This is a genomic window from Pseudolabrys sp. Root1462, assembly GCF_001426945.1.
Taxonomy (GTDB): Bacteria; Pseudomonadota; Alphaproteobacteria; order Rhizobiales; family Xanthobacteraceae; genus Pseudolabrys.
Genome location: NZ_LMFS01000001.1, coordinates 3,403,643 through 3,450,436 on the forward strand (window position 1 = coordinate 3,403,643; position 46,794 = coordinate 3,450,436).

46 protein-coding genes and 2 pseudogenes (1 of these 48 running past the window's edge) are annotated in these 46,794 nt (G+C 64.5%); 20 read left to right on the top strand and 28 right to left on the bottom strand.

What is annotated here, in order from left to right; genetic code table 11:
- Both ASD45_RS16430 and ASD45_RS16435 read left to right on the top strand, forming a co-directional pair.
- Positions 1–197: the end of a M23 family metallopeptidase gene (locus ASD45_RS16430; RefSeq protein WP_056912462.1), read on the top strand. 1,786 nt of this gene lie to the left of the window's left edge; 197 of the gene's 1,983 nt are visible here — the last part of the coding sequence; its start codon lies beyond the left edge, outside the window; it ends in the stop codon at positions 195–197.
- 55 nt (positions 198–252) lie between these two features.
- On the top strand, positions 253–2,343 hold the full coding sequence (locus ASD45_RS16435) for an ATP-dependent helicase (RefSeq protein WP_056912463.1): 2,091 nt from the start codon (positions 253–255) through the stop codon (positions 2,341–2,343).
- 115 nt (positions 2,344–2,458) lie between these two features.
- Here ASD45_RS16435 and clpB read toward each other — a convergent pair whose 3' ends face one another.
- On the bottom strand, positions 2,459–5,056 hold the full coding sequence (clpB, locus tag ASD45_RS16440) for an ATP-dependent chaperone ClpB (protein ID WP_056912464.1): 2,598 nt from the start codon (positions 5,054–5,056) through the stop codon (positions 2,459–2,461).
- A 158-nt stretch (positions 5,057–5,214) separates the two neighbouring features.
- Between clpB and ASD45_RS16445 the strand changes: the two genes are divergently transcribed.
- The gene (locus ASD45_RS16445) at positions 5,215–5,994 is read left to right on the top strand and encodes an MOSC domain-containing protein (protein ID WP_056912465.1); all 780 of its coding nucleotides are present in this window, start codon (positions 5,215–5,217) and stop codon (positions 5,992–5,994) included.
- Here ASD45_RS16445 and ASD45_RS16450 read toward each other — a convergent pair.
- On the bottom strand, positions 5,984–6,568 hold the full coding sequence (locus ASD45_RS16450; RefSeq protein WP_056912833.1) for a TetR/AcrR family transcriptional regulator: 585 nt from the start codon (positions 6,566–6,568) through the stop codon (positions 5,984–5,986). The genes ASD45_RS16445 and ASD45_RS16450 overlap by 11 nt on opposite strands.
- Before the next feature lie 108 nt (positions 6,569–6,676).
- On the opposite strand from ASD45_RS16450, the gene ASD45_RS16455 reads away from it, so the two are divergent.
- Entirely contained in the window at positions 6,677–7,654 is a 978-nt protein-coding gene (locus ASD45_RS16455; protein WP_056912466.1) for an SDR family NAD(P)-dependent oxidoreductase, read from the top strand.
- A 379-nt stretch (positions 7,655–8,033) separates the two neighbouring features.
- On the opposite strand, the pseudogene ASD45_RS24225 reads toward ASD45_RS16455, so the two are convergent.
- Together ASD45_RS24225 and ASD45_RS16465 are read right to left on the bottom strand one after the other, a co-directional pair.
- A pseudogene (locus ASD45_RS24225) lies at positions 8,034–8,366 on the bottom strand (TIGR02594 family protein); the annotation flags it as partial.
- Between the two features lie 398 nt (positions 8,367–8,764).
- The gene (locus ASD45_RS16465) at positions 8,765–9,199 is read right to left on the bottom strand and encodes a VOC family protein (RefSeq protein ID WP_056912467.1); all 435 of its coding nucleotides are present in this window, start codon (positions 9,197–9,199) and stop codon (positions 8,765–8,767) included.
- Positions 9,200–9,379: 180 nt separating this feature from the next.
- Here ASD45_RS16465 and ASD45_RS16470 point away from each other — a divergent pair, with 180 nt between their 5' ends.
- Genes ASD45_RS16470 through ASD45_RS16485 form a run of 4 tightly spaced genes read left to right on the top strand, consistent with a single transcriptional unit; the run spans position 9,380 to position 12,893 of the window.
- Positions 9,380–10,225 (top strand): chorismate mutase, encoded by an 846-nt coding sequence (locus ASD45_RS16470; RefSeq protein ID WP_056912834.1) that lies wholly within the window; start codon positions 9,380–9,382, stop codon positions 10,223–10,225.
- 50 nt (positions 10,226–10,275) lie between these two features.
- On the top strand, positions 10,276–11,391 hold the full coding sequence (gene hisC, locus ASD45_RS23600; protein ID WP_056912835.1) for a histidinol-phosphate transaminase: 1,116 nt from the start codon (positions 10,276–10,278) through the stop codon (positions 11,389–11,391).
- A complete protein-coding gene (locus tag ASD45_RS16480; protein WP_056912468.1) occupies positions 11,388–12,359 on the top strand; it encodes a prephenate/arogenate dehydrogenase family protein in 972 nt (323 codons plus the stop codon). The genes hisC and ASD45_RS16480 overlap by 4 nt, the downstream gene beginning before the upstream one ends.
- Positions 12,360–12,371: 12 nt before the next feature.
- On the top strand, positions 12,372–12,893 hold the full coding sequence (locus ASD45_RS16485; RefSeq protein WP_056912469.1) for a GNAT family N-acetyltransferase: 522 nt from the start codon (positions 12,372–12,374) through the stop codon (positions 12,891–12,893).
- 1 nt (position 12,894) lies between these two features.
- Here the strand turns inward: ASD45_RS16485 and ASD45_RS16490 are convergent, their stop codons facing one another.
- Positions 12,895–13,506 carry a LysE family translocator gene (locus tag ASD45_RS16490; RefSeq protein WP_056912836.1) on the bottom strand — a complete coding sequence of 204 codons (612 nt, stop codon included), beginning with the start codon at positions 13,504–13,506 and terminating at the stop codon, positions 12,895–12,897.
- 121 nt (positions 13,507–13,627) lie between these two features.
- Entirely contained in the window at positions 13,628–14,755 is a 1,128-nt protein-coding gene (locus tag ASD45_RS16495) for a DUF2125 domain-containing protein (protein WP_056912470.1), read from the bottom strand.
- 193 nt (positions 14,756–14,948) lie between these two features.
- On the opposite strand from ASD45_RS16495, the gene ASD45_RS16500 reads away from it, so the two are divergent.
- Positions 14,949–15,509, top strand: coding sequence for a gamma-glutamylcyclotransferase (locus ASD45_RS16500; protein ID WP_056912471.1), 561 nt, complete (start codon positions 14,949–14,951; stop codon positions 15,507–15,509).
- 6 nt (positions 15,510–15,515) lie between these two features.
- Here ASD45_RS16500 and ASD45_RS16505 read toward each other — a convergent pair whose 3' ends face one another.
- The 4 genes from ASD45_RS16505 to ftsE form a co-directional block, all read right to left on the bottom strand.
- On the bottom strand, positions 15,516–16,253 hold the full coding sequence (locus ASD45_RS16505) for a lysophospholipid acyltransferase family protein (RefSeq protein WP_244485412.1): 738 nt from the start codon (positions 16,251–16,253) through the stop codon (positions 15,516–15,518).
- 13 nt (positions 16,254–16,266) lie between these two features.
- Positions 16,267–16,839: a YdcF family protein gene (locus ASD45_RS16510; protein WP_244485477.1), complete on the bottom strand. Its 573-nt coding sequence runs from the start codon at positions 16,837–16,839 to the stop codon at positions 16,267–16,269.
- Positions 16,840–17,007: 168 nt separating this feature from the next.
- Positions 17,008–17,973, bottom strand: a complete 966-nt coding sequence (locus ASD45_RS16515; RefSeq protein WP_056912473.1) for an ABC transporter permease — start codon at positions 17,971–17,973, stop codon at positions 17,008–17,010.
- A 2-nt stretch (positions 17,974–17,975) separates the two neighbouring features.
- Positions 17,976–18,635 (bottom strand): cell division ATP-binding protein FtsE, encoded by a 660-nt coding sequence (gene ftsE, locus ASD45_RS16520; RefSeq protein WP_056912474.1) that lies wholly within the window; start codon positions 18,633–18,635, stop codon positions 17,976–17,978.
- 255 nt (positions 18,636–18,890) lie between these two features.
- Here ftsE and ASD45_RS16525 point away from each other — a divergent pair, with 255 nt between their 5' ends.
- The gene (locus ASD45_RS16525; protein ID WP_056912475.1) at positions 18,891–19,853 is read left to right on the top strand and encodes an MJ0042-type zinc finger domain-containing protein; all 963 of its coding nucleotides are present in this window, start codon (positions 18,891–18,893) and stop codon (positions 19,851–19,853) included.
- A gap of 49 nt (positions 19,854–19,902) precedes the next feature.
- Here the strand turns inward: ASD45_RS16525 and ASD45_RS16530 are convergent, their stop codons facing one another.
- The 5 genes from ASD45_RS16530 to argH all read right to left on the bottom strand — a co-directional run bounded on the left by ASD45_RS16530 (position 19,903) and on the right by argH (position 25,991).
- Positions 19,903–22,509, bottom strand: coding sequence for a TIGR02302 family protein (locus ASD45_RS16530; RefSeq protein ID WP_082540988.1), 2,607 nt, complete (start codon positions 22,507–22,509; stop codon positions 19,903–19,905).
- Between the two features lie 161 nt (positions 22,510–22,670).
- Complete coding sequence (gene lysA, locus ASD45_RS16535) at positions 22,671–23,936, bottom strand: diaminopimelate decarboxylase (RefSeq protein ID WP_056912477.1); 1,266 nt, start codon at positions 23,934–23,936, stop codon at positions 22,671–22,673.
- 71 nt (positions 23,937–24,007) lie between these two features.
- The gene (locus ASD45_RS16540) at positions 24,008–24,286 is read right to left on the bottom strand and encodes a lipoprotein (protein WP_056912478.1); all 279 of its coding nucleotides are present in this window, start codon (positions 24,284–24,286) and stop codon (positions 24,008–24,010) included.
- Positions 24,287–24,352: 66 nt separating this feature from the next.
- Positions 24,353–24,583: a hypothetical protein gene (locus ASD45_RS16545; protein ID WP_056912479.1), complete on the bottom strand. Its 231-nt coding sequence runs from the start codon at positions 24,581–24,583 to the stop codon at positions 24,353–24,355.
- A 16-nt stretch (positions 24,584–24,599) separates the two neighbouring features.
- Entirely contained in the window at positions 24,600–25,991 is a 1,392-nt protein-coding gene (argH, locus tag ASD45_RS16550) for an argininosuccinate lyase (protein WP_056912480.1), read from the bottom strand.
- A gap of 68 nt (positions 25,992–26,059) precedes the next feature.
- Here argH and ASD45_RS16555 point away from each other — a divergent pair, with 68 nt between their 5' ends.
- The gene (locus ASD45_RS16555) at positions 26,060–26,749 is read left to right on the top strand and encodes a TlpA disulfide reductase family protein (RefSeq protein ID WP_056912481.1); all 690 of its coding nucleotides are present in this window, start codon (positions 26,060–26,062) and stop codon (positions 26,747–26,749) included.
- A gap of 12 nt (positions 26,750–26,761) precedes the next feature.
- Here ASD45_RS16555 and ASD45_RS16560 read toward each other — a convergent pair whose 3' ends face one another.
- Positions 26,762–27,031, bottom strand: coding sequence for a hypothetical protein (locus ASD45_RS16560; RefSeq protein WP_156380895.1), 270 nt, complete (start codon positions 27,029–27,031; stop codon positions 26,762–26,764).
- Between the two features lie 9 nt (positions 27,032–27,040).
- Between ASD45_RS16560 and ASD45_RS16565 the strand changes: the two genes are divergently transcribed.
- The 4 genes from ASD45_RS16565 (at position 27,041) to ASD45_RS16585 (ending at position 29,641) form a co-directional block, all read left to right on the top strand.
- The gene (locus tag ASD45_RS16565) at positions 27,041–27,652 is read left to right on the top strand and encodes a metalloregulator ArsR/SmtB family transcription factor (RefSeq protein ID WP_244485414.1); all 612 of its coding nucleotides are present in this window, start codon (positions 27,041–27,043) and stop codon (positions 27,650–27,652) included.
- Positions 27,550–28,377: an SRPBCC domain-containing protein gene (locus ASD45_RS24230; protein ID WP_348271234.1), complete on the top strand. Its 828-nt coding sequence runs from the start codon at positions 27,550–27,552 to the stop codon at positions 28,375–28,377. The genes ASD45_RS16565 and ASD45_RS24230 overlap by 103 nt, the downstream gene beginning before the upstream one ends.
- 41 nt (positions 28,378–28,418) lie before the next feature.
- Positions 28,419–29,054, top strand: a complete 636-nt coding sequence (locus tag ASD45_RS16580) for a glutathione S-transferase family protein (protein ID WP_056912484.1) — start codon at positions 28,419–28,421, stop codon at positions 29,052–29,054.
- A gap of 119 nt (positions 29,055–29,173) precedes the next feature.
- On the top strand, positions 29,174–29,641 hold the full coding sequence (locus tag ASD45_RS16585; RefSeq protein WP_082540896.1) for an SRPBCC family protein: 468 nt from the start codon (positions 29,174–29,176) through the stop codon (positions 29,639–29,641).
- A gap of 26 nt (positions 29,642–29,667) precedes the next feature.
- Here the strand turns inward: ASD45_RS16585 and ASD45_RS16590 are convergent, their stop codons facing one another.
- From ASD45_RS16590 to ASD45_RS16600, 3 genes are all read right to left on the bottom strand, one after another.
- Positions 29,668–30,549 (bottom strand): 3-hydroxybutyryl-CoA dehydrogenase, encoded by an 882-nt coding sequence (locus tag ASD45_RS16590; protein ID WP_056912486.1) that lies wholly within the window; start codon positions 30,547–30,549, stop codon positions 29,668–29,670.
- 112 nt (positions 30,550–30,661) lie between these two features.
- Complete coding sequence (locus ASD45_RS16595; protein WP_056912487.1) at positions 30,662–31,606, bottom strand: FAD-binding protein; 945 nt, start codon at positions 31,604–31,606, stop codon at positions 30,662–30,664.
- A gap of 2 nt (positions 31,607–31,608) precedes the next feature.
- Positions 31,609–32,358, bottom strand: a complete 750-nt coding sequence (locus ASD45_RS16600; protein WP_056912488.1) for an electron transfer flavoprotein subunit beta/FixA family protein — start codon at positions 32,356–32,358, stop codon at positions 31,609–31,611.
- 89 nt (positions 32,359–32,447) lie between these two features.
- On the opposite strand from ASD45_RS16600, the gene ASD45_RS16605 reads away from it, so the two are divergent.
- A complete protein-coding gene (locus ASD45_RS16605; RefSeq protein ID WP_156380896.1) occupies positions 32,448–32,639 on the top strand; it encodes a hypothetical protein in 192 nt (63 codons plus the stop codon).
- A gap of 15 nt (positions 32,640–32,654) precedes the next feature.
- On the opposite strand, the gene ASD45_RS16610 is transcribed toward ASD45_RS16605, so the two are convergent.
- Positions 32,655–33,227 carry a cob(I)yrinic acid a,c-diamide adenosyltransferase gene (locus tag ASD45_RS16610; protein WP_056912490.1) on the bottom strand — a complete coding sequence of 191 codons (573 nt, stop codon included), beginning with the start codon at positions 33,225–33,227 and terminating at the stop codon, positions 32,655–32,657.
- Between the two features lie 27 nt (positions 33,228–33,254).
- Positions 33,255–33,449, bottom strand: a complete 195-nt coding sequence (locus ASD45_RS16615; protein ID WP_056912491.1) for a twin transmembrane helix small protein — start codon at positions 33,447–33,449, stop codon at positions 33,255–33,257.
- Positions 33,450–33,577: 128 nt separating this feature from the next.
- On the opposite strand from ASD45_RS16615, the gene ASD45_RS16620 reads away from it, so the two are divergent.
- Complete coding sequence (locus ASD45_RS16620; RefSeq protein WP_082540897.1) at positions 33,578–35,641, top strand: glycosyltransferase; 2,064 nt, start codon at positions 33,578–33,580, stop codon at positions 35,639–35,641.
- On the opposite strand, the gene ASD45_RS16625 is transcribed toward ASD45_RS16620, so the two are convergent.
- Positions 35,592–36,173: an SCO family protein gene (locus tag ASD45_RS16625; RefSeq protein ID WP_244485479.1), complete on the bottom strand. Its 582-nt coding sequence runs from the start codon at positions 36,171–36,173 to the stop codon at positions 35,592–35,594. The genes ASD45_RS16620 and ASD45_RS16625 overlap by 50 nt on opposite strands.
- Positions 36,174–36,232: 59 nt before the next feature.
- Positions 36,233–36,391, bottom strand: a complete 159-nt coding sequence (locus ASD45_RS23820; RefSeq protein ID WP_164488360.1) for a hypothetical protein — start codon at positions 36,389–36,391, stop codon at positions 36,233–36,235.
- Positions 36,392–36,602: 211 nt separating this feature from the next.
- On the opposite strand from ASD45_RS23820, the gene ASD45_RS16630 reads away from it, so the two are divergent.
- Together ASD45_RS16630 and ASD45_RS16635 are read left to right on the top strand one after the other, a co-directional pair.
- Positions 36,603–37,487, top strand: coding sequence for a polysaccharide deacetylase family protein (locus ASD45_RS16630; RefSeq protein ID WP_056912494.1), 885 nt, complete (start codon positions 36,603–36,605; stop codon positions 37,485–37,487).
- A gap of 275 nt (positions 37,488–37,762) precedes the next feature.
- Positions 37,763–37,999: a hypothetical protein gene (locus ASD45_RS16635; protein WP_056912495.1), complete on the top strand. Its 237-nt coding sequence runs from the start codon at positions 37,763–37,765 to the stop codon at positions 37,997–37,999.
- A gap of 56 nt (positions 38,000–38,055) precedes the next feature.
- On the opposite strand, the gene ASD45_RS16640 is transcribed toward ASD45_RS16635, so the two are convergent.
- On the bottom strand, positions 38,056–38,886 hold the full coding sequence (locus tag ASD45_RS16640) for a sulfite exporter TauE/SafE family protein (RefSeq protein ID WP_056912496.1): 831 nt from the start codon (positions 38,884–38,886) through the stop codon (positions 38,056–38,058).
- A 213-nt stretch (positions 38,887–39,099) separates the two neighbouring features.
- Here ASD45_RS16640 and ASD45_RS16645 point away from each other — a divergent pair, with 213 nt between their 5' ends.
- Entirely contained in the window at positions 39,100–40,047 is a 948-nt protein-coding gene (locus ASD45_RS16645; RefSeq protein WP_056912497.1) for a 1-phosphofructokinase family hexose kinase, read from the top strand.
- Between the two features lie 6 nt (positions 40,048–40,053).
- Here ASD45_RS16645 and ASD45_RS16650 read toward each other — a convergent pair whose 3' ends face one another.
- The 4 genes and pseudogenes from ASD45_RS16650 to ASD45_RS23755 form a co-directional block, all read right to left on the bottom strand.
- Positions 40,054–42,285 carry an adenylate/guanylate cyclase domain-containing protein gene (locus ASD45_RS16650; protein ID WP_056912498.1) on the bottom strand — a complete coding sequence of 744 codons (2,232 nt, stop codon included), beginning with the start codon at positions 42,283–42,285 and terminating at the stop codon, positions 40,054–40,056.
- A complete protein-coding gene (locus ASD45_RS16655; protein ID WP_056912499.1) occupies positions 42,282–43,598 on the bottom strand; it encodes an HlyD family type I secretion periplasmic adaptor subunit in 1,317 nt (438 codons plus the stop codon). The genes ASD45_RS16650 and ASD45_RS16655 overlap by 4 nt, the downstream gene beginning before the upstream one ends.
- On the bottom strand, positions 43,595–45,367 hold the full coding sequence (locus ASD45_RS16660) for a type I secretion system permease/ATPase (RefSeq protein WP_056912500.1): 1,773 nt from the start codon (positions 45,365–45,367) through the stop codon (positions 43,595–43,597). The genes ASD45_RS16655 and ASD45_RS16660 overlap by 4 nt, the downstream gene beginning before the upstream one ends.
- Positions 45,368–45,529: 162 nt before the next feature.
- Positions 45,530–46,794: pseudogene (locus ASD45_RS23755) on the bottom strand (hypothetical protein); the annotation flags it as partial.

The window sequence follows — 46,794 nt, forward strand, 5'->3', positions numbered from 1 at the left end:
CGACCGGCCTGTCGACCGGATCGCATGTGCACTACGAAATCCGCGTCAACGGCCGCTTCGTCGATCCAATGCGCATCAAACTGCCGCGCGGCCGCGAACTCGGCGGCCCGATGATGGCAAGCTTCGAGCAGGAGCGCGATCGCATCGACGGTATCATGGCGCGTAAGCCTTCGCGCGTCGCCTCGAGCGCGAAGTAAGCCGATCACGCAGAGCGCAATCGACGAATCGCGTCGTTCATGCTTTGTACAAGTAATGAACATCGCGACTCCGATCGCCGCCGCGCAGACCGACTATCTCGGTCAACTCAATCCCGAGCAGCGCCGCGCGGTTGAGCACGGCGGTGCCGATCTCGCCGACGCCCCGCCGCTGCTGATCATTGCCGGCGCTGGTTCCGGCAAGACCAATACGCTAGCGCACCGTGTCGCCCACCTGATCGTCAGCGGCGCCGACCCGCGGCGCATCCTGCTGCTGACCTTTTCGCGTCGCGCTGCCGCCGAGATGCAGCGCCGCGTCGAGCGCATCACCGCACGCGTCATGGGCTCGCAAGGCGGCACTATGGCCGGTGCGATGTCATGGTCAGGAACCTTCCACGCCGTCGGTGCGCGGCTGCTGCGTAACCACGCGCACGACATTGGCCTCGATCCGGCGTTCACCATCCACGATCGCGAGGACTCCGCCGATCTGATGAACCTGGTCCGGCACGAGCTCGGTTTCTCGAAGACGCAGAAACGTTTCCCGATGAAGGGAACCTGTCTGTCGATCTATTCGCGCGCCGTGAACGCCACTGCGCCGCTCGACGAGACACTCGGGCAGTTCTTCCCCTGGTGCGCCGAATGGGAAGGCCAACTGCGGACGCTGTTCGCCGGCTATGTCGAGGCCAAGCAGAAGCAGAACGTGCTCGATTACGACGATCTGTTGCTCTATTGGGCTCAGATCATGAGTGAAGGCGCGCTCGCCGCCGAGATCGCCTCGCGTTTCGATCATGTCATGGTCGACGAATATCAGGACACCAACCGGCTGCAGGCCTCCATCCTGCTCGGCCTCAAGCCGAACGGCCGCGGGCTTACAGTGGTCGGCGATGATGCGCAGTCGATTTATTCGTTCCGCGCCGCGACAGTGCGGAATATCCTGGATTTTCCGGGCCATTTCTCGCCGCGTGCCGAGGTGGTGACGCTGGAGCGCAATTATCGTTCGACGCAGGCGATCCTCGCCGCCGCCAACGCCGTCATCGAATTGGCGAGCGAACGCTTTACGAAGAATTTGTGGTCCGATCGTCCTTCCGCCGACAAACCGGCGGTCGTCAATGTCGCCGACGACGTCGCACAGGCGAGCTACGTGGTCGACCGCATCCTGAACAATCGCGAGGCCGGCATCTCGCTCAAATCACAAGCCGTACTGTTCCGTACATCGAGCCACAGCGCCGGGCTGGAAGTCGAGCTGACGCGGCGCAACATTCCGTTCGTCAAGTTCGGCGGTCTCAAGTTTCTCGAAGCCTCGCACATCAAGGACGTCCTGGCGGTGCTGCGCTTCGTGCAAAATCCGCGCGACCGCGTCGCCGGTTTCCGCGTCGCGCAGCTTCTGCCCGGCATTGGCCCCGGCACCGCCGGCAAGTTGCTCGACCGTATGGCCGCGAGCGGCGATCCGATGCGCGCGCTGTCCGAGTTTAAGCCCCCAGCGGCGGCGAGCGAATGCTGGCAGGAATTCGACGACACGCTCGGCTTCTTGGCGCGCAACGCTGTCGGCTGGCCCGACGACATCGACTCGGTCGTGCGCTGGTATGCGCCGCACATGGAGCGCATTCACGAAGACGCTCCGGCGCGCGCCGCCGACCTGCAACAGCTGGCGCAAATCGCCGCGACTTATCCGAGCCGCGAGCGCTTCCTCACCGAGCTGACACTCGATCCGCCCGACGCGACCAGCGATCAATCCGGCCCGCCGTTCCTGGATGAGGACTATCTGATCCTGTCGACGATCCACTCCGCCAAGGGCCAAGAGTGGAATTCGGTGTATCTGCTCAACACCGTAGATGGCTGCCTGCCCTCGGACCTGTCGACCGGCTCGACGCCGGAAATCGAAGAGGAACGACGGCTGCTTTACGTGGCGATGACGCGCGCCCGCGATCAACTGCATCTGATGGTACCGCAACGCTTCTTCACGCACGGTCAGCATTCAAGCGGCGACCGCCACGTCTACGCACAGCGCACGCGCTTCATCCCGAATGCGATGCTGAAGCATTTCGACAAGCGCTCATGGCCGACGCCGGGCACGGCAAAGCCTCCGGGCGCGCAGAAGCAACGTGCCCCGATCGACATCGGGGCCCGGATGCGGGGCATGTGGAAGTGATCCTCTGTTATTCCGGACGCGGCCGTTAACGCCGCGAGCCCGGAATGCATATTCAGGTTCAGAGGTTATGGGTTCCGGGTTCGCCGCCAGAAGCAGCGCCCCGGAACGACAGTAATTATGCGGCCTGCGCCAGCTTGCCGTTGAAAGCGAGCCCCTGCGGGCCCGCCGAAACATTGACTGTCTCGCCGTCCTTCACCGTGCCTGACAGGATCATCTCCGCAAGCGGATCCTGCACCGACTTCTGGATCACGCGCTTGAGCGGACGCGCGCCATAGGCCGGATCCCAGCCCTTATCGGCCAGCCACTCGCGGGCCGACGGCTCGAGCTTGATGACGATCTTCCGTTCGTCCAGCAACTTCTGCAGCCGCTTCATCTGGATGTCGACGATCGACGTCATCTCGGACTTCTGCAGACGATGGAACAGGATGATCTCGTCGACGCGGTTCAGGAATTCCGGACGGAACGCCGACCGCACAACGCCCATCACCTGATCGCGCACGGCGTCGGTGTCCTGACCTTCCGGCTGGTTCACCAGATAATCGGCACCCAGGTTCGACGTCATGATGATCAGCGTGTTACGGAAATCGACGGTGTGGCCCTGGCCGTCGGTCAGGCGGCCGTCGTCGAGCACCTGCAACAGGACGTTGAACACGTCCGGATGCGCCTTCTCGATCTCGTCGAACAACACGACCTGATAAGGGCGGCGACGGACCGCTTCGGTGAGCGCACCGCCCTCCTCATAGCCGACATAGCCCGGAGGCGCACCGATGAGGCGGGCAACCGAGTGCTTCTCCATGTACTCCGACATGTCGATACGCTGCAGCGCCGTCTCGTCGTCGAACAGATATTCGGCGAGCGCCTTGGTGAGCTCGGTCTTGCCGACGCCGGTCGGCCCCAGGAACATGAACGAACCGATCGGCCGATGCGGATCCTGCAGGCCGGCGCGAGCACGGCGCACGGCGGTCGAGACGGCTTTCACCGCTTCGGCCTGGCCGATGACACGCTTGCCAATCTCCTGCTCCATGCGCAGGAGTTTGTCCTTCTCGCCCTCGAGCATCTTGTCGACCGGCACGCCGGTCCAGCGCGACACCACGCCGGCGACATGATCGGCGGTCACGGTCTCCTCGACCATGGCACCCTTGTCCTCGCCGCGGGCCTCGACCTCTTTTAGCTTCTTCTCAAGCTCGGGAATGCGGCCATAGGCCAACTCGCCCGCCTTCTGATACTCGCCCTTGCGCTGCGCGGTAGCGAGTTCGGTGCGCGCGTCGTCGAGCTGTTTCTTCAGCTCGGTCGCCGAGCCCAGCTTTTCCTTCTCCGACTTCCAGCGGCTGGTGAGGTCGGCCGACTGCTTCTCAAGCGAGACAAGCTCGGCTTCAAGATTCTTCAGGCGGTCCCTGGAGCCCGGATCGGTTTCCTTCTTCAGCGCTTCCTGCTCGATCTTCCGACGCACGATTTCGCGGTCGATGGTATCGAGCTCTTCCGGCTTGGAATCGACCTGCATCTTCAACCGCGCGGCGGCTTCGTCGACGAGGTCGATGGCCTTGTCGGGCAGGAAGCGATCGGTGATGTAGCGATTCGACAGGGTTGCCGCGGCGACGATCGCGCTGTCGGCGATGCGCACGCCGTGGTGCTGCTCGTATTTGTCCTTGAGGCCGCGCAGGATCGAGATGGTGTCCTCGACCGTCGGCTCGGACACGAACACGGGTTGGAAGCGCCGCGCCAGAGCGGCGTCCTTCTCGACGTGCTTCTTGTACTCGTCCAGCGTGGTGGCGCCGATGCAGTGCAGTTCACCACGCGCGAGTGCGGGCTTGAGCAGATTGGAGGCATCCATCGCGCCGTCAGACTTGCCGGCGCCGATCAGGGTGTGCATCTCATCGATGAACAGAACGATGCCGCCCTCGGCCGACGTGACTTCGTTAAGCACGGCTTTGAGGCGCTCTTCGAACTCACCGCGATATTTCGCACCGGCAATCAGGGCGCCGAGGTCGAGCGACAACAGCTTCTTGTCCTGGAGACTCTCGGGCACGTCGCCGTTGACGATGCGCTGTGCGAGGCCTTCGACGATGGCAGTCTTGCCGACGCCGGGCTCGCCGATCAGCACAGGATTGTTCTTGGTCCGGCGCGACAGCACCTGGATGGTACGGCGAATTTCTTCGTCGCGGCCGATCACCGGATCGATCTTGCCGTCGCGCGCCGCCTGAGTCAGATCGCGAGCATACTTCTTGAGGGCGTCATAGGCGTTCTCAGCCGACGCAGAATCGGCGGTGCGGCCCTTGCGCAGGGCTTCGATCGCGGCATTGAGGTTCTGCGGAGTGACACCGGCGGCTTTCAGGACCTTGCCGGCCTCGGAATCCTTTTCGATGGCAAGCGCGAGCAGCAGCCGTTCGACCGTGACAAAGCTGTCCCCCGCCTTCTCGCCGGCCTTCTCGGCTGCGTCGAAGACGCGCGCCAACGCCGGATCGAGATAGACTTGGCCGGCGCCGGCACCCGAAACCTTCGGGCGCTTGGCCAGAGCAGCCTCGGTCTGTTGCAGCGCCTGGCGTGAGTTGCCGCCGGAACGGTCGATGAGGCCCGCCGCGAGCCCCTCGGGGTCGTCGAGCAGCACTTTCAGCAGATGTTCGGGGGCGAATTGCTGGTGGCCCTCGCGCAGGGCCAAAGATTGCGCCGACTGGACGAAGCCGCGGGCGCGGTCGGTATATTTCTCGAAATTCATCGTTTTGAACTCCCTTCGGCCCTTACGAGGCACCGGTCGAATTCAGGCCCCTTGGAGGCAGCCTGTTGCTCCTTATGTGGGAACCACTTTGCCGGTTGGAAGGGCCGGCCGGCTTGATATAGGTCAGGATCAACGCCCTCTCGCCCTGCGCGGTTTCCATGACAAATCCGGCCACGATCGACGCTATCTACCGTTACCCGGTTAAGGGCCTTTCGCCGCAGAAACTGCCCAAGGTGACCCTGTCCGCCGGGCTGACCCTGCCGGCCGACCGGCTCTACGCCATCGAGAACGGCCCGACCGGATTCGACCCGGCCGCCCCGGCCTATTTCCCCAAGCAACGCTTCCTGATGCTGATGCGGAACGAGCGGCTGGCGGGGCTCAAGACCGAGTACGATGAGGTTACCCATACCCTGACCATCGGTCATGAAGGCCGCGAGGCGGTGCGCGCCGACCTGCGCACCAAGGAGGGGCGGCTGGCGGTCGAGGCCTTCTTCCGCAAATTCATGCCGGCGGAACTCAGCGGACCGCCCAAGGTGCTGTCCGGTGAATATGCCCCCGGCGCGCCGCACAGCTTCTCCGACGTGGCCAAGAAGGTGGTGTCGATCATCAACCTCGCCTCCGTCGCCGCGCTCGAAGGCGCCGTCGGCCAGCCGGTCGATCCGCTGCGCTTCCGCGCCAATCTCTATGTCCGCGGCTGGCCGGCCTGGCATGAGTTCGACCAGCTCGACCGCGAAATCCATGTCGGCGGCAAGGTCCGGCTCAAGGTGGTCAAGCGCATCGTCCGCTGCGCCGCCACCAATGTCGATCCGGTCACGGCCGCGCGCGACCTCAATATCCCGAAGACGCTGATGCAGACCTTCAATCACATGGACTGCGGCATCTATGCCGAAGTCATCGAAGGCGGCGACATCGCAGCCGGAAACACCGTCACGGCATAGGCTTATAGCGCAGGCCGTCCATCACCAGACGGAGCACCCGGCCCGAGCGCTCCTCCCACTCGCCGTCGTTCACGAAGGCCCAGGTGGACGCGCCGACCGCCAACAACACATCCTCCGAACCGACGTCACTGCGAATGGCGCCGCTCTTGGCCGCCGCATCGAGCAGGAGCGTCACTGCCCCCGTCAAACGGTCGCGCGAATAGGCCGAGGTGTCCGCTCCCGCTTCGAAGATCGAGCGCATGGCCTCCTTGAGCCCGCGCTTGGCGGCGATAAGCGCCGTGTAGCGCGTCAGCCATTCCTCCAGCGCCTGGTCCGCCGGCATTTTGTCCAGCAGCGCCGGCGCGGCGTCGGCCAGCCGCTCGACCTCGTGCCGGTAAAGTGCCTCGACCAGAGCCTCGCGCGTCGGGAAGTGCCGGTAGAGCGTGCCGATGCCGACGCCAGCCTGCTCCGCCACGGCTGACAGCGTCACCTCCTTCTTGGAAGACGTGAACATCTTCAATGCGGTCGCCAGCAGACGCTCGCGGTTTCGCTGGGCGTCGGCGCGGGCTGCGCGCGATTTGACGGATTTGGACAAGCTGACCTCTTGCAAAACGGAGGGGCCTCCGTATATGGCATTCAGAAGCGGAGGCCCCTCCACTTCGCTTATATATCGTTGCGAAGGACAAAATCCATGCCCGGCTCCATGACAAAGACATTCGGCGCTCAATCGACCACCGACGAAGTGCTCGAGGGTATCGACCTCTCCGGCAAGCGCATCCTGGTGACCGGCGTCTCGGCCGGCCTTGGCGTCGAGACGGCGCGCGTGCTCGCCGCCCATGGCGCGCAGGTGGTGGGCGCGGCCCGCAATTTCGACAAAGCGCGGGCGGCAACCGAGATCGTCCGCACGCAAGCCGCCAACGGCGGCAGCCTCGAACTGGTCGAACTCGACCTGGCGTCGCTCAAAAGCGTGCGCGCCTGTGCCGACGCGCTCGTCTCCGCCGGCAAGCCCTTCGATATCGTCATCGCCAATGCCGGCGTGATGGCCACGCCCAAGGGACAAACCGACGACGGCTTCGAGACCCAGTTCGGCACCAACCATCTGGGCCACTTCGTGCTGGTCAACCGCATCGCCAGGCTGATGAAGCCGGGCTCGCGCCTCGTCGTTCTGTCGTCGGCGGGACACCGCTATGCCGACGTCGATCTCGACGATCCGAATTTCGAACGCACGCCTTACGGCGAAATCGTCGCCTATGGCCGCTCCAAGACCGCCAACGTGCTGTTCGCGGTCGAGTTCGATCGGCGGCACAAAGCGGATGGTATTCGCGCAACCGCCGTGCATCCGGGCGGCATCCAGACCGAGCTTGGCCGGTATATGACGCCCGCGGTAACCCAGTCGCTGATCGACGCCGTCAACGCCAACAGGCCGGCCGGCGCAGCGGCCTACGCCTACAAGACCGTTGCTCAAGGCGCCGCGACCACGGTGTGGGCGGGCTGCGTCGCACCGGCTGAACTTGTCGGAGGACGTTATTGCGAAGACTCCCACGTGGCCGAGCCGGTCCCGGACTCGGACCAGCGCAGCGGCGGGATCCGCAGCTATGCCCTCGATCCGGAGCGCGCCAAGGCGCTTTGGGCCAAGAGCGAGGAGATGGTGGGCGAGCGTTTCGTCAGCGCGAAACGGTAATCGCGCCGTTCGACGCCACGCGGCCCGGCGCGCGCTGCTCGACGCGCAGTTCGCGCTGCGGCGCCGGCGCGAGCTGCGGCTGCACCACCGGCATCCGCGAGACCTTCGGCGCCGCCGCCTGCGCCTGTGCCGCAGGCCCCGGTACGCGTTCCTTCAAGCCAAGGAATTCAGCGAGCGCAGGGTCGAGCGGCAAATCGCGACGCGCTGTCGATGGCGGCACCGGGCGCGGCTCGGGGCCCGTGCCGCGCGGTCGGCCCTTGGCGTTGTATTCGGACTCGATCACCGCGAGCAGTTCGCCGATCGGCGAATCCAGCTCCTGATTATGACCGCGTTGCGGCGTATTGCGCTCGGCCACCTGCGTGGTGGCGCGGCGATCTGTCGGCATCACATAAGCGATGACGCGGGAGCGCGGATAGATCGCCTCGCCGACCTTGCGGCCGTGATTGCCGGAAATAATGATCGGATTGCCGTTCGCATCGATGCCGGAGACGACGCCCACATGGCCGCCGTTCTTGCCGCGCGTAAGCACGGCAATGGCGCCGACGCGCGGCTCGCTGACGCGGCGGCCGTATTGCGCGAAAGAGCGCGCCGCATCGGAATTGGTGCCGGCATAGCCGGCCTTGGCCAGAACCATGTTCATGAAAGTCGCGCACCACAGCCGGGAGCGATCGGTCGGGTTGGTGCCCATGTATTTGCGGGCCTCGCGCACCAAGGTCGGCCAGCCCATGGTCGGCGCCTTCGGTGGCGCCGCGAGCGCGGTGCTGCGCAGGCGTTCCGCGTTGTTGTGTCGCTGCGCACGATGAGCGAGCGCCTTGTTTTTTATTGGCGTCGCGGCGGCCGCTTTCGGCTTCGGCGCCGGCAGCGGTTGACTGAGTGCCGGCTCACAGAACGCCAGAAACGCGGCGCCGCCGAGGGCGATCATCGTCCGCATGGTACGCATGGACATTCCCCGATTTCCCAAATGTTCTTGCGCACGGCGCAATGCGCCGGCGACCACTGGAGATAGCACGGAGAATTTTCGGCAAATGATCCGATTGAATTAACGGTGAAGTGGTTTACGCGGACCGCATTTAACCATCGGCGCTAACCACGCTCGTTGTTTATTCCGTCTCAGAGCTCCTGGGCGAGCCCAATGAGCAGCCCTTCCGGGCCACGGATGTAGCAGAGCCGGTAGGCGTCCCCGTACTGGACAACCTCGCCCACGAGCTGCGCGCCGCGCTTGCGGAGCCTGTCCAGCGTGTCATCGACGTCGTCAACGGCAAACATAACGCGGAGGTAGCCGAGAGCGTTGACCGGCGCGTTGCGATGATCCGCGGCGACGGCCGGCCTGATGAAGCGGGAGAGTTCGAGCCGGCTGTTGCCGTCCGGCGTGCGCATCATGGCGATTTCGACATGCTGGTCGCCCAGCCCCGTGACGCGCCCGGCCCATTCGCCTTCGATCCTGGCCCGCCCCTCGAGTTCGAGGCCGAGTTCGCCGAAGAAATCGATCGCCGCGCCGAGGTCTTCCACGACGATGCCGACATTATCCATGCGCTTGAGCGCCATGCTTCCAACTCCAATGGTGTCGGTCAAACCTAAGACGCGCCGCCGGGCCCCACAACGGCCGCCCTTTCCCGCGACAACCGCCCCGGAACCCACCCTCCGCGCCGATTGGGATCATCTTCTCAATCCCCTACCCGACGTTTTCTTTGCCTTCACCGCCGGTCTTTCCTATCAATGGCCACCATGACGACGCCGCCCAAAGCTCCCGACCTCACCGAACTCCGCAAGGACATCGATCGGATCGATGAGTCCGTGCACAAGCTCCTGATGGAGCGCGGCGACATCATCGACCGGCTGATCGAGGTCAAGAAGAGCCAGGAAACCGGCTCGGCGTTCCGGCCGATGCGCGAGGCGCAGATGATGCGCCGCCTGGTCGAGCGCCACAAAGGCATCCTGCCGCTCGACACCGTCGAGAGCATCTGGCGCGTCATCATCGCCACCTTCACCTATGTGCAGCAGCCGTTCTCGGCGCATGCCGACTTCTCGGCCGGCGACGCCCAGATGCGCGATTCCGCGCGCTTCCATTTCGGCTTCACCGTGCCACTGGTCCCGCATATGGGCGCCGCCGGCGTGGTCGCCGCGGTGTCGGAATCCAAGGGCGATCTCGGCCTCGTGCCGGTCATCTCCTCGGTCAGCGCCGGGGCCTGGTGGAACGCGCTCGAATTCGACGCCGCGCCGAAGATCATCGCCCGCCTGCCCTTCGTCGAGCGCCACGACCACCCGGCCGCCCTGCCGGTCTTCGTCATCTCGCGGGTGGCGGACGACGCCCGCGCCACCGAGGTCGAGGTGTGGAGCGTCCGCGTCTCCGGCTGGAGCGCCAAGGCGGCCCAGACGCTGACGACCTTGGCCGAGTTTCTGGCGGTGCCGGACCGCGCCTTCGACGGCGCCGCGCTGCTGGTCACGCTGCCGCATGGCCAGAACATCCACGATATCGCACAGGCGCTGGGCAAAGCCGGCGCCACGGTCCGTTCGATGGCTCTCGTCGGCAGCCACGCAACCCGCTATACGGTTGCCGCCGACAAGGCCTGAGCCGAACCCGGCCCCGGTCCCTCGGCTCCTACTCCAGCAATGGCTTGAACATGACTGCCACCAAGTCCCCTTTGCGTCCCGTCCCGCGGCCCGGCGTGCTCGACATCGCCCCGTACGTCCCCGGCAAGAGCAGCGCCCCGGGCGTCGCCAAGGTCTACAAGCTGTCGTCGAACGAGAGCCCGCTCGGGCCCTCGCCGAAGGCGGTCGCGGCCTATCATGATGTCGCGGCGCGGCTCGAGGATTATCCGGACGGCTCAGTCGCCGAGTTGCGCAACGCCATCGGCCGCGTCTTCGGTCTCGACCCGGCGCGCATCGTCTGCGGCGCGGGCTCCGACGATCTGCTCAACATGCTGGCGCAGGCCTACCTCACCGACGGCGACGAGGTGCTGTATTCGCAATACGGCTTCCTCATGTACCCGATCTATTCGCTGAGCCGCGGTGCCAAGCCGATCGCCGTGCCGGAGAAGAACTACACCGCCGACATCGACGCCATCATCGCCGCGGTGACGCCGAAGACGCGCATCGTCTTCATCGCCAATCCGAACAACCCGACCGGCACCTATGTGCCGTTCGACGAGATTAAGCGGCTGCACAAGGCGCTGCCGCCGAACGTCATTCTCGTGCTCGACGCGGCCTATGCCGAATACGTCCAGCGCAACGATTACGAGGCCGGCATCGAGCTGGTCGCGACGTCTGAGAACGTCGTGATGTGCCGCACCTTCTCCAAGATCCACGGCCTCGCCGCGGTGCGCCTCGGCTGGCTCTACGGACCGGAGAACATCGTCGACGTGCTCAACCGCGTGCGCAGTCCGTTCAACGTCAACTCGGCCGCGATCAAGGCCGGTGTCGCCGCCATCGAGGACGCCGCGCACCTCGAGAGGTCGGTTGCACACAACAACGAATGGCTCGGCTGGGTCAGCGAGGAAATCATCGAACTGGGCCTCAAGGTGACGCCGAGTGTCGGCAACTTCGTGCTGATCCACTTCCCCGAGACCAAGGGCAAGACTGCGGCCGACGCCGACGCGTTTCTGACCCAGCGCGGCCTGATCCTGCGCCGGGTCGCGGGTTATGGCCTGCCGAACTGCCTGCGCATGACCGTCGGCACAGAGGAAGCCAATCGACTCGTCGTCGCCGCCCTCAAGGAGTTCATGGGGCAAGCGGCGTGACCAAACCGGCGCCTCTCTACAACCGCCTCGCTCTCATTGGCGTCGGACTTATCGGCTCGTCGATCGCACGTGCCGCCCGCGCGCAGGGTGCCGTCGGTTCGATCGTCGCCACCGCGCGTTCGGAAGCAACGCGCCGCCGCGTCGCCGAACTCGGCATCGCCGATCAGGTGGTCGAAACCAATGAAGCCGCGGTCGAAGGCGCCGATCTTGTCATCGTCTGCATTCCCGTCGGCGCCTGCGGCGCTGTCGCGAAGGACATCGCGCCGCATCTGATGGCGGGCGCCACCGTATCCGACGTCGGCTCGGTCAAGGGCTCGATCGTGCGCGACATGGGCCCGCACATTCCCAAGGGCGTGCATTTCGTGCCCGCGCATCCGGTCGCCGGCACCGAATATTCCGGGCCGGACGCCGGCTTTGCCGAACTGTTCGTCAATCGCTGGTGCATCCTGACGCCACCACCGGGCCAGGATCAGGCCGCGGTCGACAAGCTTGCGGCGTTCTGGAAGCTGTTGGGGGCCAATGTCGAGACGATGGCGCCGGATCACCACGACCTGGTGCTCGCGGTCACGAGCCACTTGCCGCATCTCATCGCCTATACGATCGTCGGCACCGCCGACGAACTGGAAACGGTGACGCGCTCGGAAGTGCTGAAATTCTCGGCCGGCGGCTTTCGCGACTTCACGCGCATCGCCGCGTCCGATCCGACGATGTGGCGCGACATCTTCGTCACCAACAAGGACGCCGTGCTGGAGATGCTCGGCCGCTTCAACGAAGACATCTCGATGCTCACCAAGGCGATCCGCAACGGCGACGGCCAGACCTTGTTCGATCACTTCACGCGCACGCGCGCCATCCGCAAGGGCATCGTGCAGATCGGCCAGGATTCCGCCGTTCCCGACTTCGGCCGCACCCATGCGGGGCTGCCGCACGAGCCGCTGCCCAAACCCTACGCGCCTGACGAAAGCTGATCGGCCGAGACCATGGCGGACGCCCTCACCATCCGGCGCTTCGCGAACACCGACGCGCCGGCGGTGCGCGACCTCTTCATTCGCGTCAACAGGCTGCTCGCGCCGCCGCAGATGAAGGATGCGTTTGAAACCTACGTCGCCTCGGCCATCGCCGAGGAGATCGGCCGCATCGCCGAATACTACGCCGCGCGGCGAGGTTCGTTCTGGGTAGCGGAGGACAGCGGCCGCCTCGCCGGCATGTTCGGCCTGGAGACGGCAGAGCCGGGTGACGCGATGGAGTTGCGCCGGATGTATGTGGAGCCGGAACTGCGCAGGCAGGGAATTGCTCGGACCATGCTGGCGTTCGCGGAGAACGAATGCCGGCGGCTCGGCATGAAACGTCTCGAATTGAGCACGTCAGAGCTGCAGGATGCCGCGCTCGGCCTCTATCGCGCCAGCGGCTATCGCCTCGATCGCGAGGAACTGGCCGCCTCGGTCAGCAACAAAACCGTCGGCGGCGGCATCCGCCGATTCTATTTCAGCAAGACGCTCTGATTTATCGCGACGCGAACGCCAGCTTGGCGCCGAGCGCGACGAAGGCGGCGGCGAACGACCGCCGCATCCAGGCCATGACACGCGGCCGGGTGACGACGTGATCGCGCACCGAGGCGGCGAACAGCCCGTAGACGACGAAGACCGCAAAGGTCATCAGCATGAAGACCGCGCTGAGTTCGAGCATGCGCGCGACCGGCTGCGCCTCGCTGGCACTGACGAACAGTGGCAGGAAGGCGAGAAAGAAGATCGACAGTTTCGGATTGAGAATGTTGATCAGAATGCCTTTGACGGCGATCGACACGGCGGTGCGGCGATCCGTGTCGCCGGCGACACGCAGGGCGCCGTGTTCACGCAGCGTGCCCCAGGCCATATAGAGCAGATAGGCGCAGCCCGCGTATTTGAAGACCTCGAAGGCGAGCGCGCTGGTGTGCAGCAGCGCGGCGAGCCCGAGGATGGCCGCGGCCATATGCGGCACGATGCCCAGCGTGCAGCCGAAGGCGGCGGCGATGCTCGCCTTGCCGCCGCGCGAGAGCCCGGCCGCCAGCGTATAAAGTACGCCCGTGCCCGGCGAGATGACGACGATGAACGACGTGATCAGGAATTCGAGCGACATACCGCCGGCCTCCCCCATGGATCCGGCGCAAGGTTAGCGCAGGGTCGCGCAAAGCGGGACCCGATTTCTGACAATCAGCGTTTCGAAGCGGCCGGTGCGCCCGTCCGGAAAGCGGCAATAACTAGAACAGTGCCGGGCTGTCGCCGAGCGGGATCGGTCCAAGGAACATGCGGCCGTCGTCAAAACGCAGCGGCAGCGAGACCGCGGGCCGGCCCTCGAGTGTGGTCTTGCGACCGAGCAAATTGATGCCGGTGGCGAGATTGGCGCCGACCTGCTGCTTGGCCGCCTGGCCGAGCCCCGGCGACAACCGGTCAAGCGCGCCGGCCAACCGATCGACCGAGGGCGAGGCCTGCACCATCTGTTCCGCGTTGATCGACTTGAGGAATGGCTCGAGGCCGGCGACCGTCAGGTCGAGCTGACCCTGCAGGCGGCCGGCGGCGCTGATCGACAGGTTGCCGGTGCCGACCGCCAGAGTTTCGCCCTGCACCGCGCGCGCCTCGGTAATCTCGATGCGGCCGTTATTGGCGGCGATTTCGCGGAACCGCTCGGACCATGGCTTCGGCGCGAAGTCCGTGAGGCCGCGAAACACCGTGTCGAACACGGCGTCGACCGGCTGTGCCGCCAGCGCCGGGACGCCGGGCGCGAAAGCCCCGCGGGTTCGCACCGCGACTTCGAGCACCGGGTGGTCGCTGACCAGCCCCTCGAGCAGGCGGCCGTGCAATTCGAGATGCTCGGCGCGCAGCAGCGGATGCGGCGCCGAGCCATTGAGCGCGTCAAGCGCCGGCTTGTCGAAAACCAGCGACACGCGCTCGGGCGCCGCCGGGGTGCCACGCACGCTCGACTGGAACAGCGCCCAGTTCATCGTCAGTTCCGGCGGCTTGCCGGGCGACGCGATGGTGAGCGGCCCCTGGAATTCGCTGATCAGAAGCGTGGGCTGATAGACCTGCGAGACCACCAGCACGCCGCCGAGTTCGGCCTTTATGGGCGGACGGCTGTTCTCGAACAGGGCGGTCGCGCTCTGGCAGGCAAACTCGAAGCGGAACGGAAAACCGCCGACGCTTTCCTTGCCGCATTGGTAGAGGCGGCCGGACTTGGCTTCGCGTGCGCGCCAGCCTTCGAGCGCCGTCTGCGCCTTGCCGGCGGCGACGTACCAGAAGGCGCACCAGCCGCCGATGAGGACGGCGACCAGAACGAGAAGCACGACATAGCGCCGCGAGGCCGGGCGGCGGACGGGTTCGGATGATGTCATGAGGGGAATTGTGAAACCTGCCAATTGAGGCGCTTCTGCGCCCCTGTCTCTGCGTCCTCTTTGCGCAGGCGCGGCGCGAACTCAAGGCCGATTCGGCGCCCGGTGAAACTTTCTCCGGAAGGCCCATTGCGCCGGTCAGGCCCGCTTGGTACGCGACCGCCCGGTCCGCGCCTTACCGGTATCCGATTAGCATATGACACCTCCGCCTTCAGACGACAGTGGCGAGCTCTGGGTCTTCGGCTATGGGTCGTTGATGTGGCGGCCCGGCTTCGAGGCGCTGGAACGGCGCCAGGCGCGGCTGGTCGGCGCCCATCGCGCGCTCTGCGTATACTCCTTCGTCCATCGCGGCACGCCGGAGAAGCCCGGCCTCGTCCTCGGCCTCGACCGCGGCGGCAACTGCCGGGGCATCGCCTACCGGGTGGCGGCCGAGAAGCGCGAGGAGACCATCGCCTATCTGCGCTCCCGCGAGCAGGTCACCATGGTTTATCGCGAGGCCTGGCGGCGGGTCTGGCTCGACGACGATCCGCAAAACAACGTCCGGGCCCTGTGCTACGTGGTCGATCGCGGCCACGAGCAATATGCCGGCCAGCTGTCCATTGCAGAGCAGCTCCACTATTGCCGGCAAGGCCATGGTCGGTCCGGCGCCAACCGCGATTACGTCATCGCCACGGTCGCCGAACTGGAGAGCCTCGGGGTGCGCGATCGCGACCTCCACCTCCTGGCGCAGCAGCTCAAGGGCGCGCACGAAGCCTGAGCCCGATCAGGACCTTTGCGCCATGTCGCGGCGGCCCTCTTCGATCAGCCGCGCGGTGGCGGTTTCGATGCCCGATTGCAGCCGGTCAAAGAAGGTTTCCTCGTCGAGCCCGGCCGGAATGACGTCCAGAATTTCGACGATCACGGTTCCCGGAAAACGCCGCAGCGTGCGGCGCGGCCAGAACAACCCGGAATTCAGCGCGATCGGCAGGCATGGAACGCCGGCCTTCTTGTAGATGTGGGCGACGCCGTACTTGTAACGCGGCTCGGCCCCGGCCGGCCGGCGGGTGCCTTCCGGAAAAATGATGAGCTGGCGATTCTGCGTCAGTTCATAACGCGCCCGCTCGGCCATCGCGCGCAGCGCCGCGGCGCCACGGCCGCGATCGACCGGCACCATGCGCCCCTTGATCGTGAACCAGCCGAAGATCGGAATCCATTGCAGTTCGCGTTTGAGGATGAAAACCGGATTCGGAAACAAGGTGACGAGCGCGAAGGTCTCCCATGCCGACTGATGCTTCGAAGCGACCAGAAGTGAGCCCTGCGGAATTTTCTCGCGACCGCGGATTTCAACCTTGATGTCGCAGATGACGCGCAACAGCACCAGATTGATCTTGCCCCAGATCCGCGCGATCTCGACGATGCCCCAATACGGCATGAAGAACGTCGGCAGCGCGAGCACGAGCCACAGCGCCGTGTTGAGATAGAACGCCACGTTGAAAACGATGGAGCGGACGAGGATCAGCACGAGCGGACGGTCCTTACGGGGCGGTATCCGGATCGAGGCGCATCCGGACCAGCGCAAACAAATATTTCAGATATTCGGCCGCAAGAAACCGCGCGGTGCCTATATTTTCCCACCACGGCTTGTTTCTCACCGTTTCCGACATCACCGGATAAGCGATGAGCCGGACATCGGGCAACTGATGCTCGATTTCAGCCATGGCCCGCGGCATGTGCCAGTTCGAGGTCACGACGATCAAAGAAGTAAAATTATGCTCGCGCGTCCAGCGCCTCGTCTCCAGCGCATTGCCGAAAGTATTGAGCGCGGAGCGGTCGAGGTCGATGCAGCAGGTAAAGTACTTCGAATAGAGCGGTGTCAGCCGTGCAATCTCGCTCGCGGATGTTGCGCGGTGCACGCCGGTGATGAGCAGGCGCTTGCCGCGATCGGCCGCCAGCAATTCGATGGCGTCGGGAATGCGCGGTGCCGCGCCGGTCAGCGCGACGATGCCATCCGCACCGCGATCCAGCATCACTTCCTCGCTCGCGATCTGCGAGGCAAACCAGAAAAAGCCGGCGGTCAGCGCCAATCCGCCGACGACCGCGGTCAACATGGTCAAAAAGCCGATCCAGCGAGCAAAACCTGCAAACATTCGTCGTCAACCCAATCGCGCCGCAGACGGCATAGCACTATTGCCCGGGCCTGATCTACGCGCAAAACCGGCGCGAACAAGCCGAGAAAAACGCCACGATTGCCACCGGTGATTGGCCGCTGTCATCGTCTAGTCAATGGCATCAAGCGTCCGGTTGACCGTGTGCCGCGACGTGAGCGCGGTCACGAGTGCACTGAGCACGATCTGACCCAGCACTGCGACGTAACCGAACAGGCCCAGAGAAAACGAGCCGAACAAAGCCGCGCTCTGGTCGCCAGCGGCGCTGCCGGCGGTCCAGCGTCCGATCAGGGCTGCGATCAGGAAAATCAGAATCGCCGCGCCGCCGCCGATCGCTCCGCCTTGCAATCCCATCACCAAAAAGTGGCGCTGGAAATTGTTCGCGATGAATCCGTTCTTGGCGCCGACCAGATGCAGCACTTCGATAACGTTCCTGTTCGTCGCCATGGCGCCGCGGGTCGCGAAGGTCACCGACAACACCGTCGCGGCGACGATCAGGATCAGAATTGTGATGCCGCCGCCGACGACGGATCTTGCCATGGCGCGCATCCTATCGATCCAGCCGCGGTGATCGTCGAGCATCGCCCCCGGCGCCTGCGCCGCGAGCACACGGTTGAGCTGCGCCATGTCGGCGCCGGCGCCGGCGGCAAGCCGCAGCACGATCAGCCGCGGGATCGGCAGTTCGTTGAGGCTGAGGCCGTTGCCGAGCCACGGCTCGAGCAGCTTGCTCGACTCTTCCTTGCTGAAGACGCGGACGTCGGCGATGCCGGGAAAGCTTCGCGCAGCCGCGGCCGCCTTGTCGACGACGTCATCGGTATCGCGGCCCGGCGCCGGCACCACCTGGATCGTGACTTCGCGCGCGACGTCGGCCTGCCATTCGCCGGCGGCCTGGCCGACAAGAATCACGGCGCCGGTGGTGAGCGAGGCCAGAAACGTCATGATGGCGACGACGGCGATCAGTGCGCTGCCGGCGATCGAGTTACGCGGCACCACCGGCGTTTCGAATCGCGGTTTCGCCTGCACCGCGGCGCGCGGCGATAATGTGGGGTCATGCCTGGCTTCGTCCGCGACCGCCATGTTCAATCGTAAATATGCAGCCGGCCGTCGTGCAACACGAGGCGGCGGGCGTCGTACTGGTCCATCAGCGCGATGTCATGCGTTGCGATCACCACCGATGTTCCGGACTTGTTGAGCTCGATGAAGAGGCGCAACAGGCGCTGCGCCAGACTCGGATCGACGTTACCGGTCGGCTCGTCGGCCAGCAGCAGTTGCGGCCGCGCGATCACCGCGCGGGCAATCGCGGCGCGCTGCTTCTCGCCGCCGGACAGCACCGGCGGCAGCGCCCACATGCGGTCGCCGAGATCGACCCAGTTCAGCAATTCGATCACCTCGTCGCGGTAGCTGTCTTCCGGGCGGCCCATGACGCGCAACGGCAGCGCCACGTTCTCGTAGGTCGTCATGTGGTCGAGCAAGCGGAAATCCTGGAACACGATGCCGATGCGGCGGCGCAGCGTCGCCACGGCATCCTTGGATAGTGTCGCGACATCGTGGCCGAACTGCGTGACGAGCCCGCGGGTCGGCTTGAGCGAGAGAAACAGCAGCTTGAGCAACGAGGTCTTGCCGGCCCCCGAGGGCCCGGTCAGGAACTGGAAGGAGTGGGGCTCGATACGGAAGGTCAGGTCGCGCAGCACTTCGGGCCCCAGCCCGTAGCGCAAGCCCACATTTTCGAATCGGACCACGCCCGCCTCCGCTTCGTCCCATGCGAGCCGTCCAACCTGGCCCGAAGCTTGCGCCCCGCCGGTCCGCCCCGCCCCGGGCTGATCGGCCGCGCACCTGCGCGTTAACTCTCGGTTTTACAGGAGAATCGCGCGACCGCCATAGGCCGGGTCGGGCAAAAGTGCGCCTCCGGCCCGGCCAAAGAGGGCCCCGCATGGTTTCCGGTCCATTAACGGTCGGCTGATAGCTTCTGGGGGCCGAATAAGCCGCAGAACCGTATGTTGATCGTCTGTCCCAGCTGCGCGACCTCCTACATGATCGAACCGGCCTCGGTCGGCCCGAACGGCCGCGCCGTGCGCTGTGCGCGCTGCCGCTCGACCTGGTTCGTCAGTCCGTCGAAGACGGCCGAAACGCCGAACGTGTCGGCCTTCGTCAACGGCGTCATCGCCGAGGCCGAAGCGGAGGCACAGAACGGCAACATCGAGTCGGCGCCGCCGGTATTCGACTCTTCGCCGAGCACTGCGCCCGAACCGCCCGCAGAGGAGCCGCCTTCGCTGGCGCCGCGGTCGGACGCAGCCTTCGAACCGCAAGCCGGCGAACCGTCACACGAACCGCAGGCTTACGAAACCCAAACCGAACAGCAGGCCGACGGCGCCCCACCGGTCTTTGCCGACGACGGCTCGATGCCGCCGATGGTCGCTGATGCGCCGTCGCTGGTTCCGGACGGCGACTCCGACGACACCGCCAATTATGCGGCGCGGCGCGCCCGCATGCGGGCCAAGCAGCAGAAGAACCGGCGCAACACGCGCTGGACCGCCCTGATCCTGATCCTGTTCGCCGTGAACATCGCGATCATCGCCGGGCGGCACAAGATCGTACGTTACCTGCCTCAGACTGCGTCGCTGTTCGCTTCGATCGGTCTGCCGGTCAATCTGCGGAATCTCGAGTTCGACAACATCAAGATCTCGAAGGAAATGCAGGACGGCGTCAGCATCCTGATCATCGAAGGCAAGATCGTGAACACCGTCGGCAGCGCGACCGACGTGCCGCGCTTGCGCTTTGCCGCGCGTAATGCCTCGGGCCAGGAAGTCTACACCTGGAGCATGCAGGCAACACGCAGCATCCTCGGGCCCGGCGAAAGCCTGCCTTTCGTCAGCCGCCTCGCCGCGCCGCCGGCCGATGCCGTCGATATCCTGGTGCGTTTCTTCACCAAGCAGGATGCCGCGAGCGGGCTGAAGTAGCCGGCGCGATTACCGGTTCGCGCTTCGCGCCGGTCCGGTGATGCTGCGATCAGAAGTCCTTGAGCAACCGCTCGATGTAATCGAGCTCGAGCTGCGGGCGGGAACTCTCGCCGAAGCGCTTGCGCAGCTCCTCAAGGATGCGGCGCGCGCGCTGCGCATCGATTTCGCCCGGCACCTTGACTTGGTTATCGTCGCCGTAATCGCGGCCGCGCAACGGACGGCCGAGCGGATCGGTGTTCTGTTCGGCGCGCTGCCGGCCGCGGCCAGGCTGTCCGTTCGGACCCATGCCCTGCCCCTGACCCTGCTGCATCTGCTGCGCCATTCCCTGCGCGCCCTTGCGCATGGCCTCGAGCGCGCGGCCCTGGCTGTCGACGGCGCCGTCGGCGTCGCCGTCGCCGAGACTGCCTTCGGCTTCACCCATGGCGTCGCCGGCATCGCCGAGCTGGCCCATGCCGTCCTGACCATTGCCGTCCTGATCGCCCTGCTGGCCCTGCTCCTGGCCATCGCCCTGCTGGCCTTTGCCCTTCTGCCCCTGCTGGCCCATGCCGCGCTGGCGTAGCTGCTCGAGCAGCTTGTTGAGCCGGTCCTTCAGCGCCTGCTGATCCTGGCGCAGGTCGCCCATCTGCTGATTGCCCTGCTGGCCTTGCTGGCCGCGTTGCCCGCGCTGCCGGTCGCGGCGCTGATCCTGACCCTGCTTGAAGGTTCGGTCGCGCAGTTGCTGCTGCTTGCGGATCATGTCGCTGAGTTCGTCCAGCGCCGAATTCATGTCCTGGTCGCCCTGGTCCTGATCGGCGCCGGGGCGGGCCATCTGCAGGTTCTCCATCATCGCCTGCAACTGATCGAGCAGCGCCTTGGCGGCGTCACGATTGCCGGAGCGCGCCATCTGCTCCATGCGGTCCATCAGGCTATTGAGATCCTGCTGGCTCAGCGTGCGGCTGTTGCGGTCGAGCGGCCGCTGCATGGCCTGCGGATTCTTGCGCATCTCCTCCGCCAGCGCCTGCATGAACTTGTCCATGGCCGCGCGCAGCTGGTCCATCAGCTTCTTGAGTTCTTCGTCGCTGGCGCCGCGCTCCAGAGCCTGACGCAGCGCATCCTGAGCCTGACGCAGCGCCTGCTCGGCCTGGCTGACATTGCCGTCTTCGAGTTGCAACGCCATCTGCCAAAGCCGCGCCACCACGTCGCGCAATTGATCGTCGCTCTTGGCGTTACGCAGATCGAAATAAATCGAGCGCAGACCGAGATAGATCCCGGCTTCGGGCGTGAAGCGCTCCGGTGCGAGAGTGAGCGTGTCGAGCGCGGTCAGCACCAGCGGCTTCTCGTTGGCGTCGAGCGCGAGGATACGACGCTGTTCGACCAGCGCTCGTGCCAGCGGCTTGACGAAGATGCGTTGTGGCAACTCCACCTCGCGGGGCTCGCTGCTGCCGACATTACCGGCCTCGTCGCGCACGGTCAGCGTCACCATTACATTACTGCCGGCCCACGGATGTTCGGTGAGATCCTGCGTGGTTTGCGCCGCGCCCGAACGCGTGCGCGCCTGGGGCAGCGTCAGCGCGAACTCCGGCGCCGGGAACAACGGATGCCTCGGCTTGACACCGGCCTGACTGGCGTCGCCCGCCTTGGACGCGTTCTTCGCATCATTTTTCGCGGCGGCGTCCTTGAGGGCGAAGGTCGCCTTGCCTTCGACGATGCCGTAATCGTCGTCCATCTTGTAGTCGACGCGCAGCGCGCCGCGCGCCTGACGCTCGGGATCCTTGGTGAAGGACACTGTCGGGACGCGGTCGGGAATGGCCGAGAAGGTCCATACCGGTTCGCGGCTGCCGACACCTTGCAGGGTCACCGACCCGTCGGTCTTGATGACGAAGCGCTGTTCTTCCGTTCCAGCCGGCAGCACGTTCTTGGGATCGGGCGGCACGGCCTCGATGCCGCCGACGCGCACGGTGTTGAACGACACCTTGCCGGTGGAGCGGACAATGAGTTGGCTGCCGGCGGGCACTGAAATCGGCGCACCGGCGAGATCGGCAGTTTCGGTCGCTTCGCCCGGCCGCACGCCCGGCAGCATCACCGGCGGACGCCCGGTATAGAGCGGCGGCGTGACCCATGCGTCGATACGGAAATTGGCCGGCGCCACCACGCCCTTCCAGTCGAACGCGGCGGTGACGCGCTTCCAGCGCTCGCCACCGGCCGACACGAACGCCGCGACCGCAAGCAGCACGACGAGCGCGCGCAGGGCCATCGGGTCGCGCAGCGACAGTCTCGGTTGCGGCCAACCGGCCTTGAGCTTTTCCGCCGACATCAGCGCGCGCTCGACATGCGCCTGCCACAGCGCCTGCGCGACCGGATCCGTTCGGTTGGCGGAGATGTTGTCGGCAATCGCGGTGGCCGGACGATGCGCGGCGCCGCTGCCATGGTCGAGACGTCGCAGCCCCTCGCGATCGGTGGGCAGTCTCAGGCGGAACAGCGGGATCGCGGCGAACGCGAAAATGCCGACGAACACGACAAGGCCGACAATGCGTCCGAGCGGCGGCAAGGCCAGCCAAAGACCGGCCCAGGACAGCGCCAGGAATAATCCGAGCGCGGTCGCGAGCGCCGCAAGCGCGGGCCACAAACGCTCCCACAGCAGGCTACCGCGCGCGCGATTGATCGCGCGGGCCAGCATGAGGCGCGCGCGTTGCGGCCCTGTCTGCGTCGATTGATCCTGTGCGTCCAAAGGCACTCCGCCGTCGCTACCGGGGGCCGAAGAATCCTGCCGACTCTTCAAGGCTAACACGCAAGCAAGTCCCAAGCCACGTAACAAGGCCGTCAGGAAGCTCTCGCGGGCTACAGCCAATCCGGTATGCGATCGAGCGCAATCAATTGGTCAACTTCAAGGCGGGGCCGAACCAGCGCCCATTCCTCATCTTTGACCAGCACTTCCGGCACCAAAGCGCGGGTGTTGTAGGTTCCCGCCTGAACCGCGCCATAGGCCCCGGCCGTCATCACCGCCAGAAGATCGCCGCCGCGAGGTTCCGCCATTTCCCGGCCGAGGCCGAGGAAATCGCCGCTTTCACAGACCGGACCGACGATATCGGCGCGAATCCGCGGCGCCGCGGCGTCCGGCAGCGTTACCGGCCGGATCGCATGATAGGCTTCGTACAGGGTCGGGCGGATCAGGTCGTTCATGCCGGCATCGACAATGACGAAGTGCTTGGCCTCGCCATGCTTCACGAACAGCACCCGCGTCACCAGAATGCCGGCATTGCCGACCAGCAAACGGCCCGGCTCGAAGATCAGCCGGCAGCCGAGATTCGCGGTCGCGCGCTTGACGACATCGGCATAAGCGTCCGGCGACGGCGGCGGCTCGTTGTCATCGCGATACGGAATGCCAAGACCACCGCCGAAATCGACATGCGAGATCGTATGGCCGTCGGCGCGCAAGGTGCCGACGAATTCGGCAAGCAGAGCGAATGCGTTGCCGAAAGGCTCGAGATCGACGATCTGGCTGCCGATGTGCATATCGACGCCGGTGACCTTGATGGTCCTGAGCTTGGCGGCGTGAGTATAGACGTCGCGCGCGCGGCTGATCGGGATACCGAACTTGTTCTCGGACTTGCCGGTCGCGATCTTGTGATGGGTCTTGGCGTCGATATCCGGATTGACGCGCACCGACACATGCGCGGTCCGTCCCTTCGCCGCCGCGATGCCCGCGAGCAGATCGAGTTCGGGCTCGGATTCGACATTGATGCAGAAGATGCCTTCGTCGAGCGCCAGCGCCAGTTCCGCCGCCGTCTTGCCGACGCCGGAGAACATGATCTTTTCCGGCGGAATTCCCGCGGCGCGGGCGCGCTTGAGTTCGCCGCCGGAGACGACGTCGGCGCCGGCGCCGAGCTTCGCCAGCGTCCTGATGACGGCCTGATTGGAGTTCGCCTTCATGGCGTAGCAGATGAGCGCATCGACGTCGGCGAAGGCCGAGGCGAACACCCGGTAATGGCGTTCGAGCGTTGCGGTCGAATAGCAATAGAACGGCGTGCCGATCTTCTCGGCCAGCGCCACGAGGTTCACCGCCTCGGCATGCATGACGCCGTCGCGGTAATCGAAATGATGCATCGGATTGACTTTTTAATCGCGGATGATTGGCGCGCGAAGGTCGGAACGATCCGGCCTCGACCGCGCGAAAACTAGTTCAACAGCACATCGAGCGGAATGGATTTCTTCGGCCCCTTCGGGGTCTCCATCGCATCTCTGCTGCCGCCGGCGCTGCCGCCCATCGGCTGCACAGCCACAGGGTTGAGCAGTGACGGGCTGTTGCTCTGTGCCGGTTTCGCTTCGCCCTCGAGCGACGCGCCCGGCGGCGGATCCAGCGGGCCTTTGCGGCCGCAGGCGGCAAGGCCCAGCGTGGCGGCCAGCGCGCCGATCAGGGCGATGCGGAGAAGAGGGCGATCACGAAATGAGGACAAGCTGCAAACTCCGGATAAGGCGCGCATCTTAACAAAGCCGGGATAAAAGGCGAAATCGCGTCCTGTTCAGTCGGCGCCCTGGCGTGCGGCCAGCTTCCGGTCCGGGGCTTCGACTCCGTGGAGCCGCTCCCGCTGGGCTTCGAGCCAGACCAGCCGTTTGAACGCGTCCTTGCGAAGATTCGAATTGGTCGCCGCGTCGAACCGCCATTGCGCGCCCTCGATCAGCAGGTTGAACTGCGCTAGGGAGAGCTTTTCGGCCTCGGCTTCGGTGTTGGCGCCGCCTTTGAGGCGGCCCATTTTGGGCTCCGCCACGTCAGGCCTTCTCTTTTTCCAGCTTCTTCAGCCACCGCTTGGCCTGCGCCTTCACGTTTTTCGGCGCTGTGCCGCCGTAGCTGACACGGCTCTTCACTGAGCGATCGACCGACAGCACGCTGAACACGTCGTCGGTGATTTTGCTCTCGATCGCCTGCATATCGGCAAGCGGCAGGCGGTGGAGCGGAACGCCCTGCTCCGACGCCTTGGCGACGATCCGGCCGGTGATGTGATGCGCTTCGCGGAACGGGATGTTGAAGGTGCGCACCAGCCAGTCGGCGAGATCCGTGGCCGTGGCGTAACCATCGCCGGCGGCCTTCTTCATGCGGCCGGCGTCCGGCACGAGATCGTTGACCATGCCGGTCATGGCCGCGATGGCGAGGCTGAGCGCGGAGAGCGCATCCATGACGCCCTCCTTGTCCTCCTGCATGTCCTTGGCGTAGGCGAGCGGCAGCCCCTTCATCACAATGAGCAAGCCGTTGAGGGCGCCGATGATGCGGCCCGTCTTGGCGCGTACCAGTTCGGCCGCGTCCGGATTGCGCTTCTGCGGCATGATCGACGAGCCGGTCGTGAACTTGTCCGACAGCTTGACGAGCCCGGTCAGCGGCGACGTCCAGATGATGATCTCTTCGGCAAAACGCGACAGATGCATCGCCGTGATCGAAGCCGCAGCCAGCGTTTCCAGCGCGAAGTCGCGATCCGACACGGCATCGAGCGAGTTGGCCGTCGGCCGGTCGAAGCCGAGCGAGTGGGCCGTCATGTCGCGATCGAGATCGAACGACGTGCCGGCCAGCGCGCCGGAGCCGAGCGGCGATTCGTTGAGGCGCTTGCGGGCATCGGCGAAGCGGCCGCGGTCGCGCCCCGCCATCTCGACATAGGCGAGCAGATGGTGGCCGAAAGTCACCGGCTGCGCGGTCTGCAGATGGGTGAAGCCGGGCATCACCGTCGCCGCGTGCTCCAGGGCCCGTTCGGCCAGCGCGATCTGATAGGCGGCGAGCGCGGCATCTGTCGTGTCGATGGTGTCGCGCACCCACAGCTTAAAGTCGGTCGCCACCTGATCGTTGCGCGAGCGCGCAGTGTGCAGGCGCCCGGCGGGCGCGCCGATCATGTCGGTGAGGCGGCTCTCGACATTCATATGGATGTCTTCGAGCGCGCGTTTGAAGGCGAACTTGCCGCCTTCGATTTCTGACAGGATCGTGTCTAGACCGTGAACGATCTTTTTCGCATCGTCCGCCGCAATGATGCCTTGCTTGGCCAGCATGTCGGCATGGGCCTTTGAAGCGGCAATGTCCTGGCGGTAGAGATGCCGGTCGAAGTCGATGGAGGCGTTGATTTCCTCCATAATGGCATCGGGACCGGAGGCAAACCGCCCGCCCCACATTTTGTTGCTCATCGTGCCGCTCGTATGGCCAAACCTGTTCGTGTTGTCAGAAGCTACTACCCCTAAGAGTGCAGCCGCCCATGACCGAATCCGCTTCCCAAACCCGTGCCCATGCCAAGAAACGTCTCGCCATGGTGCTCGCGGGGGGCGTCGCCGGGGTGGCCGTCGGGCTGGCGGGGGTATACGTGATGACCACCTTGATAGGCAATAAAGGCGGTACGGGCGCCAGCGCCGCCTGCCGGCCGGCCGTGGATCTCGCCAAAAAGGTCGCACCCTTCGCCCGCGGCGAGGTGGCGGCCGTGAATATGGCCAAGGCCCCGCTCAAGGTGCCGGCGTTGACCTTCCACGACGCCACCGGGGCCGCCAAAACCCTCGACGATTTTCGTGGAAAGACCGTTCTGCTCAACCTCTGGGCGACCTGGTGCGTGCCGTGCCGCAAGGAAATGCCGGCGCTCGACGCCCTGGAGCAGAAGAAGGGCAGCGCCGACTTCCAGGTGGTCACGGTCAATATCGACACCCGCGACGCCGACAAGCCGAAGGCCTGGCTCAAGGAGGTCGGCATCGAAAAGCTCGCCTACTTCGCCGATCCGACGGCCAAGGTCTTCCAGGAGTTGAAGGGCGTCGGCCGCGCCTTCGGCATGCCGACGACGATGCTGGTCGATCCCAAGGGCTGCGAAATCGGGACGATTGCCGGCCCTGCCGAGTGGGCCAGCGATGACGCGCTCAAGCTGATCGACGCCGCTGTCGCCGGCGCCAAGCAAGGCAGCTAGCGCGGCGACGCCTCAGGCGGCGATGTTCACCGAGCCGCCATTGCCGACGGTCGATGCCTGACTGGAATTATAGGCGGATTGCGTGGCGGCCAGCGTCGCCTGGGCGCCGGCCAGTTGCTTGTCACGCGCGGCATTCACCGATTTGATCTTCGCGCTGAGCCGCATCACCGCCTGCTGCGCGGCCAGTTTCGCGATCCCGGCAATCTGGTTGGTCGAAGCGCTGGCGAAATTGTTGCTGGCCGCGTTGAGACCGGCCTGAACCGAACTGGCGTAGTTCGCCACGCGCGTGCGTTGCGACTTTATATTCTGATACGCGCTTCGTTGGGGATTCCAGCCGAACCCGATTTGTATTGCCATGACATCGCCCTCGCCCGCCATGGTGCAGAGGACAGGGTTAATCAAACCTTAGAAACCGCCGCCCCGCCCCTGCGCCCCCTTGACGCACCCTCGCACCTCCCTATACTTAACCAGATGGTTGACTATCAGCCCGCCTCGCTCGACCGCACGTTCGCCGCCCTCGCCGATCCGACGCGGCGGGCGCTGCTGGCGCGCCTGAGCGACAGCGACGCCGTCAGTGTCAGCGATCTCGCCAAGCCGTTCGCCATGTCGCTGCCGGCGATCATGAAGCACCTCGACGTCCTCAAGGATGCGGGGCTGGTCACCCGGGAAAAGAGCGGCCGCATCGTGTCGTGCCGGCTGCGCGCCGAGCCGATGCACGAAGCCAACGAATGGCTCAACCGCTACCAGCGGTTCTGGACCGAGCGCCTCGATCAACTCGAAGCCTTACTGGAGAACGATGCATGGCTACCGCCGTCGCTACAAAACCAAGCCTCACCATCAAGCGTCGATTCAAGGCCGCGCCCGAGAAAGTCTTTGCCGCGTGGACCGATCCGCAAAAAATGATGCGCTGGATGGGGCCGAGCAAGGTGACGCTCTGCGACGTCACCAACGACCTTCGCGTCGGCGGCCGCTACGACATCAGGATGGTCGCCGACGGCGAGGAGCACAATGTCGGCGGCGTCTATCGCGAGATCGTGCCGAACGCGAAGGTCGTCTTCACCTGGGCCTGGCGCTCGACGCCGGAGCGCGAGTCGCTGGTGACCATGACCGTCAAGCCGGACGGCGACGGTTCGCTGATGACGCTGCAGCACGAACAGTTCTTCGACGAGGCCGCCCGCGACCGCCACAACCAGGGCTGGACCGGCACGTTGCTTCGCCTCGAGACCTTCCTGCATACCGACGGCATGGAGAAGCCCCACGGCAAGTTCGTCTGGAACGAACTGAACACTCGCGACGTCGAAGGTGCCAAAAGCTTTCTCAGCGCCGCGCTCGGCTGGACCTTCGAGGCCGCTCCGATGCCCGGTTTCACCTACTGGATCATCAAGCGCGGTGACGAGCGCATCGGCGGCATCTTCGATCTGAATTCCGACGAAGGCTGCAAGGGTGTCCCCGAGCACTGGCTCACTTACATCGCCGTCGATGATGTCGATGCGCGCCTCAAGGTCGCGCTGTCGGTAGGCGCCAAAGAAGGCAGACCACCGCAGGATATTCCCGGTGTCGGCCGCATGGCGGTGTTGCAGCAGCCCGGTGGGGCGACGATCGCCTGGCTGACGCCGAAGCCGATTTAAGCTCCGGCTTCGCCAAGCCGACATCAAAACGGGAGATGACAATGAAGCTCTATGGATTCCCACCGTCGCCGCGCACCTGGGCGGTGCGCGCCGTCGCAGCCCAGCTTGGCGTGCCGCTCGACTTCGAATTCGTCGACCTGACCAAGGGCCAGCAGCACGAGCCGGACTATCGCGCGATCAATCCCAACGGCCGCGCGCCGACGCTGGTCGATGGCGACTTCAAATTGTGGGAGGCGATGGCGATCATGCACTACCTCGCCGGCCAGAAGCCCACTGCGCTCTGGCCGGACGACATGCGCATTCGCGCCGACATCGTGCGCTGGCAGAGTTGGAATCTCGCGCACTGGGAGAAGGAATCCTGCGCGCCGTTGCTGTTCGAGCGCATCGTCAAGCAACTCGTCGGGGCGGGTGCACCGGACGAGGCGGCCGTGGCGCGCGCGCTCGACAATTTCGCCCGCGACGCCAAGGTGCTCGAGGCACATCTGGGCAAGCAGCCTTACCTCGTGGGCAGCTCCCTCACCCTTGCCGACTTCTCTGTCGCCGGCCCCCTGTTCTACGCCGAGCGCGCCGGCCTGCCGCTCGCAGACTATCCGAAGGTGCGCGAATGGTTCGGGCGCATCGCGTCGCTGCCGTGCTGGAAGGAGACCGCGCCCCAGATCCCGGCCGCGGCGGCGTAGTCGCGTGTCCCGGACACGCAGCGCAAGCGCGTTTACGCGCGTCTTCGATGCACGATGGCGCGGCGGTGCGCTGCCGTAGAACAAGGCGTCGCTACGCGAGGTCGCGACTAGGTTGACACATGGCACAAGCTCAAAGAGCCCAGCTCCACAAGTCGGGAGAAATCCCGGCACCGGCACACGACGTCTGGATGCTGCTGACCGATTGGGCCGGAATGCTGCGATGGAGCTTAAGCGCCAAGCGCGGCGGACCACTTGGCAAGCTGGTCAAATGCGAACTGATCGGGGAACCGGGCCAAGTGCCGCGCACACGACGGATGATCCTCGACTCCGGCGTAAAGATCGAGGAAGAGCTCGTTTACCAGAATGACGAGACCAGACGCATCTATTATCGAAAAACCGACTCACTCGGGTCTATTGGATATATTGCCACAAGTTATGTCGATGAAATCGACGCCCTGAGGTGCCGATTGCACATCGCGTCGTGGTTCGACGTCGAGCCGGACGAAGGCCCGGCCGCCTCCGTCGCTCGCTTCGAGGGAATCTACGCAGGCATATTCGAGGGCTTCAGACTGTACTTCTCAGCCTGAAGCGGTCGCAACGACGGACCACGCCTCTACCGCGTCGGGACCGGCTTGTCGCCGCGATAGTCGTAGAAGCCGCGCTGCGTCTTGCGGCCGAGCCAGCCGGCTTCGACGTACTTCACCAGCAACGGGCACGGCCGATACTTCGAGTCGGCCAAGCCCTCGTGCAGCACCTGCATCACCGACAAGCAGGTGTCGAGGCCGATGAAGTCGGCGAGTTCGAGCGGGCCCATCGGATGGTGGGCGCCGAGACGCATCGCGGTGTCGATCGCCTCGACATTGCCGACGCCTTCGTACAGCGTGTAGATCGCCTCGTTGATCATAGGCAGCAGGATGCGGTTGACGATGAAGGCCGGGAAGTCTTCCGAAACCGCGATCGTCTTCTTGAGCGTGCGAACGAAGTCCTTCGACGTCTCGAAGGTCGCATCGTCGGTGGCAATGCCGCGAATTACCTCAACGAGCTCCATCAACGGCACCGGATTCATGAAGTGAATGCCGATGAAGCGCTCGGGGCGATCGGTCGTGGCGGCAAGGCGCGTAATCGAGATCGACGAAGTGTTGGTGGCGAGGATCGCCTCCGGCTTCAGCGACGGGCACAGTTCGGAATAGATCTTGCGCTTGGCTTCTTCCTTTTCGATCGCCGTCTCGATGACGAGATCGCAGGCGCCGAGACCGTCGTATTTCTCGGCCGCGCCGATACGCGCCAGCGCCGCCTTGCGATCGTCTTCCGTGATCGTCTTCTTGGAGACCTGCTTGGCCATGTTGCCGTTGATCGTGGCCATGCCGGCCTTGATGCGGTCTGCCGAAATGTCGTTGAGCTTCACGTCATAGCCGGCCAGTGCACAGACGTGAGCAATGCCGTTGCCCATCTGACCGGCGCCGATTACCCCGACAGTTTTTATAGTGGCGGCCATTTCTGATCCGATATGTTCCATGCCCGGTGAGGCAATCCCCCCGTCCGAACCCCGTTTCTACGACGAACTGCGGTATGACGCCACAGACGCGATGAACCGTTGTTGAACGGCCTCAGCGACCGGCCTTGCCTAGCTCCTCGGCCAATTCCGGCAATGCCTGGTAGAGATCGGCGACCAGTCCGTAATCGGCCACCTGGAAGATGGGGGCTTCTTCGTCCTTGTTGATCGCGACGATGACCTTTGAATCTTTCATGCCGGCGAGATGCTGGATCGCACCTGAAATGCCGACGGCGATGTAGAGCTCCGGCGCTACAACCTTGCCGGTCTGACCGACCTGCCAGTCGTTCGGCGCATAACCGGCATCGACCGCGGCACGCGAGGCGCCCATCGCGGCGCCGAGCTTGTCGGCCACCGGTTCGATGTACTTGGTGAAGTTCTCGCGGTTCTGCATCGCCCGGCCGCCGGAGATGATGATCTTGGCGGAGGTGAGTTCGGGACGGTCCGACTTCGACAGCTCTTCGCCGACGAAGGACGACACGCCGGGATCGGCAGCGGCCTGCGCGGCCTCGACCGGTGCCGAGCCACCTTCACCCGCCGCCTGGAAGGTCGAGGTGCGCACGGTGATGACCTTCTTGGCGTCCGTCGACTTCACGGTCTGGATCGCGTTGCCGGCATAGATCGGACGCTCGAACGTATCGGGCGAAACAACCTTCATGATTTCGGAAATCTGCATGACGTCGAGCAGCGCGGCGACGCGCGGCATGACGTTCTTGCCCGAGGTGGTCGCCGGCGCCACGAAGGCGTCGTACGAGCCGGCGAGCGAAACGATCAGCGCCGCCAGCGGCTCGGCGAGCTGATGCTCGTAGGCCGGCGCATCGGCGATGAGCACCTTGGCAACGCCGTCGAGCTTGGCGGCAGCATCGGCCGCGGCCTTGCAATCCTTGCCGGCAACGAGAACGTGGACGTCGCCGCCCATCGCCTTGGCGGCAGTGACTGCCTTGTTGGTCGCATCTTTCAGCGACTTGTTGTCATGCTCGGCGAGAACAAGCGTGGTCATGATCAAATTACTCCCGCTTCGTTCTTCAGCTTGGCAACGAGTTCGGCGACCGAGCCGACCTTGACGCCGGCCTTGCGGCCCGAAGGTTCGGTGGTCTTGACGACCTCAAGGCGCGGCTTGGTGTCGACGCCGTAATCGGCGGCGGTCTTTTCCTCGATCGGCTTCTTCTTCGCCTTCATGATGTTCGGCAGCGAAGCGTAGCGCGGCTCGTTGAGGCGGAGGTCGGTGGTGACGATCGCCGGGCCCTTGAGCTTGACGGTTTGCAGGCCGCCGTCGACTTCGCGCGTTACCGACACGCTGTCGCCGTCGAGCACCAGCTTCGAGGCGAAGGTGCCTTGCGACCAGCCAAGCAACGCGGCGAGCATCTGGCCGGTCTGGTTGGAATCATCATCGATCGCCTGCTTGCCCATGATGACGAGACCGGGCTGTTCGGCTTCGACGATCTTCTTGAGGATCTTGGCAACGGCGAGCGGTTCCACCACGCCGTCGGCCTTCACCAGAATACCGCGATCGGCGCCCATGGCGAGCGCGGTGCGAATGGTCTCCGATGACTGCTGCGCGCCGATAGACACCGCGACAATCTCGGTCGCCTTGCCGGCTTCCTTCAAACGGATCGCCTCTTCGACGGCGATCTCGTCGAAGGGATTCATCGACATCTTGATGTTGGCGAGTTCCACGCCCGAGCCATCGGGCTTGACGCGAATTTTGACGTTGTAATCGACGACCCGCTTAACGGGCACCAGAATCTTCATAATTCTATCCCTATCGGGCCTAGTCGGGAAAACGGCGGGAACCTAAAGGCGGCCCGGTTAGCATGTCAACGCTTATGCCGCATTGCACGATGCCGCAATGGCGCTTTCTTGAGATTTCCGAGCCTCTTCAGGTCATTGAACGCTATTTCCTGCTCCGGGGCCATCGTCCCCTGGCGTCGACCGACGTCGCCATCAGGCGAGCCGACGAAATCGAACACTCGCACGAATACGACGGCGCGTCTGAGCGGATGATGATCGCGGACGACCGCGACTTTCCGTAGCCGGCAGTCGGTTACTCAGCGGTTCTGACCCGGCTGCCACAGGATGTCGCTGGCGCCTTTGTCATTGGCGTAACGGCCGGCGACGAAAAGATAGTCCGATAATCGATTGACGTATTTAAGCGACGGATCGGACACGCCGTCCTGATCGGTATCGCGCAGCTTGACCATGATGCGCTCGGCGCGCCGGCAAACCGTGCGGGCCAGATGCAGATAGGCCGACGCTGCGCTGCCGCCCGGCAGGATAAATGATTTGAGCGGCGCAAGGTCGGCGTTCAGCCGGTCGATCTCACCTTCAAGCCAGGCAACTTGGGCGTCGGTCACGGTGAGACGGGCGCCGCCCGGGCCTTTCTCCGCCAGGCAGAGATCGGCTTCGACATCAAAGAGATCGTTCTGAATGCGGCCGAGGGCGGCATCGAAACTCTTGTCCGCCGCCGTGTGCAGGCGGACGAGACCGAGCACTGCGTTTGCTTCGTCGAGGGTGCCATAGGCTTCGACGCGCAGATCGTACTTCTTGCGGCGCGCGCCGGAGCCGAGCGAGGTCGTGCCGTCGTCGCCGGTGCGGGTATAGATCCGATTGAGAACGACCATCGAAACCCTCGGACGTTCGGGCAAAAATCAGCCGCGCATCACCCAGATCGTGAACATGATGACGGCGATCGCAACGAACTGCAGGAGTACGCGAAGCCGCATCAATTTCTGGGAGCGGTTCGGTGAGCCGCCCCGCATCATATTAATCAGACCGAGCGCAAGGACGATACCGACCGCGATGATCGCGGCGGGCACCAGATAGTGGGAGAGGAAATCGGACATGGGGGCCTATTAGCACCCCGACCGGATGCCGGCCAGCACAGCCCAGCCATGAGAATTGGCAATCCGGACTCGCCATATGGTTGTATTTGTGACATTTTGGTTGTGGGGAAGTCGGTCGGGTTGGGGCAATGCGACCTGGGTTGGAGAATGCGACCAGGCCGTTTGCGAGGCCGTCAGAAAACCGGGGCACGAGCCGGCCGCCGCGGGCCCACCGGCCGCGCGCCAGAGCGACCTCCGCCTATCCAGAGCTCGACTGCATCCGATACCGCCTGTCGCCGGGCATCCTGGACTGGGCCGAGCAACGGGCCGAGCGTCTCGGCCTCGGCGCCGACCGGGCCATCATCAGCGCCGGGATACTTGACGACGAGACATATGTCCGCGCCCTCGCCGCCGACCTCGGCATCGCCTTCGAGCCACTGGAAACCGTAGCGCGTTCCCAGTGCCTGCTGTCCGATGCGGACCTGGTCGGCGCAGCCGCATCCGGCCTGCTGCCTGTCGCCGACGACACCGGCACGGCAATCGTGATCGCGCCGCGCGGCACCGGGGCGCGGGGATTGGTCCGGCTGATCAGAAGCGATCCGGCGAGGGCCGCACGCTTTCGTCTGACGACGACGGAGCGCTTTAACCGCCTGCTGCTGCGTATCGGCGGCGATGCCATCGTCACGCACGCCTTGCAGGCGTTGCAAGGTCGTTGGCCTGCCCTGTCCGCGTCATCGCGGCACGGCTTCGGCTGCGTATCGATTGCAGCGGCCGCGGCTGTCGCGGCTTTTTCGCTCATGGCGGCCTTTCTCGGACCCGCCGTCGCGCTGATGGTGGTCGAGCTGACGCTGTCGGCGATATTTCTGGCCTGGCTGGGTCTGCGCCTGCTCGGCGCCTTCGTCGGCCCGCCACCGCTATCACCGGCGCGACAGTTGTCGGATCGCGAGTTGCCGATCTACAGCGTGATCGCTGCAGTCTATCGCGAGGCGGCTTCGGTCGGCGGGCTGCTGGCCGCGATCGAGCGGCTCGATTATCCGGCGGAAAAGCTCGACGTCATCGTCGCTGTCGAGGCCGACGATGCGGACACCCGCGACGCGTTGAATGCCATCAAGACGCGGTTTCCCATTACGGTGATCGACGTGCCGCCCGGCGGACCACGCACCAAGCCGAAAGCGCTCAATGTCGCGCTGCCCTTCGCGCGCGGTACCTTCACCGTGATCTATGATGCTGAGGACCGGCCCGACCCTGGACAGTTGCGTCTGGCCCTGCGCGAATTCCTGGGCGGCGACCGCAATCTCGCCTGCGTTCAGGCGCGGCTGTGCATCGACAACACCGCCGATGGCTGGCTGGCGCGCTATTTCACCGCCGAATACGCCGGCCAGTTCGACGTCTTCCTGCCGGGGCTGGCGAGCCTTCACGTGCCCCTGCCGCTAGGCGGCACGTCTAACCATTTTCACACCGACACCTTGCGCAAGATCGGCGGCTGGGATCCGTACAACGTCACCGAGGACGCCGATCTCGGCATGCGGCTGGCGCGCTGGGGCTATCGCGCCGCGATGATCGACTCGACGACGTACGAAGAAGCGCCCGCCAAACCCAGCGCCTGGCTGCGTCAGCGCACGCGCTGGTTCAAAGGCTGGATGCAGACGTGGCTCGTTCACATGCGTCGGCCCCGGCAGCTATGGCGCGAACTCGGACCATCGGGCTTCATTGCCTTCAATCTCATGGTCGGCGGCACCGTGCTCGCGGCGTTGGTGCATCCGTTGTTCGTTGCGGCGCTGACCTGTTCGATCGCCTACTGCGGCGGGCTGTGGGCGGGCGACCAGCCGTCGCTTGTTCTTCTGGGCATTGTCTACGGCATGACCGCGGTGTGCGGTTATCTCAGCTCGGCCTATCTGGGATGGCTGGGCCTGAAGCGGCGCGAACTGTCATCGTCGGCCTGGGTCTTGTTGCTGACGCCGCTGCATTGGCTGCTGCTGTCCACGGCGGCGTGGCGCGCGGTCTATCAATTGTTCACCCAACCCTTCGTCTGGGAGAAAACCGAACACGGGCTGGCGCGGACGTCGCAGCGCGCCGCGCGTCTGGCGCGAGCGCTGACCGATCTCGAGCAGGATCTGCGCTGCGCCCCGCAGGCCGGCATGCTGCCGACCGTCAATGAAGCAACTATAGATACTTCTTCATCTCGGCGGCGGCCTCTTCGGGCGTCCGCTTGAGGTTGAACGGCGCAACGAAGCGGCCTTGCTTGTCCATCAGATAAACCATCGCGGTGTGGTCCATCGAATAATCGTCGCCCTTGCCGGTCGGGATTTTCTTGGCATACACCCGGTAGGCCTTCTCGGCGGCATCGATCGACGCGCGATCGCCAGTCGCCGCCATCATCCGCGGATCGAAGCTCGACAGATAATCCTTCATCACCGCCGGCGTATCGCGCTCCGGATCGACGGTGATGAACAGGGCGCCTGTGCGGTCCGCATCCTTGCCCATCGCCCGCAGCATTTCCGACACGTCGAACAGCGTGGTCGGACAAACGTCCGGGCAATGCGTGTAGCCGAAGAAGACCAGCCACGGCCTGCCCTTGAAATCCTGATCGGTGATCGGCTTGTTGTTCTGGTCCACGAGCTTGAACGGCCCGCCGACAGCGGACGCAGTCGACACCGCCTGGGGGTTGAGACCGCCGGTCACGTACCACAGCGCCCCCAGAAACACGCCAAGACCCGTCAGGAACGCGGCGACGACGAGAAGCATGTGATTGGTGCGGGAGGTCATGGCAGGTCCGATACGTGAAGAGGACGTCGAGGCGGGGGTCAGAAGCAGGCGGCAAAACCCGTTCGCACCATCTCGAAAAAGACAGCGGTCCCGAAATAGGCCCAAAGGCCGATGGTTACGGCAACAACCACCCCGCCGAGCAGCGAAGCCAACAGCGTGGCCCACGAAATGGCCGGGATCGAGGCAGAGGCGCGCATATCAGTTCCCGCATTGGGACACCGGGTTCCTCAGATAAACATCCTCCCCTGCCCCGGCAACTGCCCGGGGCCAATTCCCGGCCGGCATTAACCATAAAGGCAACGCAGGGCTGATAAAATGCGGCTTTTCGGGACTTCCGTTGACTCGAAAGGTTAAAGTCGCAATGTATGAGCAGGCATCATAATGATTACTGCCCTCTAGGAGTTTGTTATGCGTAGCGCGTTGGCCCTTCTTGTCGCGATCTCGATGTCCGCCGCAGGGACTGCGGCCTGGGCTCAGAACGCCCCGGCACCCGCGGCGACGCCGGCGAAGTGCGAAAATCCGAACGCCCTTGGCGTGTCACGCGTGGTGCAGATCGATACCACCGGCGGCCCCGGCTTCGGTTTCGAACACTTCAAGGCTTATGACTTCTTGCGCGACCACGAAGTCGTGCTGACGTTCGACGACGGTCCGTGGCCGGGTCACACGCCGGACGTGTTGAAGGCGCTGGCCGATCAGTGCACCAAGGCGCTGTTCTTCCCGATCGGCAAGCACGCCGGATATCACCCGGAAATCCTCAAGCGCGTTCGCGCCGAGGGGCACACCATCGGTTCGCACACCTGGTCGCACAAGGATCTGTCGCGCCTCACCCAGCAGGAAGCGGTCGACGAGTTCGAAAAGGGCGTTGCCGCCGTCAGCATCGCGCTCGGCAACAAGCCGGTCGATGCCTTCTTCCGTTTCCCGGCGCTGCGTCATCCGCCGGAAATGTTGAAGTACCTTGGCGATCGTAACGTCGGCATCTTCTCGACTGACCTCGACTCCTTCGACTTCAAGACTCGCAAGCCGGAACAGGTCGTCGGCAATGTGATGAAGAAGCTGGAAAAGAACGGCAAGGGCATCATCCTGATGCACGACTTCCAGCAAGCCACCGCCAAGGCCGCGCCGGAACTGCTCAAGCGGCTCAAGGAAGGCGGCTACAAGGTGGTGCAGATCACCGGCAAGACGCCGATCGAGCCGAAGAAGGAATATGTCGACATGGTCTTGAAGGAGATGGGCGGCGGCCTCGACGAGGCCCGCCCGATGTCCAGCGTCATCAAGACGATCAACGAAAACTGATCGGCGCTTGAACTTCCCGCCCTTTTCGACCCGAACCGGTCGTGCGATATTTTCGCACGGCCGGTTTTTTGCCATCTGTCGAAGCGGACCCCGCCTGCCTATCTCCGCTTGGGATAGCGAAAGGGCCCGCCCTTGCGTTGGCACGGCATTTCGGATCAGACTTTGACCAGGCCTCGACAGCGAATCATCAGTAAGAGGCTCTAGTCACCTCCAGGGGTCTGTCGATGGAATCAGCAGTCCGGAAACCTGTCCGGGCCACGAAGGACGTATCGCGAATGGCCACGATCAGCATGCCGAAGAAGGATAAAGCCGCGGAACCGGAGGTGGCCAAGGTCACCCAAACGCGGCCGACGCTGGCGCGTTTTCGACTGCAGGTCGACCGGCAGACCAAGGCGACATTCGCCTCGCTCGATGAAGCCCGCAACGCCGCCAAGGCGATCAAAAAGGCCTTCCCTGTCGTGCAGGTATCGATTTACGACGCCGAACAAAGCACGCAGGCGAGCCTCGACTGAGCGCTCGCGCTCAACGTCGCAGTCTCTGTGCCGGCGGCTGCCCCGCAGCCGCGAAACTACTCGACAGCGCGCCTGCTGAAGGCCGTAAACACTGCCGAAGCCGCCGTTGCATGGTCATAGACCATCCGGCTGGCCACGACGAATAATGTCGCTGCCAGCACGAGCCGCAATGCTCGTTCCGGAACGCGGATGGCAAAGTAACTGCCGACGAAGATGCCGGGTAAAGAACCGGCGAGCAGTGACATGATGATGTGCCAATCGACCGAGCCCATCATCCAGTGACCCATGCCGGCAATCAGGGTCAGCGGCACGGCATGTGCGATGTCGGAGCCCACGATCTTGACCATCGGCAGCCCAGGATACAGCAGCAGCAAAGCGATGACGCCGATCGCGCCGGCGCCGACCGAGGAGATCGACACCAGGACGCCGAGCGTCGCCCCGACCAGGACGGTCGCGAGGGCTGTGCGCTCCTCGCTCAATGACCCGACATGCGCGCGGTACCATTCGACGATCGGCTGACCGAGCACCAGAACGGAAGCCGTGACGAACAGCGCAACGCCCAATACGAGTGTGATCAGGTTGCCGACCGCCTCGCTATCGAGATTCAATTGCGACAGGATCAGTAGCGTGATGCATGTCGCCGGCACGCTGCCGCTCGCCAGGCGGCGCACGATGCGCCAATCGATACTGCGGGCGAAGCCGTGCATCAGGCTACCCGCAGTCTTGGTTGCCGCCGCATATAATAGGTCGGTGCCGACCGCCGTCGCCGGATGGATGCCGAACAACAGGATGAGCAGCGGCGTCATTAGCGAACCGCCGCCCACGCCGGTCATACCAACAAGCAGACCGACGGCAAATCCCGACAGCGAGTACAGCGGATCGATCATCGACACCCCGTCGCCGCGGAAAGCGGCGTTTGATCTAAGCACACTGGTCGGGAACGGCAATTGTGACTACGCGTTGAACTGCGTCAATTGGCGCTTGACAATGCTGCCGTTGGAATTTTGTTGAGTATTCCGCAGAAAATGCGATCAAAAATGTCCAATTGGTCCGCTGACGGCCTGTAACGACGAAATGCCGCGCCCAACGGAAGGCTCACCGTGCCTGACATCATTACAATCACCATCAATCCGGCCGTGGACATTTTCTTCAATGTCGAGAAGGTCGAGCCGACGACAAAGATGCGATGCTCGGCGCCGAAGCGCGATCCTGGCGGCGGCGGCATCAACGTCGCGCGTGTCGTGAGCCGCCTCGGCGGCGACGCTACCGCCATATACCCGGTCGGCGGCTCGATCGGCAGGCTGCTGCAGAAACTGCTCGATCGCGAGGGCATCGATAGCCTTGTTACGCCGTCGCATGTCGAGACCCGTGAGAACTTTACGGCCTACGAGACGAGCAGCGGCGATCAATATCGCTTCGTACTCCCGGGCTCGACGCTTCATCGTGCGGAATGGGAGGCCTGCTTGAGCACGATGACGAAGTTGAAGGACAAGCCGCGGTTTGTGGTCGCCAGCGGCAGCATTCCGCCCGGCGTGCCCGACGATTATTTCGCGCGCGTGGTTCGCGAGGCCAAGCGACTCGGTGCACAGAGTGTCGTCGATACGTCGGGCGACGCGCTCAAGGCCGCGCTCGAAGAATGCATCGATATCGTCAAGCCCAATGTCAATGAACTGAGTGCATTCACCGGTACCACGCTCGACAGCGATCACGCCCGCATCGCCGCTTGTCGCGAACTGATCGCCGGCGGGCGCGTGAAAATGGTGGCGTTGACCCTTGGCGCCGACGGGGCGCTGCTGGTGACGAAAGACGACGTCTTCAAGGCCGCGCCGATGAAGATCGAAGTCGTCAGCGCCGTCGGTGCTGGCGACAGCTTTCTCGGAGGGCTGGTCTGGGCCCTCTCGGACGGGCAGACGCCCAGGGACGCGTTCCGTGTCGCCGTTGCCGCGGGCTCGGCCGCGGTGATGAGCCCCGGCACCGAATTATGCAGCCATGCGGATGTCAAGAGGCTCGCGCCGAGGGTCGAAATCGAAGAGATCCAAACCGCTTAACGCCTGTTATTTGGTCTCGAGCGCGAAGACGCCGTTCCAGTCGACCGGCGGCTCGTCCTTCTGGAAGCTGGCGATGCGCAGCGTGTAGATGTCGACCAGCCGGTCCAGCCCAAACGGCTTGGCGGCCTCGCGACAGCGCAGAATGAACTGCTCGGCGCCTTCGAAATCGCGCCTCCGATAGTGCTGGAGCATGTCGCTGAATACACGCTTCAACGCCTGGTAGTTTTCGCTGGCGGCGACCTCGGCATCGCCCAGCACGGTGTAGACGGTCTCGGGCTCGGTCTTGCCCTTGACGGTGATGACATCGAGTTCGAGCAGCGCGAACTTGTCGGCGACCGCCTGCGCGGTGCGCGCGCCGACGATGATGCGGACGCCATAGTTCTTCGACTGACCCTCCAGGCGCGAGGCCAGGTTCACCGGATCGCCGAGCACCGAGTAGTTGAAGCGCAGGTCCGAGCCCATATTGCCGACCACGCAGCGCCCGGTGTTGATGCCGATGCCGACATTGATCGGAATGAACCGCTGACCGGATTCGCTCGCCTCGCGTTCGCGCCGCGCATTCAGTGTTTCCACCTTGCGCAACATTTCCAGCGCCGCGCGGCAGGCGTTGACCTCGTGATGCGTGTCGTGCAGCGGCGCGTTCCAGAACGCCATGACGGCGTCACCTATATATTTGTCGATCGTGCCGTTGTTCTCGATGATGGCGTTGGTCAGCGGCGTCAGGAAGTTGTTCATCAAGGTCGTCAAGCCTTGAGGATCATCCTTGTACAGTTCAGAGATCGTGGTGAAGCCGCGCACGTCCGAGAACATGATGGTCATGTTGCGGTCTTCGCCGCCGAGCGTCAGCTTTTCATGCGAGTGCGCCAACTGTGATACCAGCTCGGGCGCAAGATATTGCCCGAAGGCCGTGCGGATACGGTGACGCTGCAATTGCTCGCGGAAGTAATTGATGAACATCAGCGCCAGATAGACGAGGAAGGTGGCGAGCAGCGGGAAAGTCGCGTCGAGCAGAATGCGCTTTTCGGTGAAGAACAGCCACGAGCCAGCGGCCAAGGCGGCGCCGACGATCGCCCCCAAACCGAGCATCGGCGCCGCGCCGAGGATCGGCCCGAGCGCGATGATGCCGAGCCCGAACAGCACGGTGACGGCCAGCTCGCCGCCGATGGCATAGCCGGGCCGCGCCAGCACCGCATTCGACAGGATACTCTCGAGCACCTGCGCATGCACTTCGACGCCGGACATCGCCGGGTCGATTGGGGTCGCCTTGATATCGCGCAGGCCGACCGCGGAGGTGCCGATCAGCACCAGTTTGCGGGCGATGCGATCCGGCGGCACGCGGTCTTCGAGAATATCCTTGGCCGAGACGAAACGGTTGGCGTCGTAGGGCGCGAAATGGATCCAGAGCTGGCCGTTGCCGTCGGTCGGCATCTCGAGCGCCGGAATCGCGACGCTGCGCACGCCGGCGGCGTCGCTTTTGATGCGGAAGGCGCCGGCGCCGGTGACGACGCGCAGCATTTCCAGTGTCAGCGCCGGTGTCATCATGTCACGCGCGACGATCGTCATCGGCACGCGCCGGACGATGCCATCGGGCTCCGGCTGGATCGTCAGCATGCCGCGGCCGGCAGCGGCCTGTTCGAGCGCCGGAATGTTGCCGATCATCCCGGGATAGTTGATCAGGAAACGCTTGGGGTCCGGCCCCATCATGGCAAAGCCGACGACGGGCGGCGCGGCCGCGCCCTCGCTCAGGTTGAGGTGATGGCCGGATTCGCCGAGCACGACGCGCGAATGCCGGATGGCATCGGCGAAAACCGCGTCATTGTCCGGCAACTTCGCCAGTTGCGCGCGCGTTGCCGCATCGAGATTGCGGAAACTGTCGGCGGCGACGGCCGGCGACATGCGATCTGGTTCGGCGAAGATAATATCGAAGGCAACGACGGCCGCGCCCATGCGCGTGAGCCTGGTGACGAGGTCGGCAAGCACAGTGCGCGGCCACGGCCACTGCCCGATGCTCTTGAGGCTGGCTTCGTCGATGTCGACGATCACCGCCGGACGAAGTGTCGCCTCGCGCGGTTGGACGCGCTGATAGAGGTCGAAAGTGCGGCTGCGCAGCGCTTCGAGCGGCGCCGGATCCCAGATGCGCAACATGACCAGCGCCGCCAGCAGCAACAGGCAGATCACCCGGCCGAGGCCGAACTGGCGCCCGAACTGTTTGAGCGCTTCTGTCAAGGAGCGACTCATTTCTCGCGGAAGGCGCGCATGAACTGATCCTGCAGCGGCTTCATCAAATAAGAAATGACCGTGCGCTCGCCGGTCTGCACGAAGGCTTCGACCGGCATGCCGGGCAGCAGCTTGAGGTCATCGAGCTTCTGCAACGCTTCGGCCGGCAGACTGATGCGGATGGTATAGTAGCTCGCGCCGGTGCGCTGATCCGTCGAGGTATCGGCGGAAACGCGCGTCACTTCGCCGTTGATTTCGGGCGTGGTGCGCGCATCGAAGGCCGAGAAGCGCAGCACCGCGGCCTGGCCGACCTTGACCTGAGCGATATCCTGCGGCTGCACCTTGGCCTCGACCTGCAGTTTGGCAGAGTCGGGCACGATGTACATGATCGGATCGCCGGCGGTGATGACGCCGCCGACAGTGTGAACCGCCGACTGGAAGACAAAACCCGTCTGCGGCGCCCGGATATCGGTGCGGCGCAACTGGTCCTCGGCGGTGATCTTGCGCTCGACGAATTCGCCGATCTTGCTGTCGGTTTCGCGCAATTCCTTGGCGACGTCGCTCGACAGATTCTGGTCTATCTGGATGATCTGCAAGCGGATTTCGGAGATTTTGCCCTTCGACTGCGCCGCAGTCGCAACGAGTTGCGCGCGCTCGCCGCCGAGGCGCGCGGTCTCGCGCTCGAGCTGGGTGAGCCGCGTCAACTGCACCAGGTTGCGCTTGTAGAGATCACGCACGCCTTCGAGTTCGCGGCTGATCAGATCGATTTCCTGGCTTTTGGCGGCCTGCTGCGCCTCGATGCCACCGATCTCTTCCTCGAGCTGTTTGACGCGCTGCGTGAGCTGCGCCTTCTGTCCGAGACGTTCGGCGCGGCGCAACTCGAACAGCTTTCGCTCGCTCGCCATGGTGTCGGCGACGTCGGCGTCCGTGGCTCGCCTCATGAGATCGGCGGGGAACGCGATCGTGTCGGCGCCATCGCGCTCGGCTTCGAGCCGGGCCTTTCGCGCCACCGCCTGGTCGAGCCCCTTGGTCACGATCGCCAAGTTGGCGCGCATCACCGTCTCGTCGAGCCGCACCAGCACATCGCCGGATTTGACATAGTCGCCGTCATGGACGCGCAGGTCGCCGACAATGCCGCCGGTCGGATGCTGCACCTTCTGAACATTCTGATCGACGACAATCGAGCCTTGTGCGATCAAGGCGCCCGCCAGTTTCACGGTCGCCGCCCAGCCGCCGACTCCGCCGCCCAGGAACAGCACGATCATCAGGCCGACGATCAGGTGGCGGCGAATCGACGCCTGCGCGCTGGATGATGGTCCGCGGTCGGCGTTCATGCGCTCGCGCCCCCGCTCTTCTCGGGACGGATGCCGATCGGCGTCGGCGCTGCGGCGCCCGGCGGCCTTTGCAGCACCTTGGACAGCACTTCATCCTTCGGACCGCAGGCCTGCGCCCGGCCCTGGTTCATGACGAGAATCTGATCGACCCCGGCGATCGCGCTCGGCCGGTGCGCGATGACGACGACAATGCCCTTGCGCTCCCGAATGCCGAGAATGGCGCGGGTGAGCGCTGCGTCGCCATCCGAATCGAGATGCGAGTTCGGCTCATCGAGCACCACCAGAAACGGGTCGCGATACACCGCGCGCGCCAGCGCCACGCGTTGCGCCTGGCCTGCCGAGAGCGCAGCGCCCTGCTCGCCGACCGGCGTCTCGTAACCTTGCGGCAGACCGACGATCATCTCGTGGACGCCGACCGCCTTGGCGGCGGCGATCACCGCTTCGCCGTCCGGCTGAGGCTCGAAACGGGCAATATTGTCGGCGACCGTGCCCGCGAGCAGTTCGATATCCTGCGGCAGATAACCGATGTGCCGGCCGAGCACGTCGGGCGACCACTGGTCGAGCGCGGCGCCGTCGAGCCGCACCTTGCCGCGCACCGGGTGCCAGACGCCGACCAGCATGCGGGCCAGCGACGATTTACCGGAACCGCTCTGGCCGATAACGCCGAGCCCCTGCCCGGCCTCGAGCTTGAAGGCAATATCCTGCACCAGGACCTTGGTCGTGCCGGGCGCCGTCGCCGAGATGTTCTCGACAGTCAGGCGGTGCGCCGGGGCTGGCAATTCCATCGGCTGCGGCAATGCGGGCATGGCTTCGAGCAGTTGGCTCAGCCGCTTCCAGCTTTGCCTGGCCGCGGCAAAGCCCTTCCAGTTGGCGATGGCGAGATCGACCGGCGCCAGCGCACGCGCGCTCAGGATCGAACTGGCGATGATGATGCCGGCGGTCGCCTGCTGGTTGATGACAAGGTAAGCGCCGACCGCGAGCACGACGGACTGCAGCAGCATGCGCAGGACTTTCGAGGCCGAACCGAGGCCGCCGCCGATGTCGCTGCTGCGCTGCTGGCTGCGCATGTAGCGGTCGTTGGCTTCAGCCCAACGCGCCGCGATGCGCGGCACCATGCCCATGGCGACAAGCGCTTCGGCATTGCGCCGGCTCGCTTCGGCAAGGCCGTTGCGGACCGTCGCGGCCTCGGCGGCGCTCTTCGTCGGCGCCTTTGTCATCATCTCGGTGGCGAGTGTGAGTGCGACCAGGATGATGGCGCCGGCAAGCGCGGTGAAGCCGATCAGCGGATGAAAGGCAAAGCAGATCGCGAGATAGAGCGGGATCCAGGGCAGATCGAACAGCGCCACCGGCCCGAGGCCCGACAGATAGGAGCGGACAGCGTCAAGATCGCGGAGCGGCTGCGTGCCGTCGCCGCGGCCGCCGGTGCGCAAGGGAAGCCGCACCAGCGTGTCGTACACGCGGCCGCTGAGCGCCTCATCGAGCGCCCCGCCGACGCGAGCAAGGATACGGCTGCGAATGGCGTCGAGCACGCCAAGCGCGGCAAACAGGAAGACGATGAGCATCAGAAGCCCGACAAGCGTCGGCAGGCTCCGGCTCGGCAACACGCGGTCATAGACCTCGAGCATGAACATGGAGCCGGTGAGCATGAGAATGTTGCTCATGCCGGAGACCAGGGCCGTGCCGATAAAGGCGCCGCGGCAGGCGGCAAGCGCGGCCGAGAGTTCGGAACGCGGCGGCGAATGGCGTCGGATGGGCGGACTGTTCAGCATGGCAGCGGATTGGCTCCCCAACGCCGGCCAATTCCTCGGCAGATCGGCCCGCGCTGGCAATTGTGCCACGAAACCGGCAGAAAGTCGCCCGTGGAAACACAAGAAAAGTTAATAACGGCAACCACTTGCGCCACCGTGCGACGCCTTTGGGCGATACAGGGCCTACACGATCAGGACGTGGTTGATGACGTCGTAGATCTGAATGTTGGCGCTGGTCAGCGTCGTATGATCGACGCCATTGAGCGTGACAGTGTGCCCGGATGTATCCGTAATCACCGTATCGGCTCCGCTGGCGCTCGCGTGACTGAGGACATCTGTCGCGCTCGCGAAAACATCGCTGTCGAACTGGAGGATGTCGTGACCCGTTGCGTTGCCCGCCGTGAACGACTGAACCGTGTCATTGCCGAAATTATTGTGAAACACAAAGGTGTCTGTGCCACCGCTGCTGAATAGATCATTTCCTTGACCACCGGCATAGGTGTTGTTTCCGGTGAAGCCACCACCATTAACGAAGAGGTGGTTGGTGCCGGTCAGACCAGAGGCATCGATCGAAATGCTACCGGTCACCGTTGATCCACCGGAGCCAAAGTGGAGATAGCCAGTCGAAGCGCCATTGTAGTGGGCGCTCGACACAAGTTCATCGCCGACAATCACCGAGTAACCGCCGGCGGCATTGGTCAACGCGATATTGTCGATGTTGGACACCGTCGCGATGCCGTTCGCATCGCTCAAATCATAGGCGCCGCCGGTCGTCAGTTTGATGACATCGGTAATGTTCGTCTTGTCTTGCGCCGTGCCATCGATCACATCGCCGGCGAGGTCGCCGGAAGAGGCAATGACAAAAGCGTCGGCGCCCAGACCGCCAGTCAGAATGTCGCCCCCCGCGCCGCTCGTAATGATGTCGTTGCCATCGCCGCCGGTCAGCGTGTCGGCGAAGCCGCTGCCGGTAATCGCAAAGGCCTCGCTCTGGCCATGCAGATCGATGGTGACGCCCGCGGTCGCCGTCGAGGCGGAGACCGCTTCAACACCGGCGATCGACGCATCAGTCGCGCCGAGAGTATTAAGATGCGCCGATGTGGAGGTCAGGTTGATCGTGTCATGCGTTCCGGCTCCGAGGTCGATCGTGCCGTTGCCGATAATGATGTGATCGAGCTGCAGCCCCGTAAGCGTGATCGAATCGTCGCAGCCGGTGCCGACGAGATTGCCGGCGTCGACATGGTCCACCATCGGCACGCCAGATGCAGAGATATCGACGCCGTTGGCGAGAACATTAACGACATTGATGCCGCCACCGAGGTCGATCGCAGTCGACGCCGACCAATCGGTCGCCGACAGTTTCAAGGTGTTGTCATCACTGGTTCCGACCGTGACGGTCACCACGATCGTATCGCTTGCGCCGTGCTCGTCCGTCACCTTCGCGGTGAAGG

What these genes read in the sequence shown, in the direction of transcription:
- ASD45_RS16585 (WP_082540896.1), top strand. Translation starts at nt 29,174, where the DNA reads ATGGCACAAGCTCAAAGAGCCCAGCTCCACAAGTCGGGAGAAATCCCG.
- ASD45_RS16615 (WP_056912491.1), bottom strand. Translation starts at nt 33,449, where the DNA reads ATGTCCGATTTCCTCTCCCACTATCTGGTGCCCGCCGCGATCATCGCG.
- ASD45_RS16495 (WP_056912470.1), bottom strand. Translation starts at nt 14,755, where the DNA reads ATGACATCATCCGAACCCGTCCGCCGCCCGGCCTCGCGGCGCTATGTC.
- lysA (WP_056912477.1), bottom strand. Translation starts at nt 23,936, where the DNA reads ATGCATCATTTCGATTACCGCGACGGCGTCATGCATGCCGAGGCGGTG.
- ASD45_RS16650 (WP_056912498.1), bottom strand. Translation starts at nt 42,285, where the DNA reads ATGAGTCGCTCCTTGACAGAAGCGCTCAAACAGTTCGGGCGCCAGTTC.
- ASD45_RS16660 (WP_056912500.1), bottom strand. Translation starts at nt 45,367, where the DNA reads ATGCTGAACAGTCCGCCCATCCGACGCCATTCGCCGCCGCGTTCCGAA.
- clpB (WP_056912464.1), bottom strand. Translation starts at nt 5,056, where the DNA reads ATGAATTTCGAGAAATATACCGACCGCGCCCGCGGCTTCGTCCAGTCG.
- ASD45_RS23820 (WP_164488360.1), bottom strand. Translation starts at nt 36,391, where the DNA reads ATGCGCGCCTCTGCCTCGATCCCGGCCATTTCGTGGGCCACGCTGTTG.
- ASD45_RS16455 (WP_056912466.1), top strand. Translation starts at nt 6,677, where the DNA reads ATGACAAAGACATTCGGCGCTCAATCGACCACCGACGAAGTGCTCGAG.
- ASD45_RS16510 (WP_244485477.1), bottom strand. Translation starts at nt 16,839, where the DNA reads ATGTTGACCGCGGTCGTCGGCGGATTGGCGCTGACCGCCGGCTTTTTC.
- ASD45_RS16635 (WP_056912495.1), top strand. Translation starts at nt 37,763, where the DNA reads ATGGCCACGATCAGCATGCCGAAGAAGGATAAAGCCGCGGAACCGGAG.
- ASD45_RS16490 (WP_056912836.1), bottom strand. Translation starts at nt 13,506, where the DNA reads ATGTCGCTCGAATTCCTGATCACGTCGTTCATCGTCGTCATCTCGCCG.
- ASD45_RS16600 (WP_056912488.1), bottom strand. Translation starts at nt 32,358, where the DNA reads ATGAAGATTCTGGTGCCCGTTAAGCGGGTCGTCGATTACAACGTCAAA.
- ASD45_RS16625 (WP_244485479.1), bottom strand. Translation starts at nt 36,173, where the DNA reads ATGCTTCTCGTCGTCGCCGCGTTCCTGACGGGTCTTGGCGTGTTTCTG.
- ASD45_RS16465 (WP_056912467.1), bottom strand. Translation starts at nt 9,199, where the DNA reads ATGGCGCTCAAGCGCATGGATAATGTCGGCATCGTCGTGGAAGACCTC.
- ASD45_RS16595 (WP_056912487.1), bottom strand. Translation starts at nt 31,606, where the DNA reads ATGACCACGCTTGTTCTCGCCGAGCATGACAACAAGTCGCTGAAAGAT.
- ASD45_RS16525 (WP_056912475.1), top strand. Translation starts at nt 18,891, where the DNA reads ATGTTGATCGTCTGTCCCAGCTGCGCGACCTCCTACATGATCGAACCG.
- ASD45_RS16445 (WP_056912465.1), top strand. Translation starts at nt 5,215, where the DNA reads ATGACAAATCCGGCCACGATCGACGCTATCTACCGTTACCCGGTTAAG.
- ASD45_RS16515 (WP_056912473.1), bottom strand. Translation starts at nt 17,973, where the DNA reads ATGGCGGTCGCGGACGAAGCCAGGCATGACCCCACATTATCGCCGCGC.
- ASD45_RS16500 (WP_056912471.1), top strand. Translation starts at nt 14,949, where the DNA reads ATGACACCTCCGCCTTCAGACGACAGTGGCGAGCTCTGGGTCTTCGGC.
- ASD45_RS16655 (WP_056912499.1), bottom strand. Translation starts at nt 43,598, where the DNA reads ATGAACGCCGACCGCGGACCATCATCCAGCGCGCAGGCGTCGATTCGC.
- ASD45_RS16485 (WP_056912469.1), top strand. Translation starts at nt 12,372, where the DNA reads ATGGCGGACGCCCTCACCATCCGGCGCTTCGCGAACACCGACGCGCCG.
- ASD45_RS16630 (WP_056912494.1), top strand. Translation starts at nt 36,603, where the DNA reads ATGCGTAGCGCGTTGGCCCTTCTTGTCGCGATCTCGATGTCCGCCGCA.
- ASD45_RS16435 (WP_056912463.1), top strand. Translation starts at nt 253, where the DNA reads ATGAACATCGCGACTCCGATCGCCGCCGCGCAGACCGACTATCTCGGT.
- ASD45_RS16555 (WP_056912481.1), top strand. Translation starts at nt 26,060, where the DNA reads ATGACCGAATCCGCTTCCCAAACCCGTGCCCATGCCAAGAAACGTCTC.
- ASD45_RS16610 (WP_056912490.1), bottom strand. Translation starts at nt 33,227, where the DNA reads ATGGTCGTTCTCAATCGGATCTATACCCGCACCGGCGACGACGGCACG.
- ASD45_RS16470 (WP_056912834.1), top strand. Translation starts at nt 9,380, where the DNA reads ATGACGACGCCGCCCAAAGCTCCCGACCTCACCGAACTCCGCAAGGAC.
- ASD45_RS16605 (WP_156380896.1), top strand. Translation starts at nt 32,448, where the DNA reads ATGCCGCAATGGCGCTTTCTTGAGATTTCCGAGCCTCTTCAGGTCATT.
- ASD45_RS16640 (WP_056912496.1), bottom strand. Translation starts at nt 38,886, where the DNA reads ATGATCGATCCGCTGTACTCGCTGTCGGGATTTGCCGTCGGTCTGCTT.
- ASD45_RS16580 (WP_056912484.1), top strand. Translation starts at nt 28,419, where the DNA reads ATGAAGCTCTATGGATTCCCACCGTCGCCGCGCACCTGGGCGGTGCGC.
- ASD45_RS16545 (WP_056912479.1), bottom strand. Translation starts at nt 24,583, where the DNA reads ATGGGCCGCCTCAAAGGCGGCGCCAACACCGAAGCCGAGGCCGAAAAG.
- argH (WP_056912480.1), bottom strand. Translation starts at nt 25,991, where the DNA reads ATGAGCAACAAAATGTGGGGCGGGCGGTTTGCCTCCGGTCCCGATGCC.
- hisC (WP_056912835.1), top strand. Translation starts at nt 10,276, where the DNA reads ATGACTGCCACCAAGTCCCCTTTGCGTCCCGTCCCGCGGCCCGGCGTG.
- ASD45_RS24230 (WP_348271234.1), top strand. Translation starts at nt 27,550, where the DNA reads ATGGCTACCGCCGTCGCTACAAAACCAAGCCTCACCATCAAGCGTCGA.
- ASD45_RS16590 (WP_056912486.1), bottom strand. Translation starts at nt 30,549, where the DNA reads ATGGCCGCCACTATAAAAACTGTCGGGGTAATCGGCGCCGGTCAGATG.
- ASD45_RS16530 (WP_082540988.1), bottom strand. Translation starts at nt 22,509, where the DNA reads ATGCTGGCCCGCGCGATCAATCGCGCGCGCGGTAGCCTGCTGTGGGAG.
- ASD45_RS16620 (WP_082540897.1), top strand. Translation starts at nt 33,578, where the DNA reads ATGCGACCTGGGTTGGAGAATGCGACCAGGCCGTTTGCGAGGCCGTCA.